The organism is Blautia sp. MCC269 (assembly GCF_018785655.1).
Taxonomy (GTDB): Bacteria; Bacillota; Clostridia; order Lachnospirales; family Lachnospiraceae; genus Blautia_A.
On record NZ_WQQE01000074.1, the window covers coordinates 1 to 57,671 of the forward strand.

The 57,671-nt window shown below is 45.3% G+C and carries 56 protein-coding genes (1 of these 56 running past the window's edge); 52 read left to right on the forward strand and 4 right to left on the reverse strand.

Annotated elements, in window-relative coordinates:
• From GPK88_RS16750 to GPK88_RS16825, 16 genes are all read left to right on the forward strand, one after another.
• Positions 1–1,261, forward strand: a 1,261-nt coding sequence (locus GPK88_RS16750) for a tyrosine-type recombinase/integrase (protein WP_215708053.1), incomplete at its 5' end; no start/stop codon positions are given.
• A 263-nt stretch (positions 1,262–1,524) separates the two neighbouring features.
• On the forward strand, positions 1,525–1,815 hold the full coding sequence (locus GPK88_RS16755; protein ID WP_173762097.1) for a nucleotidyltransferase family protein: 291 nt from the start codon (positions 1,525–1,527) through the stop codon (positions 1,813–1,815).
• A complete protein-coding gene (locus tag GPK88_RS16760) occupies positions 1,802–2,227 on the forward strand; it encodes an HI0074 family nucleotidyltransferase substrate-binding subunit (protein WP_173762098.1) in 426 nt (141 codons plus the stop codon). Before GPK88_RS16755 ends, GPK88_RS16760 begins: the two co-directional genes overlap by 14 nt.
• 141 nt (positions 2,228–2,368) lie before the next feature.
• Positions 2,369–2,833, forward strand: a complete 465-nt coding sequence (gene rimP, locus GPK88_RS16765) for a ribosome maturation factor RimP (RefSeq protein WP_118062602.1) — start codon at positions 2,369–2,371, stop codon at positions 2,831–2,833.
• Positions 2,834–2,876: 43 nt separating this feature from the next.
• Positions 2,877–4,070: a transcription termination factor NusA gene (nusA, locus tag GPK88_RS16770; RefSeq protein ID WP_118062601.1), complete on the forward strand. Its 1,194-nt coding sequence runs from the start codon at positions 2,877–2,879 to the stop codon at positions 4,068–4,070.
• Positions 4,070–4,348 carry an RNase P modulator RnpM gene (gene rnpM / locus GPK88_RS16775; protein WP_021977122.1) on the forward strand — a complete coding sequence of 93 codons (279 nt, stop codon included), beginning with the start codon at positions 4,070–4,072 and terminating at the stop codon, positions 4,346–4,348. The genes nusA and rnpM overlap by 1 nt, the downstream gene beginning before the upstream one ends.
• Positions 4,335–4,652 carry a L7Ae/L30e/S12e/Gadd45 family ribosomal protein gene (locus GPK88_RS16780; protein ID WP_021977121.1) on the forward strand — a complete coding sequence of 106 codons (318 nt, stop codon included), beginning with the start codon at positions 4,335–4,337 and terminating at the stop codon, positions 4,650–4,652. The genes rnpM and GPK88_RS16780 overlap by 14 nt, the downstream gene beginning before the upstream one ends.
• Positions 4,653–4,694: 42 nt before the next feature.
• A complete protein-coding gene (gene infB, locus GPK88_RS16785) occupies positions 4,695–7,379 on the forward strand; it encodes a translation initiation factor IF-2 (RefSeq protein WP_173762099.1) in 2,685 nt (894 codons plus the stop codon).
• Positions 7,380–7,391: 12 nt separating this feature from the next.
• Positions 7,392–7,760, forward strand: a complete 369-nt coding sequence (rbfA, locus tag GPK88_RS16790; RefSeq protein ID WP_118062598.1) for a 30S ribosome-binding factor RbfA — start codon at positions 7,392–7,394, stop codon at positions 7,758–7,760.
• Between the two features lie 9 nt (positions 7,761–7,769).
• Positions 7,770–8,726 (forward strand): DHH family phosphoesterase, encoded by a 957-nt coding sequence (locus tag GPK88_RS16795; RefSeq protein ID WP_173772029.1) that lies wholly within the window; start codon positions 7,770–7,772, stop codon positions 8,724–8,726.
• Positions 8,727–8,732: 6 nt separating this feature from the next.
• A complete protein-coding gene (gene truB / locus GPK88_RS16800; RefSeq protein WP_334297587.1) occupies positions 8,733–9,623 on the forward strand; it encodes a tRNA pseudouridine(55) synthase TruB in 891 nt (296 codons plus the stop codon).
• Positions 9,624–9,652: 29 nt separating this feature from the next.
• On the forward strand, positions 9,653–10,552 hold the full coding sequence (locus tag GPK88_RS16805) for a bifunctional riboflavin kinase/FAD synthetase (protein ID WP_173772024.1): 900 nt from the start codon (positions 9,653–9,655) through the stop codon (positions 10,550–10,552).
• 155 nt (positions 10,553–10,707) lie between these two features.
• On the forward strand, positions 10,708–10,974 hold the full coding sequence (gene rpsO / locus GPK88_RS16810; RefSeq protein ID WP_114001446.1) for a 30S ribosomal protein S15: 267 nt from the start codon (positions 10,708–10,710) through the stop codon (positions 10,972–10,974).
• Between the two features lie 195 nt (positions 10,975–11,169).
• Positions 11,170–13,263, forward strand: coding sequence for a polyribonucleotide nucleotidyltransferase (locus GPK88_RS16815; protein ID WP_114001447.1), 2,094 nt, complete (start codon positions 11,170–11,172; stop codon positions 13,261–13,263).
• Positions 13,264–13,266: 3 nt separating this feature from the next.
• Positions 13,267–13,758, forward strand: a complete 492-nt coding sequence (gene nrdG / locus GPK88_RS16820; RefSeq protein ID WP_148447665.1) for an anaerobic ribonucleoside-triphosphate reductase activating protein — start codon at positions 13,267–13,269, stop codon at positions 13,756–13,758.
• A gap of 44 nt (positions 13,759–13,802) precedes the next feature.
• Entirely contained in the window at positions 13,803–14,315 is a 513-nt protein-coding gene (locus tag GPK88_RS16825; RefSeq protein WP_021977113.1) for a dCTP deaminase/dUTPase family protein, read from the forward strand.
• A 92-nt stretch (positions 14,316–14,407) separates the two neighbouring features.
• Here GPK88_RS16825 and GPK88_RS16830 read toward each other — a convergent pair whose 3' ends face one another.
• Entirely contained in the window at positions 14,408–14,782 is a 375-nt protein-coding gene (locus GPK88_RS16830; protein WP_015525805.1) for a DUF1292 domain-containing protein, read from the reverse strand.
• A 200-nt stretch (positions 14,783–14,982) separates the two neighbouring features.
• Between GPK88_RS16830 and GPK88_RS16835 the strand changes: the two genes are divergently transcribed.
• The 8 genes from GPK88_RS16835 (at position 14,983) to GPK88_RS16870 (ending at position 25,296) form a co-directional block, all read left to right on the forward strand.
• Positions 14,983–15,738 (forward strand): exodeoxyribonuclease III, encoded by a 756-nt coding sequence (locus GPK88_RS16835; RefSeq protein ID WP_015525806.1) that lies wholly within the window; start codon positions 14,983–14,985, stop codon positions 15,736–15,738.
• Positions 15,739–15,800: 62 nt separating this feature from the next.
• Positions 15,801–17,726 carry a Type II secretory pathway, pullulanase PulA and related glycosidase gene (locus GPK88_RS16840; RefSeq protein ID WP_244096060.1) on the forward strand — a complete coding sequence of 642 codons (1,926 nt, stop codon included), beginning with the start codon at positions 15,801–15,803 and terminating at the stop codon, positions 17,724–17,726.
• Entirely contained in the window at positions 17,677–18,270 is a 594-nt protein-coding gene (locus tag GPK88_RS16845; RefSeq protein ID WP_021977109.1) for a DUF5662 family protein, read from the forward strand. The genes GPK88_RS16840 and GPK88_RS16845 overlap by 50 nt, the downstream gene beginning before the upstream one ends.
• A 57-nt stretch (positions 18,271–18,327) precedes the next feature.
• Positions 18,328–18,906: a DUF6553 family protein gene (locus tag GPK88_RS16850; protein ID WP_021977108.1), complete on the forward strand. Its 579-nt coding sequence runs from the start codon at positions 18,328–18,330 to the stop codon at positions 18,904–18,906.
• 142 nt (positions 18,907–19,048) lie between these two features.
• Positions 19,049–21,970, forward strand: coding sequence for an insulinase family protein (locus GPK88_RS16855; protein WP_215708054.1), 2,922 nt, complete (start codon positions 19,049–19,051; stop codon positions 21,968–21,970).
• A 68-nt stretch (positions 21,971–22,038) separates the two neighbouring features.
• Positions 22,039–22,947, forward strand: coding sequence for a GTPase Era (gene era, locus GPK88_RS16860; protein WP_015525809.1), 909 nt, complete (start codon positions 22,039–22,041; stop codon positions 22,945–22,947).
• Between the two features lie 2 nt (positions 22,948–22,949).
• Positions 22,950–23,708 (forward strand): DNA repair protein RecO, encoded by a 759-nt coding sequence (gene recO / locus GPK88_RS16865; protein WP_173762105.1) that lies wholly within the window; start codon positions 22,950–22,952, stop codon positions 23,706–23,708.
• A gap of 193 nt (positions 23,709–23,901) precedes the next feature.
• The gene (locus GPK88_RS16870) at positions 23,902–25,296 is read left to right on the forward strand and encodes a glycine--tRNA ligase (RefSeq protein ID WP_015525811.1); all 1,395 of its coding nucleotides are present in this window, start codon (positions 23,902–23,904) and stop codon (positions 25,294–25,296) included.
• 31 nt (positions 25,297–25,327) lie between these two features.
• Here GPK88_RS16870 and GPK88_RS16875 read toward each other — a convergent pair whose 3' ends face one another.
• Complete coding sequence (locus GPK88_RS16875; protein WP_173762106.1) at positions 25,328–26,200, reverse strand: AraC family transcriptional regulator; 873 nt, start codon at positions 26,198–26,200, stop codon at positions 25,328–25,330.
• A 463-nt stretch (positions 26,201–26,663) separates the two neighbouring features.
• Here GPK88_RS16875 and GPK88_RS16880 point away from each other — a divergent pair, with 463 nt between their 5' ends.
• Genes GPK88_RS16880 through GPK88_RS16895 form a run of 4 tightly spaced genes read left to right on the forward strand, consistent with a single transcriptional unit; the run spans position 26,664 to position 31,890 of the window.
• Positions 26,664–27,959 (forward strand): ABC transporter substrate-binding protein, encoded by a 1,296-nt coding sequence (locus GPK88_RS16880; protein WP_015525814.1) that lies wholly within the window; start codon positions 26,664–26,666, stop codon positions 27,957–27,959.
• A gap of 2 nt (positions 27,960–27,961) precedes the next feature.
• Positions 27,962–28,840 carry a carbohydrate ABC transporter permease gene (locus GPK88_RS16885; RefSeq protein WP_114001452.1) on the forward strand — a complete coding sequence of 293 codons (879 nt, stop codon included), beginning with the start codon at positions 27,962–27,964 and terminating at the stop codon, positions 28,838–28,840.
• Positions 28,840–29,682, forward strand: coding sequence for a carbohydrate ABC transporter permease (locus GPK88_RS16890; protein WP_015525816.1), 843 nt, complete (start codon positions 28,840–28,842; stop codon positions 29,680–29,682). Before GPK88_RS16885 ends, GPK88_RS16890 begins: the two co-directional genes overlap by 1 nt.
• 27 nt (positions 29,683–29,709) lie before the next feature.
• Positions 29,710–31,890, forward strand: coding sequence for an alpha-galactosidase (locus GPK88_RS16895; RefSeq protein ID WP_110101999.1), 2,181 nt, complete (start codon positions 29,710–29,712; stop codon positions 31,888–31,890).
• Between the two features lie 90 nt (positions 31,891–31,980).
• Here GPK88_RS16895 and GPK88_RS16900 read toward each other — a convergent pair whose 3' ends face one another.
• Positions 31,981–32,859 carry an aldose 1-epimerase family protein gene (locus GPK88_RS16900; protein WP_015525818.1) on the reverse strand — a complete coding sequence of 293 codons (879 nt, stop codon included), beginning with the start codon at positions 32,857–32,859 and terminating at the stop codon, positions 31,981–31,983.
• Between the two features lie 271 nt (positions 32,860–33,130).
• On the opposite strand from GPK88_RS16900, the gene ppdK reads away from it, so the two are divergent.
• The 18 genes from ppdK (at position 33,131) to GPK88_RS16990 (ending at position 52,995) form a co-directional block, all read left to right on the forward strand.
• Positions 33,131–35,761, forward strand: a complete 2,631-nt coding sequence (gene ppdK, locus GPK88_RS16905; RefSeq protein ID WP_059085207.1) for a pyruvate, phosphate dikinase — start codon at positions 33,131–33,133, stop codon at positions 35,759–35,761.
• Positions 35,762–35,877: 116 nt separating this feature from the next.
• Positions 35,878–36,228, forward strand: a complete 351-nt coding sequence (locus GPK88_RS16910) for a hypothetical protein (RefSeq protein WP_215708055.1) — start codon at positions 35,878–35,880, stop codon at positions 36,226–36,228.
• Positions 36,229–36,261: 33 nt separating this feature from the next.
• Positions 36,262–37,068 (forward strand): hypothetical protein, encoded by an 807-nt coding sequence (locus GPK88_RS16915; RefSeq protein ID WP_215708056.1) that lies wholly within the window; start codon positions 36,262–36,264, stop codon positions 37,066–37,068.
• Positions 37,069–37,173: 105 nt separating this feature from the next.
• Entirely contained in the window at positions 37,174–38,226 is a 1,053-nt protein-coding gene (gene rsmH / locus GPK88_RS16920) for a 16S rRNA (cytosine(1402)-N(4))-methyltransferase RsmH (protein ID WP_215708071.1), read from the forward strand.
• A 203-nt stretch (positions 38,227–38,429) separates the two neighbouring features.
• Positions 38,430–39,461, forward strand: coding sequence for a 2,5-dihydroxypyridine 5,6-dioxygenase NicX family protein (locus GPK88_RS16925; RefSeq protein ID WP_021977541.1), 1,032 nt, complete (start codon positions 38,430–38,432; stop codon positions 39,459–39,461).
• A 5-nt stretch (positions 39,462–39,466) separates the two neighbouring features.
• Complete coding sequence (locus tag GPK88_RS16930; protein ID WP_021977542.1) at positions 39,467–40,624, forward strand: PucR family transcriptional regulator; 1,158 nt, start codon at positions 39,467–39,469, stop codon at positions 40,622–40,624.
• A gap of 2 nt (positions 40,625–40,626) precedes the next feature.
• Positions 40,627–41,892: a cytosine permease gene (locus GPK88_RS16935; RefSeq protein WP_059085206.1), complete on the forward strand. Its 1,266-nt coding sequence runs from the start codon at positions 40,627–40,629 to the stop codon at positions 41,890–41,892.
• Positions 41,893–43,284 carry a dipeptidase PepV gene (gene pepV, locus GPK88_RS16940; RefSeq protein WP_021977544.1) on the forward strand — a complete coding sequence of 464 codons (1,392 nt, stop codon included), beginning with the start codon at positions 41,893–41,895 and terminating at the stop codon, positions 43,282–43,284.
• Positions 43,285–43,393: 109 nt separating this feature from the next.
• Complete coding sequence (locus GPK88_RS16945) at positions 43,394–43,852, forward strand: GtrA family protein (RefSeq protein WP_216417785.1); 459 nt, start codon at positions 43,394–43,396, stop codon at positions 43,850–43,852.
• A gap of 39 nt (positions 43,853–43,891) precedes the next feature.
• Complete coding sequence (locus tag GPK88_RS16950) at positions 43,892–45,253, forward strand: MATE family efflux transporter (RefSeq protein WP_118608273.1); 1,362 nt, start codon at positions 43,892–43,894, stop codon at positions 45,251–45,253.
• 152 nt (positions 45,254–45,405) lie between these two features.
• Positions 45,406–45,615: a DUF1858 domain-containing protein gene (locus GPK88_RS16955; RefSeq protein WP_021977547.1), complete on the forward strand. Its 210-nt coding sequence runs from the start codon at positions 45,406–45,408 to the stop codon at positions 45,613–45,615.
• A gap of 123 nt (positions 45,616–45,738) precedes the next feature.
• Positions 45,739–46,356, forward strand: a complete 618-nt coding sequence (locus GPK88_RS16960) for an anthranilate synthase component II (protein ID WP_173772010.1) — start codon at positions 45,739–45,741, stop codon at positions 46,354–46,356.
• A 123-nt stretch (positions 46,357–46,479) separates the two neighbouring features.
• A complete protein-coding gene (gene pabB, locus GPK88_RS16965; RefSeq protein ID WP_215708057.1) occupies positions 46,480–47,901 on the forward strand; it encodes an aminodeoxychorismate synthase component I in 1,422 nt (473 codons plus the stop codon).
• Between the two features lie 78 nt (positions 47,902–47,979).
• Positions 47,980–48,771: an aminotransferase class IV gene (locus GPK88_RS16970; protein WP_173762111.1), complete on the forward strand. Its 792-nt coding sequence runs from the start codon at positions 47,980–47,982 to the stop codon at positions 48,769–48,771.
• A 267-nt stretch (positions 48,772–49,038) separates the two neighbouring features.
• Complete coding sequence (gene pfkB, locus GPK88_RS16975) at positions 49,039–49,950, forward strand: 1-phosphofructokinase (protein WP_173762112.1); 912 nt, start codon at positions 49,039–49,041, stop codon at positions 49,948–49,950.
• A 20-nt stretch (positions 49,951–49,970) separates the two neighbouring features.
• Entirely contained in the window at positions 49,971–51,884 is a 1,914-nt protein-coding gene (locus GPK88_RS16980) for a PTS fructose transporter subunit IIABC (RefSeq protein WP_173762113.1), read from the forward strand.
• A 39-nt stretch (positions 51,885–51,923) separates the two neighbouring features.
• Positions 51,924–52,181, forward strand: coding sequence for an HPr family phosphocarrier protein (locus tag GPK88_RS16985; protein ID WP_015525831.1), 258 nt, complete (start codon positions 51,924–51,926; stop codon positions 52,179–52,181).
• Between the two features lie 70 nt (positions 52,182–52,251).
• Positions 52,252–52,995: a DeoR/GlpR family DNA-binding transcription regulator gene (locus GPK88_RS16990; RefSeq protein ID WP_173762114.1), complete on the forward strand. Its 744-nt coding sequence runs from the start codon at positions 52,252–52,254 to the stop codon at positions 52,993–52,995.
• Positions 52,996–53,072: 77 nt separating this feature from the next.
• On the opposite strand, the gene GPK88_RS16995 is transcribed toward GPK88_RS16990, so the two are convergent.
• Positions 53,073–53,327, reverse strand: coding sequence for a hypothetical protein (locus GPK88_RS16995; RefSeq protein WP_173762115.1), 255 nt, complete (start codon positions 53,325–53,327; stop codon positions 53,073–53,075).
• A gap of 262 nt (positions 53,328–53,589) precedes the next feature.
• Here GPK88_RS16995 and larE point away from each other — a divergent pair, with 262 nt between their 5' ends.
• From larE to GPK88_RS17025, 6 genes are all read left to right on the forward strand, one after another.
• Positions 53,590–54,246, forward strand: coding sequence for an ATP-dependent sacrificial sulfur transferase LarE (gene larE, locus GPK88_RS17000; protein ID WP_330626718.1), 657 nt, complete (start codon positions 53,590–53,592; stop codon positions 54,244–54,246).
• Position 54,247: 1 nt separating this feature from the next.
• On the forward strand, positions 54,248–54,937 hold the full coding sequence (gene tsaA / locus GPK88_RS17005; RefSeq protein WP_215708058.1) for a tRNA (N6-threonylcarbamoyladenosine(37)-N6)-methyltransferase TrmO: 690 nt from the start codon (positions 54,248–54,250) through the stop codon (positions 54,935–54,937).
• Between the two features lie 145 nt (positions 54,938–55,082).
• The gene (locus tag GPK88_RS17010) at positions 55,083–55,364 is read left to right on the forward strand and encodes a DUF2325 domain-containing protein (RefSeq protein WP_174095722.1); all 282 of its coding nucleotides are present in this window, start codon (positions 55,083–55,085) and stop codon (positions 55,362–55,364) included.
• A gap of 182 nt (positions 55,365–55,546) precedes the next feature.
• On the forward strand, positions 55,547–56,866 hold the full coding sequence (locus GPK88_RS17015) for an aspartate kinase (protein ID WP_173762117.1): 1,320 nt from the start codon (positions 55,547–55,549) through the stop codon (positions 56,864–56,866).
• A gap of 263 nt (positions 56,867–57,129) precedes the next feature.
• Positions 57,130–57,351, forward strand: a complete 222-nt coding sequence (locus GPK88_RS17020; protein WP_021977558.1) for an HPr family phosphocarrier protein — start codon at positions 57,130–57,132, stop codon at positions 57,349–57,351.
• Between the two features lie 184 nt (positions 57,352–57,535).
• Positions 57,536–57,671: the 5' portion of an ATP-dependent DNA helicase gene (locus GPK88_RS17025; RefSeq protein WP_215708059.1), read on the forward strand. It continues 2,231 nt past the right edge of the window; only the first 136 of its 2,367 coding nucleotides appear in the window; the start codon lies at positions 57,536–57,538; the stop codon falls past the right edge of the window.

Consider the following 57,671-nt stretch of genomic DNA (forward strand, 5'->3'; position numbering starts at 1 on the left):
ATGGTACTACCGCTTCTATGTAGAGGACGCAAGCGGCAATCTTGTTCAGAAAGAATGCGTTGGAACAGAAAGCAAAAGTGGAACTGAAAAGCTGCTCCGTCAGGCAATGGATGATTATGAGAAAAAGAAATTTGTTGCCAAAGCGGAAAATCTCACAGTCGGACAACTTCTGGATGTGTGGGCAGAGGAGGAATTAAAAACAGGTACGCTCAGCAATGGTACGGTGGAGAATTACCTCGGAACAATCCGAAATATTAAGAAACACCCATTGGCAGAACGGAAACTGAAAAATGTAACCTCTGAACATTTGCAATCCTTCTTCGATTTGCTTTCCTTCGGGGGAGTTCATCCCGATGGAAAAGAGAGAAAGGGGTATAGCAAAGATTACATCCATTCTTTTTCCGCAGTCATGCAGCAGTCCTTCCGTTTTGCAGTATTTCCAAAGCAGTATATTACGTTCAATCCCATGCAGTATATTAAACTGCGGTATCAGACGGACGAAGTTGATTTGTTTTCGGATGAGGACATGGACGGAAATATCCAACCAATTTCACGAGAAGATTATGAAAGACTGCTTGCGTATCTTCAAAAAAAGAACCCAGCCGCAATACTTCCAATCCAGATAGCCTATTATGCCGGACTCCGTATTGGAGAAGCCTGCGGTTTGGCATGGCAGGACGTAAATCTGGAAGAACAATGCCTTACCATAAGACGCAGCATCCGATATGATGGTTCAAAGCGCAAATATATCATCGGACCAACCAAGCGGAAAAAAGTGAGGATTGTTGATTTTGGAGATACGCTGGTAGAGATTTTCCGTAATACCCGGAAAGAGCAGTTAAAAAATCGAATGCAGTACGGAGAACTTTATCACACGAACTACTACAAAGAGGTCAAAGAGAAAAACAGAGTGTACTACGAATATTATTGCTTAGACAGAACAGAGGAAGTCCCGGCAGATTATAAAGAAATTTCTTTCGTCTGTTTAAGACCGGATGGTTGTCTGGAACTTCCAACTACTTTGGGAACTGTTTGCAGAAAGGTGGCAAAAACATTAGAGGGATTTGAAGGCTTTCATTTCCACCAGTTACGTCACACCTATACAAGCAACCTTTTAGCAAATGGAGCAGCCCCAAAAGATGTGCAGGAATTGTTAGGACACTCAGATGTCAGTACCACAATGAATGTCTATGCTCACTCCACAAGAGATGCTAAACGAAAATCGGTTAGGCTTCTTGATAAAGTGGTAGGCAATGATTAAAGAAATTCCCTTATTTCCCTTGTAATTATCTCATAAGGGCAAAAATAAGGGAAACTACATATCATTTCACTAATGGACAGGCGGGAAAGCCTATAAAATGGGGAAAGTTAGAGAGATAATTATATAAATTCCAGTTTGTATAATTGGGAAACGGAAAGTTCTGTGTAAGGCTGCTGACAGAGAGCTGAATGTTTTCGGGGTTCGTATATTGTTAAGAAGAGGGAAGTGTGATATGCTTATCAAAACAGGGGGCGATGTGATCAATGAAATATAATCTTCCGGAAAGAGTGTTGAGAGAGGTCTGTTCATTTGCCCGGCAACATTCGGTTGAAAGAGTTATTCTTTTCGGGTCCCGTGCAAGAGGAGATCATACAGAGAGAAGCGATATCGATATTGCCGTATATGGCGGGGACTTTGATTCTTTCTACTGGGATATAAAAGAAAAGGTACATTCGCTTCTGATGTTTGATGTTGTGGAAGCAGATGGACATATTTCTGAAGAACTGAAGAACGAAATTAAAAAGGATGGGATCGTGATTTATGAAAAAGCTTGATAATTTTTCGAATTGCCTTACCGTACTGAAGAATGCTGATTTTAAACTGGCAGATAGTAATGAGATATACAGGACCGGCGTCATCGGACAGTTTAATCTTACCTTTGAACTTGCCTGGAAGGCACTGCAGGAAGTTCTGAAGCTGCATGGTGCAGCAGGCGCAGAGACAGGCTCACCCCGGGAGATCCTGCAGCTGGGATATAAACTGGGATTTGTAAGTGATGCGTCAGTGTGGCTGCTTATGCTGAAGAAGCGGAACACATCAGTCCACATATACAATGAAGAAGAAATCGACGAAATGATCCTTCTGATCCGGGACAGTTTCATTCCGGCTTTTGGGGAACTGGAAAAGACCCTGCAGGAAAAACTTCAGGAAGCGGAAGAGGAATGGAAACAGGAAGAAAAGAAATAATACTTGCAATTAACAGATATTGGTGTTACAATGAACAAAACTAAGAACTTGTTGGCATAGGAGTGGGCGAGAGCCCGCTCCTATTTGCTGAGAAGGAATTTGTTCAGAAACAGGCAGAAATAAGAAAGGCAGGTGGGAAGCATGAGCAGACGGGAAGAATATGAACAGAAAGCAGAGGCGATCCTTACACCGATCGTAGAGTCCAAGGGCTTTGAACTGGTAGATGTGGAGTATGTCAAGGAAGCTGGAACCTGGTATCTCAGAGGTTATATCGACAAGCCGGGCGGAATCACAGTCAATGACTGCGAGGACGTAAGCCGTGCATTCAGCGATATCTTGGATGAGCAGGATTTCATCGAAGACAGCTACATTATGGAGATCAGTTCTCCGGGACTTGACCGGCCTCTTAAGAAAGAGAAAGACTTTAAGAGAAGCCTTGGCAAGCTGGTGGAGATCCGTACCTACCGGCCGATCGAGAAGCAGAAAGAATTCTGCGGTATTTTAAATGCATATGATAGTAACAGTGTGACAATCGATGAAGACGGCACAGAACGCACTTTTGATAAAAAAGATATCGCCCTGATTCGTCTTGCGATCGAATTCTAAAAGAGAATCGAATCTGTAAAAATTCAGGAGGAAAAAAAGGAAAATGAGCAGAGATTTAAGAGACGCGCTGGACGTTCTCGAAAAAGAGAAAAACATCAGTAAGGATACACTGCTGGAGGCAATTGAGCAGTCACTGATCCAGGCATGTAAGAATCATTTCGGAAAGGCAGATAACGTTCACGTTATGATCGATCCGGAGACCTGTGATTTCAGTGTTTACGCTGACAGAACTGTTGTAGAGCATGTGGAGGACCCGGCCCTTGAGATTTCTCTGGTGGATGCACAGAAAACAAACACCAACGCAGAGATCGGTGATGTTATGAAAGTTGAGATCCAGTCCAAGGAATTCGGACGTATCGCAACCCAGAACGCAAAGAACGTCATTCTTCAGAAAATCCGTGAGGAAGAGCGTAAAGTTCTCTACGATCAGTACTACGGAATCGAAAAAGAAGTGGTAACCGGTATTGTTCAGAGAGTAATGGGCAAGAATGTCAGCATCAACCTCGGTAAGGCAGACGCAGTCCTTACAGAGAACGAGCAGGTAAAAGGCGAGACATTCCAGCCAACTGAGCGAGTAAAGGTTTACATCCTTGAGGTAAAGGATACACCGAAGGGACCACGTATCCTTGTTTCCAGAACACATCCTGGCCTTGTAAAGAGACTTTTCGAGTCCGAGGTTGCAGAGGTAAGAGATGGTACCGTTGAGATCAAGAGCATTGCCCGTGAGGCAGGTTCCCGTACCAAGATCGCTGTATGGAGTAACGATCCGGATGTAGATGCTGTGGGAGCATGTGTCGGTATGAACGGCGCACGTGTAGGTGCGGTTGTCAACGAACTTCACGGTGAGAAGATCGATATCATCAACTGGGATGAGAACCCGGCAATCCTTATCGAGAACGCATTAAGCCCTGCAAAAGTTATCGCAGTTATGGCAGATCCGGATGAGAAGACTGCACTGGTTGTAGTTCCGGATTATCAGCTTTCCCTTGCCATCGGTAAAGAGGGACAGAACGCACGTCTTGCTGCAAGACTTACAGGATTCAAGATCGACATCAAGAGCGAGACACAGGCAAGAGAGTCCGGTGACTTCTACGATGATTACGATGAGGAACACGAAGAAGCAGAGGACGAAATGACAGAAGAGGCTGTTTCCGAAGAAATTCCGGAAACAGAGGAAGATACAGAAGAGACAGAAACAGAAGCTGAAGAAACAGCAGATGGAGATGCCGAAGAATAATGAAAACGAGAACCAAGATTCCCATGCGTCAGTGTACCGGCTGCAGGGAAATGAAAAGCAAAAAGGAAATGATACGAGTTCTCAAAACATCAGAGAATGAGATCATCCTGGACGCTACAGGTAAGAAAAACGGACGCGGCGCATACCTTTGTTTCTCAGAGGAATGCCTGGAAAAGGCCATCAAAAACCACGGCCTGGAGCGTTCCTTGAAAATGGCAGTTCCGGATGAAGTGTATCAGAACCTCAAGAAGGAGTTTGAGTCAATTGAAAAACAGTAAGGTTTTATCACTCATCGGACTTGCGACAAAAGCAGGAAAAACAGTGAGCGGAGAATTTTCCACAGAGAAATCCGTAAAAACAGGAAAAGGTTTCCTGGCACTGGTGGCAGATGATGCCTCCGAAAACACAAAAAAGAAATTTCGGAATATGTGTACCTATTACGAAGTTCCGTTATATTTCCTTTCAGACAAAGAGAGCCTGGGCAGAGCAATGGGCAAAGAATTCCGTGCCAGCCTTGCCGTGCAGGACGAAAATTTTGCAAAGGCGATCATGAAGGAGCTGGAAAAAGAATCCGGCAGATAACCTGCATGATACAGGCGTCTGTAAGGAGGTTTGACGATAATAATGATAAAAGATAAATTCAGCAGATCGGGAAAGGAGCAATATAGACAATTGGATACTCCAAAAACAGAAGAAAAGACAACAACGGTGAACGCAGAGGGTAACAAGTCTGAGGCACCGAAAAAGAAAAAAAATATCATCCGTGTATTCCATGCACAGAATGCCAGCGACGGCGGTAAAGGAAGAAGAAAACCGGCAGCAGGCGAGAAAAAAGGCCCGGCACGTTCCCAGAACGGCGGACAGCGTCCGGCAGGCCAGGGCACAAGAAATAATGAGTCCGGCGAGCAGAGAAACTCTCAGGGTGGAGCAAACCGTACTCAGGGCGGAAGACCGCAGGGTAACCGTCCGGAAGGAAGAAGAGACGGCAACCGTGACGGAAGAAGCTTCGAAGGAAGAAGAGACGGCGGCAACCGTTTTGGCGGCAACCGTTCCCAGAATGGTGAGGGACGTCCGGCAAGACAGGGCGAAGGAAACAGAGGACCACGTCAGAACGACGGAAGAGGCGGAAACCGTTTCGGCGGTGGAGCAAACCGTGGCCAGGGCGGTCAGGGCGGACGCTTCGAAGGCAGAGATGGCGGAAACCGTTTTGGCGGCGGAGCAAACCGTGGCCAGGGCGGCCAGGGTGGACGTTCTGAAGGCGGAAGAGGCGGAGATAACCGTTTCGGCGGTCAGAACCGCGGTGGCCAGGGCGGAGCACGTCCGGGACAGAGAAGAAGCAGTTCTTCCGATTCCGTATTTACTCCGGAGCTGACCAAGACATCCAAGGACAGCAAGCGTGAGCGTGACAGGGAGAATAAGAACAAGAAGAAAGATTTCGAGAAAGGCGGCCAGGGCGGACGCAGACCAAATCAGGGTGGACGCAGACCGAATTCCAGAATCCCGAAAGCACTTCAGAAACCGAATCCACAGCCGAAGCAGGAAGAAAAGAAACCTGAGATCAAGGAGATCACCATTCCTGAGAAGCTTACCATCCGTGAGCTTGCGGACGCTATGAAAATGCAGCCATCTGTGATCGTTAAGAAACTTTTCATGGAAGGTGTCATGGTAACCGTAAACCAGGAGATCGACTTTGACAAGGCAGAGGAGATCGCACTTGGATTTGATATCATTGCCGAGAAAGAAGAAAAAGTAGATGTAATCGCAGAACTCCTCAAAGAGGATGAAGAGGATGAGGACGATATGGTTCCAAGACCTCCGGTAGTCTGCGTCATGGGTCACGTTGACCATGGTAAAACATCTCTTCTGGATGCCATCCGTAATACAAACGTAACCAGAGGCGAGGCCGGCGGAATCACACAGCACATCGGTGCTTACGTGGTAAACATCAAAGGCCAGAAGATCACATTCCTGGATACACCGGGACATGAGGCGTTCACAGCTATGCGTATGCGTGGTGCCAACGCTACCGATATCGCAGTTCTGGTTGTTGCTGCAGATGATGGTGTCATGCCGCAGACGGTAGAGGCAATCAGCCATGCAAAAGCTGCAGGTGTTGAGATTATCGTTGCCATCAACAAAATTGATAAACCAAGCGCAAATGTAGAGCGTGTAAAACAGGAACTTTCCGAGTATGAACTGATTCCTGAGGATTGGGGCGGAAGCACCATCTTCGTTCCGGTATCCGCACATACAGGAGAGGGAATCGAGAACCTTCTTGAGATGATCCTTCTTACTGCTGAGGTTTCCGAGCTGAAAGCGAACCCGAACCGTGAGGCAAGAGGTCTTGTTATCGAGGCTCAGCTTGATAAAGGTAAAGGACCGGTTGCTACCATCCTTGTTCAGAAAGGTACTCTCCATGTAGGAGATTTCATTGCAGCAGGTGCATGCAACGGTAAAGTCCGTGCAATGATGGATGACAAGGGACGCCGTGTTAAAGAGGCAGGCCCGTCCACTCCGGTTGAGATCCTTGGTCTTGGCGACGTTCCAAATGCAGGTGAGATCCTGATGTCCTTCGAGAGCGACAAAGAAGCCAAGAACTTTGCAGGCGCATTCGTTACAGAGAACAAGAGCCGTCTTCTTGAGGAGACCAAGGGCAAACTTTCTCTGGATAACCTGTTTGATCAGATCCAGGCAAGCGACCTTAAAGAGCTTCCGATCATTGTCAAAGCCGATGTACAGGGATCTGTTGAGGCTGTAAAACAGAGCCTTACCAAACTTTCCAACGAGGAAGTTATCGTTAAGGTGATCCATGGAGGTGTAGGTGCCATCAATGAGTCTGATGTCAGCCTTGCCGCAACATCCAACGCCATCATCATCGGATTTAACGTACGTCCGGATACCACAGCAAAACAGCTTGCTGAGCAGGAGGGCGTTGACCTTCGACTTTACAAGGTTATCTACCAGGCAATCGAGGATGTGGAGGCAGCCATGAAAGGTATGCTGGATCCGGTATTCGAGGAGAAAGTTATCGGCCACGCAGAAGTACGTCAGCTGTTCAAGGCATCTGGTGTGGGAACCATCGCAGGAAGCTATGTACTGGATGGTACATTCCAGCGTAACTGCAAGGTTCGTATCACAAGAGGTGAGGACCAGATCTTTGAGGGTGAGCTTGCATCCCTGAAGAGATTTAAAGATGATGTTAAGGAAGTCCGTGCAGGATATGAGTGTGGTCTTGTATTCAACGACTTCAACGATGTTAAAGAAGAAGATAAAGTCGAAGCATATATCATGGTAGAGGTACCAAGATAGGAGTGACTTGTAATGAGAAAAAACAGCATTAAAAATACACGTGTGAATGGTGCGGTTCAAAAAGAACTCAGCACCATCATACACAGCGAGATCAAGGACCCCAGAATTCATCCGATGACTTCTGTGACAGCCGTGGAGGTGGCACCGGATCTTAAAACCTGCAAAGCCTACATCAGTGTACTTGGCGAAAAGCAGGCCAAAGATTCCACCATCCGTGGATTAAAGAACGCAGAGGGCTATATCCGGAGAGAGCTGGCCAGAAGACTGAACCTTCGCAATACGCCGGAGATCCGTTTTGTTCTGGATGAGTCCATCGAATATGGCGTAAATATGTCAAAGAAGATCAATGACGTAATGAGTGGGATGGAAACAGAGGAATAGGTGGAAAAAATGAAAAACATTTCAGAAATACTGGAAAATGTAAAAACTGTAGGCATTGGCGGCCACATCCGTCCGGATGGAGACTGTATCGGTTCCTGTATGGCTCTGTACCTTTATATCCGGGAATATTTTCCGGATATTGAGGCAGATGTCTATCTGGAACAGCCGAAGCCTATATTTGATTACATCGACAGAATGGATGAGGTTAAGACAGAAGCAGAAGAAGAGAAAGAGTATGATCTTTTTATCACCTGTGATGTCAGCGCACTGGATCGCCTTGCTGTTGCCGGAAAGTATTTTGACACGGCAAAAAAGACCGCATGCATTGACCATCATGTAAGCAATAAGGGATTTGCAAATGTCAATCATGTAAGGGGCGACGTCAGTTCCGCATGTGAAGTTCTTTACGGACTTCTGGATGCAGATAAGATCGACCGTTCCATTGCGGTTCCGATTTATACGGGAATGGCACATGACACCGGCGTGTTCCAGTATTCTTCCACAACACCGGAAACCATGAGGATCGCCGGTGAACTGATGAAAACAGGATTTGATTTCAGCAGGATCATCGATGAGTCCTTTTACCAGAAAACATACCTTCAGAATCAGGTTATGGGCCGTGTGCTGGCAGAAAGCATTCTGCTTCAGGATGGCAAATGCGTAGTCGGATATCTGAAAAGACGAGAGATGGATTTCTACGGTGTGGAAGGAAAGGATCTGGAGGGAATCGTAAGCCAGCTCCGTCTGACCGCAGGCGTGGAGGTTGCGATCTTTATCTATGAGATGGAGACGCAGCTCTTTAAAGTATCTCTCCGTTCCAACGGAAAGGTGGATGTGAGCAAAATTGCCGTATTCTTCGGAGGCGGCGGACATGTGCGTGCAGCCGGCTGCGACATGCAGGGTTCCATGTACGATGTGATCAACAACCTTACCGCTGAGATTGAAAAACAGCTTGCAGAGGAGTAGAAACAAATCATGGATGGAATACTTGTGATCCGTAAGGAAAAAGGTTATACCTCTCATGATGTGGTTGCAAAGCTGCGTGGAATTCTCCACATGAAAAAGATTGGCCATACGGGAACGCTGGACCCGGCAGCAGAGGGAGTACTTCCCGTTGCCCTTGGAAGGGGAACCCGTCTGGTAGAGCTTCTTACAGAGAAAGAAAAAACATACGAGGCAGTCTTAAGGCTGGGCGTTTCCACAGATACCCAGGACATGACAGGAACAATTCTTTCCGAGAAACCGGTAACGGTTACAGAGGAGGAAGTCCGGGAAACGGTTGCTTCTTTTGTGGGAGAACAGATGCAGGTTCCGCCGATGTATTCTGCTCTGAAAGTGGGTGGAAAGAAGCTTTACGAGCTGGCCAGAGAAGGAAAAACCATAGAGCGCAAACCGCGCCCTGTGGTTTTTTATGAGATAAGGATACTGGATATGGATCTCCCGCTGGTACGTATCAGCGTTACCTGCAGCAAGGGAACTTATATCCGTACACTTTGCAATGATATCGGAGAAAAATTAGGCTATGGCGGTGCCATGGAAGAGCTTCTTCGGACCCAGTCCGGGAATTTCACACTGGAAGAGAGCATGACACTTTCCCAGGTGGAAGAAGCGGTTGCCAACGGAACCATCGGCGAAAAAATCGTTTCTATTGAAGATGTACTTTCCATGTATCCGGCGCTTATCTGTACACCGGAAGGAGACAGGCTTCTTGGTAATGGAAATCCAGTTCCGGAAGAACTGGTACAGGGCGGCAGCAGGGAAGAAAAAGTCCGGATGTATAAAAGCAGCGGAAACTTCACAGGAATATACGGCTGGGATGAGAGAAAACAGAAATATGTTCCCGTCCGCATGTTCTTTGTATAAATTTTTTACAAAAACTTGCAGGAGCAGATATGGAATACTTGAAGATTGACGGAGAATTTCCGCGCCTGTCAGGGAGTGCGGTAACACTTGGAAAATTTGACGGCATACACCGTGGACACCGGAAACTGGTGGAAAGAATTCTGGAGCAAAAAGAAAAGGGACTTCAGACAGTTCTCTTTTCCCTGGGAATCGGAAGCCAGATGATCTTTACAAAAGAAGAACGATGCAGGATTCTTGAGGATGCAGGTGTGGATGTTCTGATCGAATGCCCGCTGGATGCCAGGATCCGCCACATGAAAGCAGACACTTTTATTAAAGAGATTCTGGTGGGGGATCTTCAGGCAGAACACGTTGCTGTAGGAGAAGATTTCCGGTTTGGATATGAACGCAAGGGAAATCCGGAACTTCTCCGGGAGATGGGAAAGAAGCTTGGCTTTTCGGTGGATGTGATTCCAAAAGAAATGGAAGGAAAACGAAAGATCAGCAGTACCTTTATCCGTGAGGAACTGAAAAGAGGCAATATGGAAAAGGTCAATGATCTTCTGGGCTTTCCATTTTTTGTGGATGGAGTGATCGAACATGGAAGAGGAATGGGACATAAATTTCTTCTTCCGACAACCAATATTATTCCGGCAAAAGAAAAGCTGATGCCTCCAAACGGGGTCTACGATACAGTGTCCCATTTTAAGGACAGAAGCCTTAAAGGAATCACCAATGTAGGATACAAACCTACGGTGGGGGAGAAATTCCTGGGTGTTGAGACGTATCTCTTTGACTGTGAGGAAGACCTTTACGGGGAACCCTGCAGAGTGGAATTCTTTCATTATTCCAGACCGGAGAAACGTTTTTCTTCCATAGAAGCTCTGAAAGAACAGCTTATGAAAGACGCGGAAAAAGGCAAGGCTTATTTTCAAAGCTTCGAAAAGTAAAAATTTCCGGTAAAAACTTTTCAAAAAAACAGTTTACAGGTCAGGAACCGTGTGCTATACTGTTCGAGGTGAAAAAAGCCAGTATTCAGAAGCCGGAGACTCCGACCACTTCTTAATACCCGGCGTTTAATTAAAAATTCAAGGAGGAAACAACAATGATTTCTAAAGAGAAGAAAGCAGCAATCATGAAAGAGTATGCAAGAACAGAGGGTGACACAGGTTCACCGGAGGTTCAGGTTGCAGTTCTTACAGCAAGAATCCAGGAGCTTACAGAGCACCTTAAAACACACCACAAAGATCATCATTCCAGAAGAGGTCTTCTGAAAATGGTAGGTCAGAGACGTGGCCTTCTTGCTTATCTTAAGAAAACAGACATCGAAAGATACCGTGCACTGATTGAGAAATTAGGTTTAAGAAAATAATTGCTACGGGAGGGGCGGATGATTCCATCCGCCCCATTTTAACATGTGTGACAAACACAGACGGAATTACCGCAGGAGTGATTTCCGAGACTACTGAAAAGCCCATTTCCGGTCGAGATCTTTTCCCAAAGGAAGTGGTCTTTTCAGTTGTTTCGGGCTCCTGTCAAATTCAATATATAGAAAAGGAGAACGAACATGTACAAAAGTTATTCCATGGAACTTGCAGGAAGAACACTGACTGTAGATATCGGACGTGTTGCAAAACAGGCCAACGGTGCCGCTCTTATGCACTACGGTGATACCACAGTTCTTGCTACTGCTACCGCATCCAAAGAGCCAAGAGAAGGAATCGATTTCTTCCCGTTAAGCGTTGAGTATGAGGAGAAAATGTACGCAGTAGGAAAGATCCCGGGAGGATTCAACAAGAGAGAGGGTAAGGCAAGCGAGCATGCGATCCTTACATCCCGTGTTATCGACCGTCCGATGCGTCCGCTGTTCCCGAAGGACTACAGAAATGACGTAACACTGGTAGACATGGTTATGTCTGTTGATCCGGAGTGCAACCCGGAGATCCCGGCTATGCTTGGTTCTTCCATTGCTACCTGTATTTCAGATATTCCGTTCGACGGCCCATGTGCAACCACACAGGTTGGTATGATCGACGGCGAGTTCATCATCAACCCGACACTTGCACAGAAGGCAGTTTCTGACCTTCAGCTTACCGTAGCTTCCACAAGAGAGAAAGTTATCATGATCGAGGCCGGAGCCAACGAGATTCCGGAAGACAAGATGATCGAAGCCATCTACAAGGCTCACGAAGTAAACCAGGAGATCATCAAATTCATCGACCAGATCGTAGCAGAGTGCGGAAAAGAGAAACATTCCTACGAGTCCTGTGCAGTACCGCAGGAACTCTTTGATGAGATCAAGAAGATCGTTCCTCCGGAAGAGATGGAGGTTGCCGTATTCTCCGATGACAAACAGACACGTGAGAATAACATCAGCGAGATCACAGACAAGCTGAAAGAAGCTTTTGCAGATAACGAAGAGTGGCTTGCCGTTCTTGGTGAGGCTGTATATCAGTACCAGAAGAAGACTGTCCGCAAGATGATCCTCAAAGATCACAAACGTCCGGATGGCCGTGAGATCAGACAGATCCGTCCGCTGGCTGCAGAGACAGACATCATTCCGAGAGTTCACGGTTCTGCCATGTTCACAAGAGGACAGACTCAGATCTGTACCGTTACCACACTGGCTCCTCTTACAGAGGCACAGCGTCTTGACGGACTGGATGAGTTTGAGACATCTAAGAGATATATGCATCACTACAACTTCCCGTCCTACTCCGTAGGTGAGACCAAGCCTTCCAGAGGACCGGGACGTCGTGAGATCGGCCACGGAGCACTTGCTGAGAGAGCACTGGTACCGGTACTTCCTACAGAAGAGGAGTTCCCGTATGCAATCCGTACCGTATCTGAGACATTTGAGTCCAACGGTTCCACATCCCAGGCAAGTATCTGTGCATCTACCATGTCACTGATGGCTGCAGGTGTACCGATCAAGAAACCGGTTGCAGGTATCTCCTGCGGACTTGTTACAGGCGAGACAGACGATGATTACATCGTTCTTACAGATATCCAGGGCCTTGAGGACTTCTTCGGAGATATGGACTTCAAGGTAGCCGGAACACATGATGGAATCACAGCGATCCAGATGGATATCAAGATCCATGGTCTTACAAGACCGATCGTTGAGGAAGCAATCCGCAGAACAAAAGAGGCAAGAGAGTATATCCTCACAGAAGTTATGGAGAAATGCATCGACAAGCCTCGTACAAGCGTTGGCGAGTTTGCTCCGAAGATCATCCAGATCCAGATCGACCCGCAGAAGATCGGTGACGTAGTTGGTCAGAGAGGAAAGACCATCAACACCATCATCGAGCGTACAGGTGTGAAGATCGACATCACAGATGACGGTGCAGTTTCCATCTGCGGAACAGACCAGAAGGGTATGGATGAGGCGAAACGTATGATCGAGATCATCACTACCGAGTTTGAGGCAGGACAGATCTTTACAGGACGCGTAGTCAGCATCAAAGAGTTTGGTGCGTTCCTTGAGTTTGCACCGGGCAAGGAGGGAATGGTACACATTTCCAAGATCTCCAAACAGAGAATCAACCGTGTTGAGGATGTTCTCACACTTGGTGACAAGGTTAAAGTTATCTGCCTTGGCAAGGACAAGATGGGAAGAATCAGCTTCAGCATGAAGGATGTACCGGAAGAAGCATAAGTTATGAGATATCACAATATTACCAAGGACGATATGTTAAACGGAGACGGACTTCGTGTAGTACTCTGGGTGGCCGGCTGTTCACATGGCTGCCGGGAGTGCCAGAATCCCATTACCTGGGATCCGAACGGAGGTCTCCCATTTACGGACAGCGAGCGAGCTGAGATATTTGCAGAGCTGGACAAGGATTATATCAGCGGGATCACATTCTCAGGAGGAGATCCCCTGCATCCTTCCAATATCGCTGAGGTAACAGCTCTTGCAAGAGAGATCAGAGAGAAGTATCCGGATAAGACCATCTGGTTATATACCGGTTCTCTCTGGGAAGAGATCCAGCAGTACGAGATCATCCATTATCTGGATGTCTGTGTGGACGGAGAATTTCAGGTCGATAAGAAAGAAGTCCTCCTGAAATGGAAAGGTTCCTCAAACCAGCGTGTGATCGATGTACGGGCATCACTCCGTGAGAACCGTGTGGTTCTGTATGTGGAGTGACCGGAGGGATTTCTCCAAATTACCCATTGGGAGTGGAACGAAAAATGAAAAGAATTGCGAAATTTCACAAGGTAAGTTTTGAACAGTTTGCAAAGGACTGGAAGGATACTTTTGAACAGTATTCAGAAGAAGAGATCTGTAATATCTACGACAGCCTGAAACTTCCGAAGAGAGCCACAACCGGAAGTGCGGGATACGATTTTTATGCACCGGTGGATGTGACCATGAAACCGGGCGAGATCGTTAAGATCCCCACTGGCATCCGTGTGGAGATGGAAGAGGGCTGGGTCCTGAAATGTTATCCGAGAAGCGGACTGGGATTTAAATTCCGGCTGCAGCTCAATAACACAGTGGGAATCATTGACAGCGATTATTTCTTTTCCGACAACGAAGGTCATATCTTTGCCAAGCTGACTAACGATACAAGAGAAGATAAAACGATCCAGATCCCGGCAGGAACCGGTTTTATGCAGGGGATCTTTGTGGAATACGGAATCACCGTGGATGACGATGCAGATGCAGTAAGAAACGGCGGCTTCGGAAGTACCACAAAATAAAACAAAAGCCCGGAAGGCGGAGGTGTGAAGACCACATACATCCGATTTTCCGGGCTTGTTTTGTGTAGTTACTGCTTTCCGATAAATGCACTTTAGCTGAGAGGTGCGTCTGCCTCCTCGTCTGCACGTGCTTTTTCCACGACTGCGTTAAAGGCATTTGCGGCAGCGTCGTACTCTTCATCATCTTCAATGTTTGCCAGCATCGGATCGCCGTCTGCTGTGCGGGAGAAGCTGTAGAGATAAACCTCACCGGTCTCATTCTGGCCGTTCTCATCCAGTGGGAGAAGTGCGATATATTCTTTGTTCTCTACAGGGAAAATAGTAAGGATGGCACATTCTACCTCAGTATCATCATCCATAGTCAGGGTGATGGTATGATGTGCTTCATCTACCTTGCTTTCGCAGTTAGCTGTGCAGGAAGCGCAGTCGCTTGGTGCACATCCGCTTTTGTTAAATTCATCACTCATAAAAAAATCCTCCGTTCTGCTGCTGCCTGTAAATAAGAGGGCAGCTCTGCATGATATAGAGAACATTTTAACAGATATGACGTAGAACAGCAACAAAATATTTGAGAGCCTGAGAAAACTTTCAAAATATTTTTTGCTTAATCCGACAATGTGAGATATAATAAAAATATGACGAAAAAATGAGGAGAAAATATAAAAATATGAAATTTATTTCCTGGAATGTAAATGGGATCCGGGCCTGTATCACCAAGGGCTTTGAGGAACGCTTTCATGAGCTGGATGCAGATATTTTCTGTCTGCAGGAGACGAAATGCCAGCAGGGACAGGTGAAACTGGAACTTCCCGGATATCATCAGTACTGGAACTACGCAAACCGCAGAGGCTATTCAGGTACAGCCATTTTTACGAAGAGGGAGCCATTATCTGCGGCTTACGGGATCGGGATAGAGGAGCATGATAAAGAAGGACGTGTCATCACGCTGGAATTCGATGAGTATTATTTTGTGACTGTATATACTCCCAACTCCCAGAGCGAGCTCCGCCGTCTGGAATACCGTATGAAATGGGAAGAGGATTTTTTGGCTTATCTTCTGAAACTGCAGGAGAAGAAACCGGTGATCTGTTGTGGCGACCTTAATGTGGCACATCAGGAGATCGATCTCAAGAATCCGAAGACCAACCGCAAAAATGCAGGCTTTACTGATGAAGAGAGAGCCTGCTTTACCAGAGCCCTTGAGAGTGGCTTTATTGATACATTCCGCTATTTTTATCCGGATAAAGAGGGCGTTTACTCCTGGTGGTCCTACCGTTTCCGTGCACGAGAGAAGAACGCCGGCTGGCGTATCGACTATTTCCTTGTTTCCCCTTCCCTGAAAGAAAAGCTTCAGGATGCGAAGATCCACGGAGAGATCATGGGATCCGATCATTGCCCGGTTGAGCTGGATATTGATCTATGACGGATCCGGCGAAAAGGATTTCTATGGATTTGAATAATAAAAAGAGAAAAGGAGGAGTTGCCTTGGCAAGCCGCAGATTAGGTCGAGTGGAGAAAGGTCAGCCGCTGATACTTGGAGCCAACAAAATGGAGGGCGGTTATAATTTTGCAGTGGAGGCATCGGAGGATTCTGAAGTATCCCTGCTTTTATATAAAAAAAGAGGAGCTGCCGCACCGGTGGAGATCGTTTTTCCAAAGGATTTCCATACAGGACGTGTGTGGGCGCTGAAGCTGTGCAGTGCTTCTCTGAAGGAGTTTGAATATAATTATAAAATAGACGGTGAGATCGTGCAGGATCCGTATGCATACGGACTTCACGGGAGAGAGCATTTCGGAGTACCTTACGATCCGGAAAAGGAGGTCCGCTGTCGCTTCCTTAATGAGAATGTTTCCGGCTGGGAAAATGAAACTGCACCGGCAGTAGAATATGAAAATATGATCCTGTACAAGCTTCATGTCCGTGGTTATACGAAGCTTGCCAGAAAGATGGTTTCCCATAAGGGGACTTTTCTTGGCCTGACAGAGATGATCCCTTACTGGAAAGAACTTGGGATCAATGCCATTGAACTGATGCCTGCCTATGAATTCTGTGAGGTTCCGATCAGTAAACCGAAGGAAGGCAGTGAACACATCAAGACCCGCCGAAAGGAAAATATAGTGAATTACTGGGGCTATGCTTCCGGCTTTTATTTCAGCCCGAAGAGTGCTTACTGCAGTACCAGAGAACCGGAGCAGGAATTCCGGTATCTGATCCGGGAGCTGCACAAGAACGGTATTGCCTGTATCATGGAATTCTATTTTCCGGAGGAAACAGACAGCCTGATGGCTCTTCGAGCCCTGCAGTTCTGGAGAGATTTTTACCATGTAGATGGATTTCATGTGCTGGGAGAGGGCTTTAACCGGGAGATGCTTCTTCGGGACGGAATCCTTTCCGGAGCAAAACTGATCTTCCAGGGCTTTGATTTTGATCATTTTTACAGAGGAAAGCTTCCGGTCAGACGCTGCGGAGCGGAGAGCAATATGAATTTTCTCCAGGATATGCGCCGTTTCCTGAAAAGCGATGAAGGTATGGTGGAGGCTGCAGCATGGCATATCCGTCATAACAGCGAGAATCATGGAGTGATCAATTACATGGTCTGCCAGGACGGATTTACCATGAATGACCTGGTGAGCTACAATTATAAACATAACGAGGCCAATGGCGAGGGCAATCAGGACGGAAGCAGCTATAATTATTCCTGGAACTGTGGTGTGGAAGGCCCTACCCGTAAGGTTTCCGTCCGTCAGATGAGGGAACGCCAGATCAAAAATGCCTTTCTGATGATGCTGCTGAGTCAGGGTGTTCCCATGATCTATCACGGTGATGAATTCGGCAATTCCCAGAGCGGAAACAATAATGCCTACTGTCAGGATAATGCTACCGGCTGGACAGACTGGAAGGGCCTTTCCAGAAACCAGGGACTGAGGGAATTTGTAAAGGATGCCATTGCTTTTCGTAAGGCCCATCCCGTTCTTCATATGCCGGTGGAACTGAAAGGGGTAGATTATCTGACCAAGGGGTTCCCGGATGTGTCTCTTCACGGGGAACGTGCCTGGTATCTGAGCTATGAGAATACCAGCAGGCTTCTTGGTATGATGTACTACGGAGCCTATGCAAGGGAAAAAGAGGATCTGGAGGCTGCAGAGGATGATTTTATTTACATCGGCTATAATTTCCACTGGGAAAACCGGAGCCTTGCTCTGCCCAATCTCCCGGAAGGCATGTGCTGGAAAAAAATCGCAGATACCTCTCTTTACGGAACAGGATTCTGTCTGGAGGAGGAAGAAGAATATAAAAAATCAATCGAAATAGGACCCCGCGCCATTGTGGTATTGCTGGGCAGACAGGAGGCGGAGAAAGATGCGATCATGGCACCCGTGGCTGCACTTCAGGACCATCACGAGGCATAAGCTTCTGGTGATGAAATATTGTTTTCGTATCGGGTTATATAAGCAGGGGTTGCTTCATGACCTGTCCAAATATTCCCCGACGGAATTTCTGGTAGGCTGTAAATATTATCAGGGGACAAGAAGCCCCAACAACGCAGAACGTGAGGCAACCGGCGTATCCATGTCCTGGCTGCACCATAAGGGAAGAAACAGACACCATTTTGAACATTGGGTAGACTATTCCCTTGACGGTGAGCATGTGATCATGGGAGCCAGAATGCCCAGAAAATATGTGGCGGAAATGGTCATGGATCGGATCAGTGCATCCAGAAACTATCTGGGAGAGGAATATACCTATCATGAACCATTGCAGTATTTTCTGAAAAGCAAGGAGAAGCTGTGGTTTATCCATCCACAGACAAAGAAAGAGCTGGAGGGACTTCTCCGGATCCTGGATAAATACGGAGAGGATAAGACCCTGTGGTATATCCGCAATGTATATCTATGTGATAACCGCGGAAAAAAAGTGAAAAGCCCTGGGAAAAAGCTTCGAAATCACAGATAGGGGTGTATTTTTGGCAGGTTGTCTGATATAATATTCAGATATCAGGAGGAAGAATGAATGGATACACCAACAATTGCGAAATACTATAGAGAGAAAGATCCCATGGAGCGCCTGAAGCTTCTGGAGCAGTCCATTGCAGCAGGAGAAGAACCGGAAGAAAACAGGATCCGCAAGGAACTCTGGGAGATCCGTTACAGCGATAAAGCTGAGACTGGTGATACCAGGGCAGACGGTTATCTCGGTCTCTGGATGACCATGGAGTTTAACCGGAATTCCGCTTCCAGATTCTTTGGCACAAGAAGTGCGAAGAAAGAGATAGGCAAGTATCTTAAGAAGCTGAAATTTCAGGAGTTCCAGGAAAAGGGCGGTCTTTATGAGGAGCTTCTTTACCGGGAATGCTGTCATCTGGTTCTGGTCTACATGGATCTCTGTCAGACAGATAAATCCTATAACACAATGATTTTCGGCCTGATCCACATCAAGGAGGACAGTGCGAAGGCCAAGGTCCAGAGAGACATCAGGGAAACAGCTGTGGAGCTTCCGGCTAATCTTGGAATGGAAGCTGAGCTTGGAATCATCACAAGAGCTGCCAGAGAGATCTACAGGCAGTATTATCCCAACGAAGGAAACATTTAGGAGGCCGGAGCGCTTCCGTTTCAGGCTGTCTGACTACTCAGGCAGCCTTTTGTTGCCATGCATCCGATAAAATATTCTGAGATTTTTTTGAACGAAGATCCATGTCGGGTGTGAAGAGAAACATTCAGGAGGTTACTAATTTATGAATCCCAATCATCTGAACGCATATGAAGTCCTGAAGGAAGAAGATCTTCAGGATATTCATTCCAAAGGATGGCTTCTCAAACACAAAAAAACAGGAGCCAGAGTCATGCTCATCGAGAACAGCGATGAGAATAAAGTTTTTAACATTGCATTCCGTACACCGCCAAAGAACAGCACCGGTGTTGCCCACATCCTGGAACACAGTGTACTGTGCGGCTCCAGGGAATTTCCGCTTAAGGATCCTTTTGTGGAACTGGTAAAAGGATCTCTCAATACCTTCCTCAATGCCATGACCTACCCGGACAAAACCTGCTACCCTGTAGCCAGCTGTAATGACCGGGATTTCCAGAATCTGATGCATGTGTATCTGGATGCGGTGTTCTACCCGAACATTTACAAAAAAGAGGAGATTTTCCGCCAGGAGGGCTGGAACTATCATCTGGAACAGAAAGAAGGACCGCTGAAGTACAATGGTGTTGTTTACAACGAAATGAAAGGTGCTTTTTCCTCACCGGACGATGTTCTGGAGCGTGAGATCATGAATTCCCTGTTCCCGGATACCACCTATGGCTGTGAGTCCGGCGGAGATCCTGTAAATATCCCGGATCTCAGTTACGAGGAATTCCTGGATTTCCACAGACAGTACTATCATCCGTCCAACAGCTTTATCTATCTCTATGGAAACATGGATATGGAGGAGAAACTGGAGTTTATTGACAGCCATTATCTGTCTGCCTTTGATTCCCTTGCCATTGATTCCCAGATCCGGGATCAGGAAGCTTTTGCCCAGGTAAAAGATATCCAGAAAAATTATCCGGTGTCAGAGGACGAAGGAGAAGAGGATAACACTTATCTTTCCTACAATATGGTTGTGGGTGAAGCAGCAGATATCAACTTAAGTCTTGCTTTCGAAGTCCTGGATTACGCAATTTTAAGCGCACCGGGTGCACCGCTGAAACAGGCACTTCTGGATGCAAAGATTGGCAAGGATATCTATGGCTCCTTTGAGGATGGAATCAAACAGACCTATTTCTCCATCGTGGCAAAGGGAGCCAACTTAAGCCAGAAAGAGGAATTTGTCAAAGTGATCCGTGACACCCTCACAAAGATCATGGAGGAAGGTATCGACAAGAAGGCAGTAACAGCCGGAATCAACTACTACGAATTCCGTTTCCGTGAGGCAGATTTCTCTTCCTATCCGAAGGGACTGATGTATGGCCTGGATATTTTAAGCAGCTGGCTTTATGACGATACAAAGCCGTTCTGTGAAGTACAGCTTCTTGAGGGATTTGAGTTCCTCAAAAAAGCTCTGGAAGAGGGATATTTTGAGGATCTGATCCGTAAATATCTTCTGGATAATACCCATGGCGCGATCCTTTCCCTGGTACCGGAGAAAGGCCTTGCTGCTAAGAGAGACAAAGAACTGGAAGAAAAACTGGAGAATTACAGAAAGAGCCTTTCTGATGAAGAGCTTACCCGGATGGTAGAGAATACAAAAGCCCTGGAAGCTTATCAGGAATCCGAGGAAGATCCGGAAGCACTGACCTGTATCCCGATGCTTTCCAGAGAAGATATCAAAAAAGAGATCACAGGACTGACAAATGAGGAACATTACGTAGATGACAGCCTGTTTCTGTATCATGATGTATGCACCAATGGAATCGGTTATGCAGATCTTCTTTTTGAGATCCATGACTTTGATGTAAATACTGTCCATTATCTGGGACTTTTAAAATCTGTGCTTGGAGCAGTGGATACAGAAAACTACAGTTATGGTGAACTGTTCAATGAGGTGAATGCGAGAACCGGCGGTATTGCCTATGGAATCGAGGTTTTTGATGATGCCCAGGATACCGATGCGTTCCGTGCCATGTTTGCCGTAAGAGGAAAAGCGTTATATCCGGAGATGGATTTCATGTTTTCCATGATCCGGGAGGTTCTTACAACTTCGAAGCTGGATGACACCAAACGTCTCTACGAGATCATTGCCAGAGTGAGATCCAGAGCCCAGGCCAGCCTTGCAAGTGCAGGCCATTCCACCGCCGTTCTCCGTGGTGCCTCCTACGCATCTCCGATGGCGGCATTCCAGGATGAGATGGCAGGAATCGGATATTATCAGTTTATCGAAAAACTGGAGAAGGATTTTGACAGCTGCAAGGATGAGATCGTGAAAAATCTCCGTAAGGTGATGGAAGAGGTACTTCGTCCGGAGAATTTCTGTGTAAGCTATACCGGAGAGAGAGAATCTCTGGATGTAGTAAAAGCACAGGCTGCCGGGATCAAAAAAGTCTTGTTTAACGGACAGAAGCCGGAGTCTGTGAAGCAGGCCCCCTGCATAAAGAAAAACGAAGCCTTCAAGACCTCCGGCCAGGTCCAGTATGTGGCACAGAACGGAAACTTCCGCAAAAAAGGCCTGGAGTATACCGGTGCACTGGAGATCCTGAAAGTGATCTTAAGCTACGATTATCTCTGGATCAACCTTCGTGTAAAGGGTGGAGCGTATGGCTGCATGAGCGGCTTTAAGAGAAACGGAGAGAGCTTCCTGGTATCCTACCGTGATCCCCATCTAAAGAGAACCCTGGAAGTATACCAGGGAGTGCCGGATTATATCCGTGCCTTTGAGGCAGACGAGCGTGAGATGACAAAATATATCATCGGAACGATCAGCAACAAGGATGTGCCGAGAACTCCGCAGATGCAGGGAAGTATCTCAAAAACCGCATATTTCTCCAATGTTACAGAGGATATGCTCCAGAAGGAAAGAAATCAGATCCTCGGAGCGCAGAAGGAGGATATCCAGAAACTGGCAGCTCTTGTAGAAGCAGTACTTTCCGATGATCAGATCTGCGTAGTAGGAAGTGAGACTGCAATAGAGAAGGCGGAAGATGTATTCATGGAAGTGAAGCCACTGATCGGCTGATGAGAAACAAAGCCTGCTGTCCGTTAAATGGGATAGCAGGCTGTGAAAGGATTATGAGAGGATAAAGAATGGATAATAATTTTAGATCAGGCTTTGTTGCGATCATCGGAAGACCGAATGTTGGAAAATCCACGCTGATGAACCATCTTATCGGACAGAAGATCGCCATCACATCAAACAAGCCACAGACAACCAGAAACAAGATACAGACTGTGTATACCTGTGATGAGGGACAGATCGTATTTTTGGACACACCGGGTATCCACAAGGCAAAAAACAAGCTTGGAGAATACATGGTACAGGTTGCGGAGAGAACCCTGAAGGAAGTAGATGCCATTATGTGGCTGGTGGAGCCGTCCACATTCGTAGGTGCGGGAGAGCGCCACATTGCCGAGCAGCTGCAGAAGGTTGGAGTTCCTGTGATTCTCATCATCAACAAGATCGATACGGTAAAAAAAGAAGAGCTTCTTCCTGCAATCGATACCTACCGTAAGATCTGTGATTTTGCAGAGATCATTCCCTGCTCTGCCCTCCGCGGAAAAAACACACAGGATATCATTCCAAGTATTTTTAAATATCTTCCGTACGGACCGATGTTCTATGATGAGGATACAGTTACCGACCAGCCTCAGCGCCAGATCGCTGCAGAGATCATCCGTGAGAAGGCTCTGCATGCACTGGATGAGGAGATTCCTCACGGGATTGCCGTTGCCATCGACCGGATGAAGAAACGTCCGGGAAGAAGCAACATCATAGATATTGATGCGACCATCATCTGCGAGCGTAATTCCCACAAAGGCATCATCATCGGAAAACAGGGTGCCATGCTGAAAAAGATCGGAAGCAATGCCCGCTATGAGCTGGAGCGTATGCTGGAAGCAAAGGTAAACCTAAAGCTCTGGGTCAAGGTGACTAAGAACTGGAGAGACAGTGATTTCCTGATCAAGAACTTTGGATATGATAAGAAAGAAATCTGAAAATGAGTGATCTGATTACCGTACAGGGAGTGGTACTTTCTGCCATGCCGGTAGGGGATTATGACAAGCGGATCGTCCTTCTCACAAGAGAGAGGGGGAAGATCTCCGCTTTTGCCAAGGGAGCGAGACGGCAGAACAGTCCGTTCATGGCAGCAGCTAACCCGTTTGTATTCGGAAGCTTTACTCTTTATGAGGGAAGGACAAGCTATAATCTGAACCAGGTCAGCGTGCAACATCATTTTGTGGAGCTGGCCACCCGGCAGCCGGGGGTTTACTATGGATATTATTTTCTGGAGCTGGCAGATTATTTTGGCAAAGAGGGAACGGATGAGAAGGAGATGATGAATCTTCTCTATGTGACCATCAAAGCCATTTTGAATCCTCATATAGAAGACAGGCTGGTGCGCTGTATCTATGAACTGCGGGCTATGGTGATCCAGGGCGTGATGCCGCAGCTGTTCCAGTGTGCGGGCTGCGGGAGAGAGCTTACGGAGGAAGAAACCGGAGAACTTTTTTTCTCCCAGGACGAGCATGGGATCCTGTGTGCGGACTGCAGCAGGATGGCCATGGACAGGAAACGGATCTCAGCGGCTGCCCTGTATGCCATGCGCTACATAACCGTGTCCCCCCTGGCAAAGCTGTATACGTTTACAGTGCGGGATGATGTGCTGCGGGAACTGGAACGCCACATTTACCGGTATACGGAGCTGAATACAGACAAGCGGTTTAAAAGTCTGGAGATCCTGGAATTGATGAGATAGATCACTGCCGGTTGCGGAATAACCGTAACGATTTATTTTTCAAAAGCAGGACAGGATGCAATGCAAATGGAAATATCCTTGAAAAATCATGAGGATACTAGTATAATAAGACCAAAAATGTAAAAAAGCAGCTTTTTCCGGAGCTTTCCGGACGCATTTGGCGGAACAGCTGCAAGTCAAGAGGAGAGAAATCATGGAAAAGACAATGGAAAAGATCGTAGCTCTTGCAAAAGCCAGAGGATTTGTTTACCCGGGTTCCGAGATCTACGGCGGCCTGGCAAACACATGGGATTATGGAAATCTCGGTGTAGAGCTTAAAAATAACGTAAAACGTGCATGGTGGCAGAAATTCATTCAGGAGTCTCCGTACAATGTAGGTGTTGACTGTGCGATCCTTATGAACCCGCAGACATGGATCGCTTCCGGACATCTTGGCGGATTTTCTGATCCTCTTATGGACTGTAAAGAGTGCCACGAGCGTTTCCGTGCAGATAAACTCATTGAGGACTTTTGTGCAGAGCATGACATTGCCATTGAGGGAAGCGTAGATGCATGGTCCCAGGAGAAGATGATGGACTTCATCAAAGAACACGAGGTAGGATGCCCGAGCTGTGGTAAACACAACTTCACAGATATCCGTCAGTTCAACCTGATGTTCAAGACATTCCAGGGTGTTACCGAAGATGCCAAGAATACTGTATATTTAAGACCGGAGACTGCCCAGGGTATTTTCGTAAACTTCAAGAACGTACAGAGAACATCCCGTAAAAAGATCCCGTTTGGTATCGGCCAGATCGGAAAATCCTTCCGTAATGAGATCACACCGGGTAACTTCACATTCCGTACCCGTGAGTTCGAGCAGATGGAGCTTGAGTTCTTCTGTGAGCCGGATACAGATCTTGAGTGGTTTGCATACTGGAAGAAGTTCTGCCTTGACTGGCTGAGTGCTCTCGGACTTAAGGATGATGAGGTTCGTTACCGTGACCATGATAAGGAAGAACTGAGCTTCTACAGCAAGGCTACCACAGATGTGGAATTCCTTTTCCCATTCGGATGGGGCGAGCTCTGGGGAATCGCTGACAGAACAGATTATGACCTGACACAGCATCAGAATGTATCCGGCCAGGATCTCACATACTTCGACGATGAGAAGAAACAGAAATATATCCCATACGTTATCGAGCCATCACTTGGAGCAGACCGTATGGTACTTGCTTTCCTCTGCAGCGCTTACGATGAGGAAGTTCTGGATGCAGAGAAGAACGATGTCCGTACAGTCCTTCATTTCCATCCGGTACTTGCACCGGTTAAGATCGGTGTGCTTCCGCTTTCCAAGAAGCTTAACGAGGGTGCTGAGAAGATCTACCAGCAGCTTTCCAAGAAGTACAACTGTGAGTACGATGACCGTGGAAACATCGGTAAACGTTACCGCAGACAGGATGAGATCGGTACTCCGTTCTGTATCACTTATGACTTCGAGTCTGAGAATGACGGTGCAGTTACAGTCCGTGACCGTGACACTATGGAGCAGGTACGTGTGAAGATCGATGAGCTTGATGCATACTTTGCTGATAAATTTACATTCTAAGTAAATACATTTTTTAATGAAAAACCTCCGGCTATTTTCTGGCCGGAGGCTTTTTTTCGACAAGTCTGTTTTTCATCCGCCAGTTTCTTGGCGACATTCCGTATACATTTTTGAAAGCCCGGGAAAAATGCAGCTGATTGGGATATCCGACTGCATTTCCGATATCTGCGATAGACAGGGCTGTGATCTTAAGAAGTTCTGCAGCTTTGGTCATGCGATAGCTGATCAGGAATTCCTGGGGAGAACGTCCGATGGTGTCGTGGAAGATCTTACCGAAATAGCTTCGGTTCAGGCCGCAGCAGGCTGCGATATCCTCAATGGAAATATCATTCTGGAAATTCTGTTCAATAAAAGAGAGCGCCTCCTTGATATAAAAATCACGGATACTTCCATCCTGTTTCATGCGGACAGTTTCAGTAGAGCGCATAAAGTAATCCAGAAAAAGCCAGGTATGTCCGATAAGATGAAAGGGTGATTCCTGGGAATTATGGCTGATATAAAGCATTTCCTCCATCATTTTCTGGCGGAGATCTGCAGAGTGGCTGTGATAGACCGGATGGTCCGGACTTAAACCTGCAGTTTCCACGATCTCTTTTGCCCGGAGCCCGTCAAATTCCACCCAGGTGTACTCCCATGGAAAGTCGGTATCTGCAATGTAGGTGTTGATCTGACCGGGAAAAAGCATGAAACCCTGGCCGCTTTTTACCTGATAGGTGATGGTCTCTCCTGCGGAATTGTCTGCCATCAGAGTTCCGGTACCGGAGATCACATAATGAAAAATATAATGGTTTCGTGCTGCCGGGCCGAATGAATGTGCCGGAGCGCAGTGCTCCCAGCCATATTGGTATAGTCCGATATCAACAAAGTTTTCATTTGGAAAAACGGAGAAGAGAAGGTCATTCATATTTTTATCCTTTAGGCGTATGATTTTGTCTGGTTTCAGTAACATTATATATTAAAACATTAGGGAACATCAATATATGTATAAAAATGCAATTACCAAAACAGCCTGTAAAATATACAAAAAAGAGAAAAATAATCGAGAAAACTTTGTGAGAAAATTAAGTTTCGCGAGAAACCTATTGATTTTCGATGAATCAGGAATATACTAATTTTAGATAAAAGTAGTGATATAGGTATAGAATATATCAAAATGCTAGATGACTTTAATGAAGACAGAGAAAAATTGCATTTTGATATAAAACAAGAAAAACGCTGCTATTTATGCAAGCATAAAGCTATGTTAAAATAGCTTTCAGAAAAAAGAAACCAGAGAATAAGTATTGGAGAACCCGAAATAACCATTTTAGCTAAAACGGGTGATATCCGACTTATCAAATAAAGGGAAAAGGAAGGAGAATAACAAGATGCGCAACAGAAGTAAATGGATCCTCTGTATGGGACTTGCCTTTACCATGGCAGCTTCCGTTACATTGAGCGGATGCGGCACAGGTAAAAAGGACAGCGGAAAGACAGAGATCGAACTTGTGCAGTATAAACCGGAAGCGGTTAAGGCATTTGAAAAACTGGAAGAAAAATTCAATGCCACTCATGATGATATCCATCTTACCATCGAATCACCAAACGATGCTATGACTGTATTGAAGACAAGATTTATCCGTGAGGATAATCCGGATATCATTGGAATCGGAGGCGATGTTAACTTTTCCAATTTTATTGATTCTGATATGCTGATGGATATTTCCGATTATCAGGGACTGGATTCGATCAAAGATGCATATAAAGAAATTGATAAAGCGCTGGAATTCGTTCCGGAAGACGGAGTCTATGCGGTTCCTTACGTGGCCAATGCCGCCGGAATCCTTTACAATCGTGAGCTTTTCAAGGAGCATGGCTGGCAGATCCCGACTACATGGGATGAATTTATGAGCCTTTGCCAGGAAATTCAGGATGCAGGTATCCAGCCGCTTTATTTCGGATTTAAAGATACCTGGACCTGTCTTGCACCGTGGAATTCTATTGCGGTAGATCTTGCACCAGCCGATGTATGCCGCCAGGTAAACCAGGGAAACACTACTTTTGCAAAAGAGTATAAGGAAGTAGCAGACCGTATGCTGGAGCTTATCCAGTATGGACCGGATGATCCCTTTGCTTATGATTACAATGGAGCCTGCACCGCTTTTGCAAAAGGGGAGGCTGCCATGTATCCCATCGGAAGCTATGCGATCCCGCAGATCCAGAGTGTAAATCCGGATATGGATATTGATTCTTTTGTAACACCGGCAAGCAATGATCCGTCAGAAAACAAACTGAATTCCGGAGTTGACCTTCAGTTCTGTGTGATGGATGACTGTGAGAATAAGGAAGCTGCATATGAAGTGCTGGATTTCCTTCTTGAGGATGAGAATATACAGACATATCTGGATGATCAGAAGGCAGTTCCCTGTAAAGAGGGTGATTTCACACTTCCCTCTACTCTGGATGGTATGAAGGAATACATAGAAGAGGGAAGGATGGCCGACTACCAGGATCATTATTATCCTACAGAGATGGCTGTGGATGCACAGATCCAGACCTTCCTGATGAAAAAGGATAAAGATGCATTCCTGAAAAAATTTGATACAGACTGGACAAGATATAACCGTGACATTATCCGTAAAGTACAGGACTATGAGGAGAAGAACGGGGAAGGAGAGAACTGATCATGGGAAAAAAATCTATGAGTGGAAGAAAGTTGACCTTTCTTCTGATCACCATTCCGATCGTGGCATTATTTTTCTGCTTTAACACACTGCCTCTGATCAAGGGTGTGATCTACAGCTTTACGAACTTTAAAGGCTATGGAAGCTATGACTGGGTAGGACTTCGAAACTATAAGGATCTTTTTACAGACAGCCGTGTTGGCGGTTCCTATCTGTTTACCTTTAAGCTGGCCATCGTGGCAACTATCGTAACGAATGTACTCAGCCTGATCCTGGCACTTGGACTGAACAGCAAGATCCGTTTCAAGAGTGCACTGCGTGGAGCTTATTTTATTCCGAATGTACTTGGCGCACTGGTCGTAGGATATATTTTCAATTATTTCTTTACATATATCCTGCCTGCATTCGGAAAGATGATCGGAAATAAAACATTGTCTTCCAGCATGCTTTCCAGTACGAGCCTGGCATGGGTTGCCATCGTGATCGTGTGTGCATGGCAGTCCATTGCAATGAATACGATCATCTACATTTCCGGTCTTCAGACAGTGCCGGAGGATGTATACGAGGCAGGCGCTATTGATGGTGCTACCGGATTCAGCAAGTTCCGTTACCTGACATTCCCGCTGATCGTTCCGTTTTTCAGCATCAACATGGTTCTCTGTGTGAAAAACTTCCTGATGGTATTTGATCAGATCATGGCTTTGACAAAGGGTGGTCCTGCACAGAGTACAGAATCTATTTCTTACTTGATCTATAACAATGGTATGAGTGGAGGACAGTTTGGATTCCAGAGTGCCAATGCGGTTATATTCTTTATCGTGATCGTGATCATTTCTGCAATGCAGTTGACTATCACAGGGAAAAAGGAGGAGCAGCTGTAATGAAAACGAAAGTAAGAGAAAAAGCGAACTGGCCGGTAACGATCCTTCTGATCCTTGGCCTTATCACAGTGGTATTTCCGCTTTATATGACAATTGTGATCGCATTCAAGCAGCCGACAGAGATGACCAACAGTGTAGCCGGGATCCTGTCTCTGCCAGAGAAATTCAGTCTTGCCAATTTCAGGGAAGCTATGGAGGTAACAGACTTCTGGCATTCTCTTGGAAACAGTGTATTGATCACTGTGATCACAGTGGTTCTTGCTATTGTAATTCATTCACTTTTAGGTTATGCTATAGCCAGAAACAAGAGAAGTAAATTTTATAAATTTATCTATCTCTATGTAGTGAGCGGTATGTTTGTTCCGTTTGCTATCCTGATGATGCCGCTTGTAAAGCAGACTGCTGAGATGGGCCTTGATAACAAAGTCGGTGTGATCATTCTTTATACGGTATTTTATATGCCTATGAACGTGCTTCTTTATTCCGGATATCTGACAAACATTCCAATGGCCCTTGAGGAGGCGGCCTGTGTGGATGGAGCCAGCACCTGGAAAACATATTGGAAGATCATCTTTCCGATCATGAAGCCGATGCATGCCACAGTGGCAGTTCTGACAGCACTTGGAACCTGGAATGATGTTATGACTCCACTGGTTATCATGTCCGGATCTACGGGTGGAACCACATTGCCCCTGGCACAGCTGAATTTCCAGACTCAGTTCGGAACAAATTATAACCTTGCGTTTGCCTCTTATCTGCTGGCACTGCTTCCGATCCTTCTGTTTTATCTGATCTGCCAGAAGCACATTTTAAATGGTGTTGTAAACGGTGCCGTAAAATAAAAACACAAGAAAAAGGAGGATTCACATATGGGAATCATCTACTGCGAGAAAGACAGAACGTTTACCCTGCAGACAAAAGAAACTACATATCAGATGCAGGTGGATCAGTACGGATTTCTTCTTCATCTCTATTATGGTAAAAAGGCAGAAGGCTGTATGGATTATCTTCTGACCTACTATGACAGAGGATTTTCCGGAAATCCCTATGATGCGGGAACAGACAGAACCTATTCCATGGACTCTCTTCCGCAGGAGCTTTCCTGCTACGGAAACGGAGATTTCCGCAGTGCATCACTGATGCTGGAAAACGGTGACGGAAGCATGAGCTGTGATATGCGTTACAAGAACTATACTATCCGTGACGGCAAATACAGCCTTCCGGGGCTTCCGGCGGTTTATGCAGATAATGATGAGGCACAGACTCTGGAGATCGTACTGGAGGATCCGGCTACCGGCGTGGAGGCCATGCTTCTTTACGGTGTACTTCCGGAACTGGATATCATTACAAGAAGCGTCTATATCCGCAATCAGAGCAGTGAGAAGATCTATGTGAACAAGGTGATGTCCGCAGAACTGGATTTTCTTTACGGAGATTATGACCTGCTTACTTTTTACGGAAGACATGCCATGGAGCGGAATCTGCAGAGAGTACCGGTGGCTCATGGAAGTCAGATGATCGGCAGTGTCCGTGGCACATCCAGCCATCAGTATAATCCGATGATGATCCTGGCAGAGAAGGACACAACAGAGGATCATGGAGGCTGCTATGCTATGTCCTTTGTATATAGTGGAAATTTCCAGGGTGAGGTTCTTAAAGATCAGTACAATCAGACAAGAATGCTCCTTGGTGTACAGGAGGAGTGCTTCCGGTATCCGCTGGAAGCCGGGGAGACCTTCTATGCACCTGAGGTGATCTTAAGCTATACAGATCAGGGAATGAACCGTCTTTCCCAGAATCTGCACAGCTGCATCCGTCATCATATCTGCCGTGGTAAATATAAGACAGAGGTCCGTCCGGTGCTGGTAAACAGCTGGGAGGCAGCATATTTTGATTTTACAGGGGAGACTTTATATAATCTGGCAAAAGAGGCAAGGAGCCTTGGTATCGATATGCTGGTTCTGGATGACGGCTGGTTTGGAAAACGTGACGATGACAACAGTGGTCTTGGGGACTGGTATGTCAATGAGAAGAAGCTTGGAGAGACTCTCGGCGGACTGGTAAAAAGAGTCAATGACCTCGGAGTGAAATTCGGTATCTGGATCGAGCCTGAGATGATCTCTGAGGACAGTGATCTTTACCGTGAGCATCCGGACTGGGCACTTACGATTCCGGGAAGAAAACCAGTGAGATCCAGAAATCAGCTGGTACTTGATTTTTCCAGAAAAGAAGTTGTTGATGGAATCTTCGGACAGATCAGTGCGGTATTGGATAATGCCAATATTGAGTACGTTAAATGGGATATGAATCGAAGCCTGATGGATGTTTTTTCCGTAATGACCAAGGATCAGGGACGTGTAATGTATGATTATGTCCTGGGATTGTACGATTTTCTGGACCGTATGGTGAACCGTTATCCGGATCTTCTGATCGAGGGCTGTAGCGGCGGCGGCGGAAGATTTGACGCAGGTATGCTGTATTACACACCGCAGATCTGGTGCAGCGACAACTCCGATGCTATTGACAGGCTTCGGATCCAGTATGGCACTTCCTTCGGATATCCGGTATCGGCCATGGGAGCACATGTATCTGCAGTGCCGAACCATCAGACAGGAAGGATCACTCCGTTACATACCAGAGGTGTGGTTGCTATGTCCGGAACCTTCGGCTACGAGCTGGATCTTCTGAAGCTGACTGAGGAAGAAAAAGATGAGGTCCGCAGCCAGATCGGGGAATTCCGTAAATATGCGCCACTGATCCAGAACGGACGGTACTATCGCCTGACAGATCCGTTTAAGAGTGAGGTCTGTGCATGGGAGATCGTTGGAAATTCTCAGGAAGAAGTTCTGCTCAATGTTGTCATGGAGGAGATCCATGGAAATATGACTGTGAATTATGTGCAGCTTCGCGGCCTTGATGAGAGTGCACTTTATAAGGAACAGACTACCGGCAGGATCTATTCCGGAGCTGCTCTGATGCATGGTGGAATGCCGCTTCCTGCAGAGTTTGGGGAGTATAGAGCTTATCAGTATCATTTTGTGAGAGAATAAGAGCGTATTGAGACAGTAAGATAAATAAAAGGATCCGTCATACAGACAGCTGAAAAAGCCGATGTATGGCGGATCTTTTTTTATCATAGCTCAGTGTACGGTGATCTGATAGCTCTTGATAAATTCCTCATCCGGTTTCAGCACATTGATATTTGCTTTTTCGGAAAGAGGCTTTTCAAAACCACAGTCATCACAGCGTCCCATCCACGGCTCCAGGCATACGAAGGGAGCACCGGGTACGGACCAGATACCGAAATTCGGGAAGCCCTCACTGGTAAGTGTCAGATATGGAGTTCCGTCCGGGAAGAGGATACCGGCCTTTTGGATCTGGCCGTTATCAAAAACAAGAGCGTCTTTATCAAACATGTGAGGAGCAATGGAACAGGTTCCGTTTTCAAGGGAAAGTGTATGTGGTTCGTCAGCAAGGACTGTTCCTACAGACGTATCGATAAGGAGATAGGTAAGAGTGTCCAGGCCTTCAAAAGCAAGACGGTAATCACTCTGGGATTCGCCTTCACGTACCGGAACACGGAATGCCGGATGGCCGCCGATGGTAAAATACATAGTTTCAGAATCATTATTAACTACTTCCCAGCATACTTCCAGGTCGTGCTTCTTCAGAGTGTAGGTGATCTTCAGAGCGAAAGCAAACGGATAAACATTCAGGGTTTCTTCAGAGGACTTAAGGACAAAGGAAAGGGAAGTATCGGTGATATCCGTGCAGATAAAATCGCTGTCTCTTGCAAAGCCGTGCTGGCTGGAAGGATATTCCTTTCCGTTCAGACGCCAGATATCTTTGTAGTTACGTCCCACGTTGGGAAAAAGTACAGGCGCATGGCGTTTCCAGTAAGCCGGATCTGCCTGCCAGAGGATCTCTCTGTCATTAGTCTTGTCATAGATGCCGGTGAGTTCAGCACCGTGATCGGAAACGGAAATCTTAAGAAAGCTGTTTTCAATCGTTCGTGTCATGATAAACCTCCTGTATGACAGCATTCGGGTAATATTACCTCGGAATTGCTGCATGTTTTTTTCTATTTTAGCACATTTTTCAGATGATAACGAGAAAAATACAATCTGTGAAAAATATAACTGGAAAATCTGTCATATTTCACAAGAGAAATTGCTGTTTTTTGGAAGAATAACCTTGACTAATGAAGGATAAATCTATAAAATAATTATGTGCGTAGAAAACATACATTTTTTATGTTTTAAAGAACAATAATTAGGAGGAAAATGTAAAATGGCAAAATGGGTTTACATGTTTACAGAAGGTAATGCTACTATGAGAAATCTTCTGGGCGGCAAAGGTGCCAACCTTGCTGAGATGACAAACCTCGGTCTTCCTGTACCGCAGGGCTTCACAATCACAACAGAGGCCTGCACACAGTACTACGAGGATGGCAGATCCATCAACGATGAGATCATGGCTCAGATCATGGAAGCAATTACCAAGATGGAAGGAGTTACCGGTAAGAAATTCGGTGACAAAGAAAATCCTCTGCTTGTATCCGTTCGTTCTGGTGCGAGAGCATCTATGCCAGGTATGATGGACACAATCCTCAACCTTGGTTTAAATGAAGAAGTTGTTAACACTCTTGCTGAGAAATCCGGCAATGAGCGTTGGGCTTGGGACTGCTACAGAAGATTCATCCAGATGTACTCTGACGTAGTTATGGAAGTTGGTAAGAAATACTTCGAGGAGCTCATCGATGAGATGAAAGCTAAGAGAGGTGTTAAGCAGGACGTTGAGCTTACAGCTGCTGACCTGCATGAGCTTGCTGACCAGTTCAAAGCTGAGTATAAATCTAAAATCGGTTCTGATTTCCCAACTGATCCGAAGGAGCAGCTGGTTGGTGCGATCAAAGCCGTATTCCGTTCCTGGGACAACCCACGTGCGAACGTATATCGTCGTGACAATGATATCCCATATTCCTGGGGTACAGCTGTTAACGTACAGATGATGGCATTCGGTAACATGGGTGATGACTGTGGTACAGGTGTTGCCTTCACACGTGACCCTGCTACAGGTGCTAACGGTCTGTTCGGTGAGTTCCTTACCAATGCACAGGGCGAGGACGTAGTTGCTGGTGTTCGTACACCTATGCACATCTCCGAGATGGAGCAGAAGTTCCCGGAAGCATTCGTACAGTTCAAACAGGTTTGCGAGACTCTTGAGAAACATTACAGAGACATGCAGGATATGGAGTTTACTGTAGAGCATGGTAAACTGTATATGCTTCAGACACGTAATGGTAAGAGAACTGCACAGGCTGCTCTTAAGATCGCTTGTGACCTCGTTGATGAGGGAATGAGAACTGAGGAAGAGGCTGTTGCAATGATCGATCCTCGTAACCTTGATACACTTCTTCATCCGCAGTTCGATGCAGCTGCTCTTAAAGCTGCTACACCGATGGGTAAAGGTCTTGGTGCTTCTCCAGGAGCTGCTTGCGGTAAGATCGTATTCTCTGCAGAGGACGCTGTTGAGTGGGCTGCAAGAGGAGAGAAAGTTGTTCTTGTTCGTCTTGAGACATCCCCAGAGGATATCACAGGTATGAAAGCTGCTCAGGGTATCCTGACAGTTCGTGGTGGTATGACATCTCACGCAGCTGTAGTTGCTCGTGGTATGGGATCCTGCTGTGTATCCGGATGCGGCGATATCGCTATGGATGAGGAGAACAAGAAATTCACACTTGCTGGTAAAGAGTTCCATGAAGGAGATGCAATCTCCATTGATGGTACAACAGGTAACATCTATGACGGACTTATCCCGACTGTAGATGCTAAGATCGCTGGTGAGTTCGGACGTATCATGGGATGGGCTGACAAGTACAGAACAATGAAAGTTCGTACAAACGCTGATACTCCTGCTGATGCTAAGAAAGCTCGTGAGCTTGGTGCAGAGGGAATTGGTCTTTGCCGTACAGAGCATATGTTCTTTGAGGGCAACAGAATTGATGCATTCCGTGAGATGATCTGCTCTGAGACAGTAGAGGAGAGAGAAGCAGCACTTGCTAAGATCCTTCCGGAGCAGCAGGGAGACTTCGAGAAACTCTATGAGGCACTTGAAGGAAATCCTGTAACAATTCGTTTCCTTGATCCGCCACTTCATGAGTTCGTTCCTACAGAGGAAGAGGACATCAAGAAACTGGCTGATGCTCAGGGCAAGACTGTAGAGCAGATCAAGACAATCATCGCTTCCCTTCACGAGTTCAACCCGATGATGGGACATCGTGGATGCCGTCTTGCTGTTACTTATCCAGAGATTGCTAAGATGCAGACAAGCGCTGTTATCCGCGCAGCTATCAACGTTAAGAAGAATCATCCGGATTGGAACATCAAACCGGAGATCATGATTCCGCTTGTTGGTGACATCAAAGAGCTTAAATATGTTAAGAAATTCGTTGTAGAGACAGCAGATGCTGAGATCAAAGCAGCAGGTTCTGACCTTGAGTACGAGGTTGGTACTATGATCGAGATCCCGAGAGCAGCTCTTACAGCTGATGATATCGCTAAAGAGGCTGACTTCTTCTGCTTCGGTACAAACGACCTTACACAGATGACATACGGATTCTCCCGTGATGACGCTGGTAAGTTCCTTAACGCATACTATGATGCTAAGATCTTCGAGAACGATCCATTTGCTAAACTTGATCAGGTTGGCGTTGGTAAACTCATGAAGATGGCAATCCAGCTTGGAAAACCGGTTAACCCGAAACTTCACGTAGGTATCTGCGGTGAGCACGGTGGAGATCCGTCTTCCGTAGAGTTCTGCAACGAGATCGGACTTGACTATGTATCCTGCTCACCGTTCCGTGTACCGATCGCTCGTCTTGCAGCAGCACAGGCAGCAATCGCTAAGAAGAACGCCTAAGCAGAACTTCATATTGCTTCAAGGCTGAAACTTCAGCCTGATCAAGCATAGAAAGCTTCTGGCAGTCTGTAGAAATACAGATTGTCAGGAGCTTTTTTTATACAGGGGAAAGAACCATGAAAAAGAAAATTTTTATTATCACAGGAATGATTCTGTGTATCCTGGCAGGAATAGTTATCGTGCCTTCCGTGATCAGAACCAGACAGGCAGTAAAAGAATTTGAAAAAGATTTTCATGCATCCGCCAATTCCGGGGCAGATTCTGCGGGGATAGATTCTGAAGATGAGCCAGCTGCGGAGAACGAAGAAGTTTCAGAGGAAGAAGAGAAGAAAGCGTTTGAGCTGGATACGTATTTGGATCACAGAGATATGACTCACCGGTTGTATATTTACGACATGGATTATATTGAAAAGGCCATTTCCTTTGAGAAAAAAAGCCTTCAGGATTTTGAGGAGGTGATCAGGTAGAATCCGAAAATCCCGGATAAATTCAAACCACTTATGGAAGAATACTGCAAATGTGTGTTTGAAAAATATCCGGATGTGGAACTTCGTCCTTTTTATCAGAATCTTCAGAGCCTGGAAGTTGTGGAATGTACAGAGGATGAACTGTTAAAAGTCAGCTGGGATGTTTATTCCTGCGGATGTTACGTGAAATCAGAGAATAAGATTTATGTGCTGAAAGATAAAGAATACGAAGAAGGAACCTGGGATTATCAGGTGATCTTCCATGAACTGAGCCATTGTCTGCGGGACAGCCATTATACAGATGAAGACGGAAACAAAGTATACATTCAATTTGCCGGACTGAATTATTATGATGTTCCCAATGCGGAGGCAATCAATTCCCTGTTTGCGGTCAGCCTTTTTGATTATGAGGAAAACGATATTGCCTATCAGATGCAGAGCAATGCCCATAAAATAATGATCGAATGTATGGACAATTATTCTCTGGATGATTATGTGAATCACAGTCTTGGATATTACGCAAAACAGCTGGATGAATATAATCAGGATGACAACTATGCAACGACGATCCTGACGCTGATGGATGAGCAATATCATGATTACTACGATGAAAAGACGGCAGAGAACCCGGAAAAATATTATCCGATCTATGATTATATTTCCAACATGTATCTGGGAAAACATCTGAACGCAGGGATGAGCCTGGAAGAAGCCAGAGGGATTATGGATGAGATGCTGGAAAAACTCCTCTTTGACGTCCCGGAGGAATATCATATAGATAGAGATCATTTTTATGAGTATCTGAAGAAGTATTATACAGAGAGATTTTCTGCCGCATAGCTGGAAGTTTTCCGTTTGCGATGATTCCGACAGTTTACGAAAAAAGGGATTCATGGTATCATGAAAGAAACAGGGCAGAGAATGCCAGAGGATAAGGAGAATTTTATGAACCAGGAATCACAGACACCGCATAAGAGGCGGGTACGATATAAAGGAAAATATCCGAAGAAATTTGAGGAGAAATATAAAGAGCTTCAGCCTGAGAAATATAAAGATACCATTGAACATGTGATCAGCAAGGGGAATACACCGGCGGGAATGCACATTTCCATTATGGTGAAGGAGATCATTGATTTTCTGGAGATCAAACCGGGGCAGGTTGGATTTGATGCCACACTTGGATATGGTGGACATACCAGAGCCATGCTGGAATGTCTGAAAGGCCAGGGTCATATGTATGCGACAGATGTGGACCCGGAAGAATCCGCCAAGACCAGAAAACGTCTGGCAGAGCAGGGTTTCGGGGAAGATATCCTGACAATTAAACTCCAGAATTTCTGTACCATTGATGAGATCGCGAAAGAAATCGGGGGGTTTGATTTTATCCTGGCGGATCTCGGCGTATCTTCCATGCAGATTGACAATCCAAAGAGAGGTTTTTCCTTTAAAGTGGACGGACCTCTGGACTTAAGACTGAATCAGGAGGCAGGAATCAGTGCGGCGGAGCGTCTGGATACCATTTCCAGAGAAGAACTTGCCGGAATGCTGGATGAGAATTCCGATGAGCCGTACTGTGAGGAGATCGCCAAAGCCATCACCGATGAGATTCGTAAGGGCAACCGCATAGATACCACCACGAAACTTCGGGAAGTGATCGAAAAGACTCTGGATTTCCTTCCGGAAAAAGAGAAAAAAGACACGGTCAAAAAAACATGCCAGAGAGTCTTCCAGGCACTGCGTATTGATGTGAACCGGGAATTTGAAGTTCTCTATGATTTTATGGAAAAACTCCCCGGAGCCCTGAAACCAGGCGGACGTGTGGCAATCCTTACCTTCCATTCCGGAGAAGACAAACTGGTAAAGAAAGCACTGAAACAGGGATACAAAGAAGGAATTTATTCTGATTATTCCAAAGATGTGATCCGACCGTCTGCTCAGGAATGCGCTCAGAATGGACGTGCCAGATCAACGAAGATGCGCTGGGCGATAAAAGCATAAATGATGATCTCCATAAGCCATGGCAAAAAATAAGCCATGGCTTATTTTTTGAAAAAATTACAAATTTCTGTTCTGTATTTTGGAATAATTCCATACAAATTAAAAAATCACTGTGCTATCATGTTAAACAATTACAGTGACCTGGAAAAGTTAAAGATCAGATAAATATTTTTCGGGACACCACGAATTGGAAAGGAAAAAACATGGATATCACACTTGAAACAGCAGCAGATAAGCTGGTAAAAGAAATTTTTGGCGTGAAGCCTGAAGAAACTGTGATCATCACAGCAGATGATGATTCGGATGCATCGGTTGTAGAAGCAGTAAAAAACAGTGCAAAAAATGCAGGAGCACATGCAATGGTAATTTCAGTTCCCACACCAGGGGGAGTAGGAAAAGCAGCAGATCCGGATCTTCCGGTCGATGCGTTAAGTGCAGCACTTCTCTGTGCAGATGTATGGATCGAATTTAATCATCAGTGGCTTCTTTATTCCACACCATTTGAGCGTGCAGAAGCAGAGAACAAAAAAATGCGTTACATGTGTCTGGTAGATTTTAACCCTGACCTCATGATCCGTACCATCGGCAATGTGGAGACAGAGCAGCTCAAAAAATTTATGCTTGCGATCACTGAAAAAACAAAAAATGCAAAGAACATGCGTGTCACAACTCCGGCTGGATGTGATATATCATTTGAAATCGATCCTGGCCATTATACAGCATGTGACTGCGGAAACGCAACAGTACCAGGAATCCATATGCTTACAGGACAGATCAATGTTGTGCCGCGATTTGGAAGCATCAATGGCGTGATCGTTTTTGACGGATCTGTAACCCCACCTTTTGGAACCACACCGGATGCGCCGATCCGTCTTACAATTGAAAACAGTAAAATCGTAAAAATTGAAGGAGGCCGTGATGCAGCCATTTTTGAAGAGCATTTGAAAAGCTTTGAAGATGAGGGAATGTTCAAGCTTGCACATATTGCGTATGGGTTTAATCCAGGAGCGGTTCTTACCGGCAATATTGTGGAGGATGAGCGTGTATGGGGATCCACAGAGTGGGGAATTGGTTATGTCAGCCCATTTGACGCTCCGCCGCACGGACAGGATGCAAAATCCCACTGTGATGGCATTTGCCTGAATTCTTCTGTATGGCTTGATGGTGTACAGATCATGGATGAAGGGAGAATAACAGATCCATATCTGAAAGAGCTGGCTGCATTCAGAGAATAAATAATATGAACATATCTTTATTGCAGGTTTTAAATGCACCTTTGTTTGAGAATGTAAAAATTTTGTCAGGACGGGCCGGACTTGGCCGGATCGTAAAGCGGGCATCTGTTTTTGATGCGCCATTTAAAGAGGATGTGCTGGAGAAAGATATTCTGGCACCTGGAGATTTTTTTATCACATCTCTTTTGCAGTTTCAGCCGAAATCAGAAGAACTGATGCAGGTTCTGGCGCTTCTTGTAAAAGGAAACTGCAGTGGGCTCTGTGTGATGATGGAGGAGAGAGCAGAGCTTTTTTCGAAAGAAATGCTTGCTTTCTGTGAAGAGAAGCAGTTTCCTGTGATCTGTATGAGGGAAGATATTTCTTATGCAGAGGTCCTTGGAGTTATTAATCAATGTATCCTGGAAGAACAGACAAATGTGCTTAATCAGCTGAAACTGGATAAGATCCTAGCATCGAGGACTCTGCCCCAGGAGCGAATGAAGATCCTTTTTAGCATTAATCCGGGGATCAGGGAGTACGTACAGGCTGTTTATATCCGGGATGAACGGCGGAAGATCACACAAAGAAAAAAAACAGGAGAAGTCTGTTCATCTTTTGATATATTTATTCCGGCGGATAACTATGATATCTGTATTTTGAGTGCAGATTCCAGGAAGGAACTGGAACAGCATAAAAATGTAGTGTGTGAACAGCTTTTGAGAAGCTATCATAACCGCAGACTTGGAATTGGCAGACCTTATGCCAGATACAGAGTAGAACGAACACTTCTTGAAGCAGGAGACGCCCTGGACATGGCACAGGCATCGGACCGGAGGCAGCAGGTCTATGATCCATTGTCTCCGCAGCAGCTTCTTTTGCCTATCAGGGGAAGTCGGGAAATGCAGGAATTTTATGACGAATTTTGTCGAGAGATTGCGGCGAAAACAACGGAAGAAGGCATGGAGGACATGCTTCTTACAACAAGGGCGTATGTACAGTGCAATGGAGATTTTAAAAAAACTGCCAAAAAACTGAAACAGCACGAGAATACGATCCGTTATCGTATTAACCGTCTGAGAAATTATCTTGATGTGGAAGAACAGCCGTTGCTTTTTCATGAGATCATTTCTCTGGCTGTGCGGATCGAATCTATGCTGGAGATAAAAAAGAATAAAGAGGTATGAGAGTGGAACAGGAAAAGAAAACAGGAAATGTGGAATCTGTCACATTGGAACAGGTTCCGATGGAAGAGAGAAAAAGCTGGGCAGATGTTGCCATGATCCAGGCGGGAATTATGATCTGTGTGCCCAGTCTGATGCTGGGAGGAATCCTGGCAGAGTCTATGCCGATGTCTCAGGCCATCTGGTCAGGGGTAATCGGATATGCAGTGATCGTGGCGTTGATGATATTTTGTGGAATCATGGGAAGTGATCTTGGTGTACCGACATGTGTTGTTGCATCTGGCGTTTTTGGAAAACAGGGATCATCAAAGCTGATCTCTGCATTATTTATGATCTCCATGATCGGTTGGTTTGCAGTGCAGAACGGTGTCTGTGGCTCTGCATTTTCCAATCTGATCGAAGCAAGCACAGGAGTAAAAATCCCGATTCCGGTATCAACGGTTGTGTGGGGAATAATCATGCTGGTTACAGCTGTATATGGAATCAATGCTCTGGATAAACTGAATAAGATTGCCATTCCTGCACTTGTGATCGTAACTGTGATCGGGTGTGTGGTAGCAATCCAGCGTTTCGGAACCGGAAATTTAAGTATGACTATCGAAGATCCGGCCATGAGCTTTGCAGATGGAGTTGTACTTACTATCAGTTTTATGGCCACCGGCGCCTTGAATGCACCTGATTTTACCAGATATCAGAGAACAAGAAAAGATACAGTCCTTTCTTCTGCTATCGGTGTGATGCCGGCAGGAATGGCTATGCTTATTCTCGGAGCGGTAATGACGAGAATTGCCCAGCAGTATGACATTTCACTTGTATTTTCTAATATTGGCCTTCCGTTCCTTGGAATGGTCGTACTGATCCTGGCAACCTGGACAACGAATACTACCAATGCCTACAGTGCAGGCTTAAATGCAGTTATGGTATTCAATCTGAAAGAAAGCGGCCGTTCTATGGCAACGGTTATACTTGGAGCTGTGGGAACAGTTCTGGCAGCTGTTGGTGTAGCCGGAAATTTTGAGGGATTTCTTACACTTCTTGGAAATGCGTTTATGCCGATCATTGCTCTGTTTATTGTGGAATACTGGAGCCTTGGGAAAGGAAAAGCAGAGAACTTTACATTACGTGAAGGATGGTCAGTGGCTGGAATCGTGACCTGGGCTCTTGGTTTTGCAGCTACGTTTTTGACTGTGGGAATTTCTTTTATCAATGGAATGCTGGTTTCCGGAATCCTGTATCTGGTGTGGAGACTGGTAAAAAAAGGTGATAAATAAATGGCTAGAGAATATGTAGAAAAAAATACAGCGGAAATGGTCAGATGTCTAAAAGAACTGGTAGCTATTCCCGGGATTTTTGAGGATGCACCATCTAAAGGAGCACCTTTTGGAAAAAATATCCAAAAATCTCTGGAGTACGTCCTTAGAATGGGACAGCAAATGGGATTTCAGGTAAAAAATTATGATGGTTATGCCGGAGAGATCACTGCCGGAGAGGGAAACAGGATGATCGGAATCCTCTGCCATACAGATGTGGTCAGTGCAGGAGAGGGATGGAACACAGATCCGTTTGATCCTGTGGAAAAAGATGGAAAGCTTTATGGAAGAGGAACTTCAGATGATAAAGGCCCTCTGGTGTCTTCACTTTTTGCTATGAAATATCTTGCAGATAATCAGTTGATTCCAAAAGATACCTGTCTTCGCATGATTGTGGGAACCGATGAGGAAGAGAGCTGGCAATGTATTCGTTATTATCTGGATCATGCAGAAATACTTCCACAGGTATCTATCGTACCAGATGCTAATTTTCCACTTTTATACTGCGAAAAAGGACTTCTTGACTTTGATCTTTCTTCTGTGGAATCTGTGGATGAAAGAGCAGAGATACAAATTGTGGAATTAAAAGGTGGACGTAGCAGAAATATTGTTCCGGACGAGGCGTCCTGTCTTCTGAAATGTGAAGATCCGAAGGCGGCAGTAAAAAGCATTGCGCTTCCGGAACAGGTTACAGCAAAGATCACAGATGGATTTTTGAAATTGTCAGTCAGAGGGATCAGTACACATTGTATGAGTCCGGAAAAAGGGTTTAATGCAGTTTCCTGTCTTCTGGAAACGCTGGGACAATTTGGCGAAAAACTTTCTCATGCTTCTTATATGAAATGTTTTCATCAGGCCATAGGAATGGATTATGACGGAGAGCGTCTGGGCTGTGCCATGGAGGATTCCGCAGGGGCACTGACGTTTAATGTGGGAACTGTGAATATGGATGAAAATGGAAGGATTTTTCTGCAGTGTAATATTCGTTATCCTGCATCTGTGGAGTATAATGATATTCGGGAGTTGCTGGAGAGACAGCTGAAAAAATATGGCTTCTTTTATAATGAAGTAGATTATCTGGCTCCGGTGTACCATAAAAAGGACTCAGCACTGATCCGGTGTCTGATGGAGGCCTATCAGGAAGTGACAGGGGATATGGATACAGAGCCAATGGCTATTGGCGGAGCTACCTATGCAAGGGCACTTCCTAATGCTGTGGCATTTGGGCCGCTGTTTCCGTATGAGGAAGAACTGGCTCATGAAGCAAATGAATTTTTAAGCATTGAGAGTCTGCAGAAAATGACCGAAATTTTTGTAAAAGGTCTTTACAAACTGATGACAGAATATAGATAAAAACATTAAAGAAACAAACTATAGAAATATCCTGGAATGCGTTGACATCCAGGATATTTTTTGCTATGGTATACAAGTTTACATATGACAAAGAAGAAAGGATATGGATATGGAGGAAAAGAAAGACATTTTTGACAGACTGATGCATCTTCCTGTATTGAACATATTTGAACCTTTTTATAAAAAACATAAGGAAGTTCTGATGTATCTGTTCTTTGGCGGGATCACATTTTTTCTGAACATAGCACTGTATGCATGGCTGGATGGCATGCTCGGAATAAATGCGCTGATCGCCAATGTGATCTGCTGGGTAGTCTGTGTACTGTTTCAGTATTTTACAAACAGGACCTGGGTATTCGACGGTCAGGTAGATTCGGCAGCCGGATTTTTAAAGCAGATGGCTTCGTTTTTCGGAGGAAGACTCTTTACTCTGGTTGTGGAAGAAGCGATCCTTGCAGTATTCATTACCTGGCTTGGATTTAACAGCATGGCAGTGAAGCTGATCGCTCAGGTGGTTGTGATCGTATTGAATTATATAATCAGTAAATTAATTGTTTTTAAAAAATAAAAAATGTTTATATTTACGAGAAAGGAGTTGAGTTAAAAAATGGCAAAAGATAAGACCAATGATATGACTGTGGGAAATCCGGTGAGCCTGATCATCCGGTTTATGATTCCCATGTGTCTTGGAAATATTTTTCAGCAGTTTTATAACATTGCGGATTCCATTGTTGCGGGTCAGTTCCTGGGAGTAGATGCGCTGGCTGCAATCGGAAGCACCGGTTCACTGATGTTTTTTGTTACCGGATGGCTTAACGGACTGAGCAGTGGCTTTGCCATTCTGGTATCCCAGTGGTTCGGGGCGAAGCAATATGATAAGATGCGTCATTACGTAGCTATGTCCATTTATCTGGCAGCAGCCTTTGCCATTGTGATGACCATTGGCTTTGAGGCTTTGAATGAACCGATTCTGCGGCTGATGAATTCACCGGAGGATCTGATGGGATCTGTGAAGGGATATATGGGAATTATTTATGCAGGCCTGATCGTAACAGCGGCATATAATTCACTGGCAGCGTTTCTCCGTGCACTTGGAGATTCAAAATCTCCGCTGTATTTTCTGATCATTTCGGCAGTGATCAATGTGTTCCTGGATATTCTGTTTATTGTAAAAATCGGGATGGGAGTGGAAGGCTGTGCCTATGCTACGGTTATCGCGCAGGCAATTTCCGCAGTCTGCTGCCTGATCTATATTATCAAAAAGTTCCCGATCCTGCATCTGAAGAAAGAAAACTTTGAAGTTTCTTTTACCAGCTTCCGTTATCTGCTGGCCCTTGGTATTCCCATGGGACTTCAGTTTTCCATCACAGCGATCGGAACCATTATTGTGCAGGGTGCGGTAAATATTTACGGTTCTGTATATATGGCAGGATTTTCCGCTGCGGGAAAAATACAGAATATCATTGCAACTGTATTTGTAGCTTTTGGTGCGACGATGGCAACCTATGTAGGACAGAACCGGGGCGCCGGAAAGATGGACCGTGTAAAAGCAGGAATGAAATATACCCAGATCATGGTCTTGATCTGGAGTGTGATCACTATGATCATTATGTTCTTTTTCGGAAAGTACATGACCTGGCTATTTATTGACAAATCCCAGACGGATGTTATTAATGTTTCTGTTACTTATTTTCATACGGTATTCTGGGCATATCCGTTCCTTGGAAGTATCTTCCTCTACCGAAACGGACTTCAGGGACTGGGATATGGCTTGGTTCCCATGCTGGGCGGTGTGTTTGAACTGGCGGCAAGAAGTGCGATCGTTATGTTTGTTGCAGGAAAAACAAGTTTTGCAGGTGTATGTCTGGCAGATCCTGCCGCATGGATCGCAGCGCTGATCCCTCTGATCCCGTATTATATTTATGTGATGAAAAAGTGGAGCAGGGGAAAAAAGGAAACTGCTGCCTGAGTGGGTATAATACAGAAAATGAAAAGAATAAATTTAGGCTTGCAATTATGGAAGATACAGTTATAATGATATTATAACTGCGGAAAAAACCAGGAAACCAGGAAACCGGGATTCCGGGTAAGATTACAAATCCAGAAGGGAGAATATAGATCATGGAAATCACAAAGGAAACAACAATGGGCGAGATGCTTGCATACGATGAGAAGATCGCATACATCCTTATGCAGGAAGGAATGCACTGCATCGGCTGTCCGTCTTCTATCGGTGAGTCTCTTGAGGAGGCATGTATGGTACACGGACTTGACGTAAACGTAGTACTGGCAGACATCCATCACTATGAGGAAACCAAGAAACAGAAATAATCAGTACTATCACTGATCTTATAACGTTATAACGTACAGATTACGGACCGTAAGGGATAACGACTGTGCATGCCTTTTTGGCATGCCGGCGTTATCCCTTTTTTTATATATGGAGGAAAAAACATGTATGTCATGATCGACAATTTTGATTCATTTGTATATAATCTGAAGGCATATTTTCAGGAACTGGGGAGAGATATCCTGGTTAAACGCTGCGATGAGATTACTCTGGACGAGCTGGAAGCGATGAATCCGGAAGGGATTATTCTTTCGCCGGGACCGAAACGTCCCTGGGATGCGAAGCTCTGTGTAGATACGGTAAAAAAATTTCAGGGAAGGATTCCGATCCTGGGTGTCTGTCTGGGCCATCAGGTTATCGGCCACTGCGCGGGAGCAGTAGTGGAAAAGGGAGCACGTCCCATGCACGGAAAAGTAACAGAGATCCACAATTACGGAACCGGTGTGTTTGCAGGCCTGCCGGAGAAATATAAGGTTACAAGATATCATTCCCTGATCGTACGGGAAGACAGCATCCCGGAAGAATATCAGGTAGATGCTGTTTCCGATGACGGAGCAGTTATGGGAATTTCCCATAAAACACTGCCTCTGTATGGCGTACAGTTCCATCCGGAAGCTGTTCTTACGGAATATGGCCATGAGCTTCTTGAGAATTTCTGTAAGATCGCAGAGGAATTTCATCAGGAGAGGGAAGAAGAACTGGCAGAAGAGAAAACTGCTTAGATCAAAAAATAACCCGGAGATGAATGCAGCTCGCCTGCACTCATAAGAATATTACAGGGTGCAGTGAGGATACCTGATCCGCTCACTGCACAGATAAAACCGGGAACACACAGGAGTAAAAACATGTACAATAATCAGCGAATCATAAAAGAACTGACCCCATATATCCCGGCAGTGGAGATTTTCCGGATCTACGAGAGAGAGCCGGGAGCTGCATTTCTGGATTCCTCCCTTGTGAATGAACTGGGACATTATTCCGTGATCGGAAGGTGCCCCTATCTGAAACTGGTAAAAGACGGGAAGACCTTTACCATCAATGGAAAACCGGAAACAGAAACAACCTTTGAAGACTACATGCGGGAATATTTGAATACCCATGAGGACAAAAATGACAGCAGACTTCCCCTTGTGTCCGGAGCTGTAGGATATTTTTCCTATGATTACGGAAGGAAACAGATGGGAGTACCCTCCGGGGAAAAAGATCTTGTGACGATTCCGGAAGCGGTTCTGACGTTTTATGACTGTTTTGTTGTGGAAGACTGTCAGGAAAAAAGGACGTATCTTGTGTCAAATGGAATCAGCGGAAATGCCGCGGCGCAGATCGGCGCAATGGAAAAAGCAATCCTGGAATCTGCAGAGGCTGGCAAACCGGAAGAACCGGAAATCGGAGAAAAAAAGAAATTCGGAAATGGGATGATCACGGAAAATTCTCACCGTGAGAAATTTAAGATTCAGGTCCATCCAAATTTTGAGAAAGAGGAATACAAGCAGGCAGTGGACCGGATGATCCGGTATATTATAGAAGGTGATATCTACATTGCCAATATGACACAGCAGCTTACAATTGAAAGCGAAAAACAGCCGCTGGATGTTTTTTATGATCTTCGGAAAAACAATCCCTCTCCTTTTGGCGGATATCTGGATTTCGGAGATTATCAGATCGTCTGTGCCTCTCCGGAGCGCTTCCTGAAAATGAAAGACCGCCATGTAAACACCCGTCCTATAAAAGGAACACGAAAACGTGGCGCAACGCCTGAGGAAGACGAAATGCTCCGCCAGGAACTTGCAGATTCCGGAAAAGATAAAAGTGAGCTTCTGATGATCGTAGATCTGGAACGAAATGATCTGAACCGGGTATGTACACCGGGAAGCGTGAAAGTAACTGAACTTTTTACAGTGGAAGCATATGCCACAGTATTTCATCTGGTGTCGGATATTGAGGGAACACTGGAAGATGGAAAAAATGTGATGGACCTTCTGGAAGCTACGTTCCCCGGTGGTTCTATTACCGGTGCACCGAAATACCGCGCTATGGAGATCATTGATGAACTGGAGCATGGAAAAAGAAATCTCTATACCGGTTCCATCGGCTATCTGACACTGGATGGCAGCTGCGATTTTAACATCGTGATCCGTACAGCCCTTCATAAAAACGGGAAATATCATCTTGGTGTCGGCGGCGGGATCACGGCAGAGTCAGATCTGGAATTTGAGTATGAGGAAACACTGCAGAAAGCGAAAGCAATCCTGGACGCACTGCAATAGGGGACATACGGAATAACGGAAGACTAAGAAAGATTCTGCAGACGGGCCGGGAGACCTGATGCAAAAGGGAGGATGGAGATGAACGTAACATTAGATGAATGTTTTCAGTTTGGCCTGGGAGCATTTGAAACCATAGGGATCGAACAGGGAATTCCCATACTGCTGGATAAACACCTGAAAAGACTGGAACGTGCCGCAGATTTCCTGAAACTGGGAAGCTTGTCAGAACGGGGGATCACTGCACGGAAGATTGAAAAATATCTGGAAGAACAGAAAATGCGCACAGAAGTACAAAAGGAATTTAGAAACCTGGAGCACTGTGCATTAAAGATCATGCTTACCAAGGAAAACATGGTTTATTCTCTTCGTGCCAATCACTATACACCGGAAAAATATGAGAAAGGTTTTTTCATAGATATCAGTGCGGTAAAACGAAATGAAACCTCACCGCTGGTATATCACAAAACCATGAATTACGGAGACTGTATCCTGGAAAAAAGAAACGCCACGGCAGCAGGAATGGATGAGCGGCTGTTTCTCAATACAAAAGAACAGGTTTCTGAAGGTACGGTAAGTAATGTATTTTTTGTGAGAAACGGCGTGATCTGTACGCCACAAGTCAGTTGCGGCCTTCTTCCGGGGATCCTTCGGGAGTATCTCTGTGAAACAGAAGATGTGGAAGAGACAGACATCTATGTTCAGGACCTGAAGCGGTATCAGGAATGTTTTGTTACCAATTCCCTGATGGGAATCATGCCAGTGCGTCAGATCGGGGAAATTCGGTTTGAGGAAGACCGAGTGACAAAGAAGCTGATGAGAAAATATCAGGACATGGTACAGGAGACGATAAATAAGAGGAAAGACAGATGAAATGATATGGAGTGCCAGATTCTGTGAATGACCATGACTGAAATGAATGAAAATGACTGAGATAATCAGGGATAAAAGTGTATCAACCTGGAAAAACTAGGATTGATGCACTTTTTTTGTGCAAACTCAACCAAAAACAGTCATGAATTTTGTGAAGTAGTTTGATTGACTTTGAACGAAATTGGAAGTATACTAAGTTCAACAAATGAGGAACAACAAAAAGCGGTCAGAAACCCGCAGAATAAAAGATATGGGGAGGAGAAAGAAATGATCTGCACAGTTACTTTTAATCCATCTCTGGACTATATCGTTTCCGTAGAGGACTTCAAGCTTGGACTTACCAACCGTACCAGTTCTGAGCTGATGCTTCCGGGTGGAAAAGGAATCAACGTTTCCACCGTGCTGATGAACCTTGGAATTGAGAATACAGCACTTGGTTTCATGGCAGGATTCGTAGGAGATGAGATTGTAAGAAAGCTTGAGGAGATGGGAGTGAAATCCGATTTTATCAAGATCCCGGAAGGCGTTTCCAGAATCAACCTGAAGCTGAAATCCATTGACGGAACCGAGATCAACGGAATGGGACCTAAAATCAGCGCAGAAAAAGTTCAGGAGCTGATGGAGAAACTTGACACACTGAAAGAAGGAGATGTGCTTTTCCTGGCAGGAAGCATTCCATCATCCATGCCGGATGACATGTACGAGAAGATCATGGCGAGACTGGACGGAAGAGGCGTGATGATCGTTGTGGATGCAACAAGAGATCTTCTTGTAAACGTTTTGAAATATCATCCGTTCCTTGTGAAACCCAACAACCATGAACTGGGAGAAATCTTCGGAGTCGAGCTTAAGACCCGTCAGGATGTGATCCCTTACGGAAAGAAACTCCAGGAAAAAGGTGCCAGAAATGTACTGATTTCCATGGCCGGTGAAGGAGCTGTCCTGGTAGCAGAAGACGGACAGGTATTTGAGAAACCGGCACCGAAGGGAACACTGGTAAACGGTGTGGGAGCCGGAGATTCCATGGTAGCAGGCTTTATGGCAGGCTGGATGGAAAAACAGGATTACGAATACGCTTTCCACATGGGGATTTCCGCAGGAAGCGCAAGTGCATTTTCTGAAAATCTTGCCACGAGGGAAGAGATTCAGGCGGTATATAAACAGGTAACAGAGGGGTAAATAAGAAAGGAGAAGGGAAGATGAGAATCACAGATCTGCTTGACAAACGAAGCATATCGCTGGATGCAGCACCGAAGACCAAATCCGAAGCGCTGGATATGGCCGTAGATCTTATGGTAAAAAGTGAAAAGATCAGCGACCGGGAAGCTTATCGGAAACAGGTGTATTTAAGAGAGGAAGAAAGTACAACAGGAATCGGTGAGGGAATCGCCATTCCTCATGGAAAATGTGATGCGGTAAAGAAACCGGGACTTGCTGCCATGGTAGTAAAAAACGGCGTGGAATTTGAGGCACTGGACGATGAACCGGTCACCCTTCTTTTCCTGATCGCGGCACCGAATACAGAAGACAACATTCATCTGGATGTACTCAGCAAACTTTCCGTGATGCTGATGGATGATAATTTTACAGAGTCCTTACGTAACGCGAAATCTGTAGATGAATTTATGGAGATCATCGACAAGGCAGATGATGAGAAAAAAGATATCGACGAGAGACTGGCAGATACAGGAAGTTCCGAAGGAGCCAGAGCCAAACTGCTGGCAGTTACTTCATGCCCCACAGGTATTGCCCACACCTACATGGCAGCAGAAGGACTGGAAAAAGCAGCGAAGGCGAAAGACTGTTTCATTAAAATAGAGACAAGAGGCTCCGGCGGAGCAAAAAATGTACTTACGGATCAGGAGATCCAGGAAGCAGACTGCATTATCGTAGCAGCAGATGCCAAGGTTCCTATGGACCGTTTCGATGGAAAGAAAGTCATCGAATGCCAGGTTTCCGATGGAATCAGCAAGGCAGACCAGCTGGTTGAACGTGCGATCTCCGGAGATGTTCCGGTATATCATGGGGCAGCAGGCAGCCAGAACTCTTCCTCAAACGCAAAAGCAGGCGGCGGGGCAGGCCACAAAATCTACATGCAGCTGATGAATGGTGTATCTCATATGCTTCCACTGGTTGTTGGCGGTGGTATCCTGATCGCTCTTGCATTCCTGATCGATGGTTTAAGTGTAGATTTAAGTTCCCTTCCGGCAGACCAGAGAGCAAACTTTGGTACCATCACACCGGTAGCGGCTGTTCTGAAAAACATTGGTGGAACCGCATTTGGTTTTATGCTCCCTGTACTGGCCGGCTTTATCGCAATGGCCATCGGTGACAGACCGGCCCTTGCAGTTGGTCTTGTAGGCGGTATGATCGCGGCAAACGGAAAATCCGGTTTCCTTGGAGCTCTTCTTGCAGGTTTCCTTGCAGGATATCTGATCCTGGGACTTCGTAAAGTCTGTGACAAACTTCCGGAAGCTCTGGAAAAAATCGCACCTGTACTGATCTATCCGGTTGTTGGTGTCCTTCTTATGGGACTTTGTATGACATTCATTGTAGAGCCGATCATGGGCGGCATCAATACAGGATTAAATAATGCCTTGACAGGCATGGGAAATTCAAGTAAAGTAATTTTAGGACTGGTTCTCGGTGGCATGATGGCCATTGATATGGGAGGCCCGTTCAACAAAGCAGCATATGTATTTGGTACAGCAGCCATTGCGGCAGGTAACTATGATATTATGGCAGCAGTTATGGTGGGAGGTATGACTCCTCCATGCGCTATTGCACTTGCATCCCTGCTGTTTAAAGACAAATTTACAAAAGAAGAGCGTGAGGCAGGACCGACTAACTTTATCATGGGACTTGCATTTATCACAGAAGGAGCCATTCCTTTTGCGGCATCTGACCCGATCCATGTACTTCCGTCCTGTATCGTCGGTTCCGCAGTAGCCGGAGCGATCTCCATGTTTTTCAACTGTACACTGATGGCACCGCACGGCGGAATCTTCGTATTCCCGGTTGTAGGTAACGCACTGATGTATCTGGTTGCACTGGTTGTGGGAACTCTGATCTCAGCCGTACTTCTCGGTGTACTGAAGAAAAAAGTTGCTTAAATTTTTAAAATTAAAAATAAAAACCTGGAGGATAAAAAAATGAAAGAATTCAAGTATGTAGTAACAGATAACGAAGGAATCCATGCACGTCCGGCAGGAGAGCTTGTGAAACTTGTAAAAGGTTTCGAGTCCAAGATCACAATCGAGAAAGACGGTAAGACTGTAGAGTGTAGAAAGCTTCTTGCACTTATGGGACTTGGCGTAAAGAAAGGCCATGAGGTTACTTTCACATTCGATGGTGCAGACGAGGATGCAGCATACGAGGCAGTAAGCAAATTCATGCAGGAGAACCTGTAATCTCAGAATGAGTAAACAGAAGACATCCCGGTCCGTCTGATCGGGGTGTCTTTTTTAAAGGAGGAAAACTATGCTGACGGAGCAGAGATATGAGATCATACTCGGCCTTCTCAGAGAAAAAAACAGTGTCACAGTAACAGAACTGAAAGATATCCTGGATGCATCAGAATCTACGGTCCGCAGGGATATCACAGCGCTTTACAAGGCAGGAAAACTGACCAGGGTTTTTGGCGGTGCAGTGGCACTGGAGCATACAGTCAATGCCTATGAGCCTACCGTAGCCCAAAAATCCGAGCTTAATATCGAGGAAAAAAAGAAGATCGCAGCCTATGCGGCATCTCTGATCCAGCCGGGAGATTTTGTATATCTGGATGCGGGAACGACTACCGGATATATGCTGGAACATCTTAATGGCTCCAGGGCGACGTTTGTGACCAACGGTGTTTCCCATGCCAGGACTCTGGCTCAGATGGGAGTCCATGTGCTGCTGATCGGCGGAGAACTGAAAGGTTCCACAGAAGCGGTGATCGGAAGCCAGGCTATGCAGATGCTGAAGAACTATCATTTTACAAAGGGTTTTTTTGGAACAAACGGAATGACGCTAAGAGAAGGTTTTACTACACCGGAGGCCAACGAGGCACTGGTAAAACGAACAGCCATGGAGCAGTGCCTGGAAAGATACGTAGTGTCCGACAGCTCCAAATTCGGACAGATCAGTGCGGTGACATTCTTTTCGTTTGACGGAGCGGTGATCCTGACAGAAAACTGTTCCAGAGAATATAAGGACTGCAGAAATATTCAGATCGTATCATAAAAAGATATAAAATAAAAAGATTATAAATAAAAAACCGGTTTGGAAGAAAAAAATTCTTCGGAAACCGGTTTTTGTGATCAGTCTTCTTTGGAAATCATGGATTCCAGATCTTCCACAGAAATGTCTTTCTTACGCATCAGTTTAAGAAGACGTTTCAGCTCTGCGGCTTCTTCTGCTTTCTTGGCTGCTTTATGAATTTCTTCCAGCTGTGCTGCAAGAGCAGTTTTCTCATCTTCCAGAGCTGCGATCTTCTCTGTGTAGGCAGCAATCTTGGACTCTACTTTGGAAATTTTTTCGTTCAGTACTTCTACTTTGGTACGTCTCTGTCCCATATGAAACCTCCTAATAAAATATTATTACTTATACAATAGCATAAAAGGTCTGAAAATACAATTATCAATTACATTTTATATTGAATTGATGGGGAAAGTATGATATTTTATCAAAATATAAATCGGAATATCCGTTTTACAGAAATCGGAAATAAAAATGAAACAGAATTTTATAAGGTGAAGAGAACAATGGAAGATAAAAAATTACAGGAAGCATTAAAAAAAGAAGAAGATCTGAAAGACTATCTCCGCCAGTTGAAAAGTGTGGCTGTTGCCTTTTCCGGAGAGAGAGCTGAAGGAAGCGATCCACTTCTGCGAAAAAGAAGGCATCCGTCATTTTGTATGTGAATCCAAGGAGCTGGACATCGAAGGATTTTCCCATAATCCGAAGAACCGATGTTATATCTGTAAGCACGAGCTGTTTGAGAAGATCATCAACATCGCAAAGGAGCAGAAGATCGAATATATCGCAGAAGGCTCCAATATGGATGACAACGGAGATTACAGACCAGGGCTTCAGGCAGTGGCAGAACTTGGTGTGACAAGTCCTCTGCGCCATTCCAAGCTTGCGAAAGAAGAAATCCGTATCCTGTCCAGAAATCTGGGACTTCCTACCTGGGATAAGCAGTCTTTTGCCTGCCTTTCTTCCAGATTTGTTTACGGAGAAGAGATCACAAGGGATAAACTTTCCATGGTGGATAAAGCAGAGCAGCTTCTTCTGGATCTGGGATTCCATCAGGTTCGTGTGCGGATCCACGGAATGATGGCCCGCATTGAAGTGGAACCGGGAGAATTTTCCAAAGTTCTGGAAAACCGGGAAAAGATCACAAAAGAGTTTAAGACATATGGCTTTACCTATGTTACAATGGATCTGACAGGCTACCGGACAGGAAGCATGAACGAAACATTGGGAGAGTAATATGAAAATAATTGCAAGGATCAGAAGTGATTTTCCAACAAAATTTGGAATCCCGCGCCAGAGCGGCCGTGTGGAAGAACTGACAGCCCGTGTTGTTTTTGAACCGGAATACCGGGTACGGGAAGCGGTAAAGGGAATGGAAGATTTTTCACATATCTGGCTGCTCTGGGAATTTTCTAAGGCAATCCGTGAGAACTGGTCACCTACGGTACGTCCACCGCGTCTGGGCGGGAATGAAAGGATGGGTGTATTTGCCACCAGATCCCCCTTCCGTCCAAATCCGGTAGGGCTGTCCTGCGTGAAACTGGAAAAGATCGATCTGGAGAGTAAAGAAGCTCCTGTACTGATCGTATCCGGTGCAGATCTGATGGATGGAACCCCCATCTATGATATCAAGCCATATCTGCCGGCTGCAGACTGCCATCCGGAAGCCCTGGGCGGTTTTGCAACAAAAGTGGAGCAGCACTTCCTGAAAGTGGAGATTCCCGAAGAATGGAAGGCAAAGATCCCGGAAGAGAAACTTTCTGCGCTGGAAGGGGTACTTAAGGAAGATCCAAGGCCTGCCTACCAGAAAGATCCGGAGCGGATATACGGAATGCCTTTTGCGGGAATGGATGTGCATTTCCAGGTAAAAGAGGGCATACTTACTGTATGTGGGATCACAGAATATAAAAAATCTGACAAAATTTAAAATTACCTTTGACAAACTTTTTAAGGCATGGTATTATAATAAACGAGTTAGCAAATGCTAACTCAATATTTTAAAGCAAGAGTTAGTCAAAGATAACCAGTAACAGTTATATAAAAAAAGTTCAGAGATCAAAGGAGAGTGAATTATGAGCGTTGTAATCGTAGGCGGTAATGAAAGAATGATATGTCAGTATGAGGATATCTGTAAAGGGTTCGGATGTAAGGCGAAAGTTTTTGCCAAGGAAAAAGGAGCTATGAAGAAAAAGATCGGTGTGCCGGATCTGATGATTCTGTTTACAAGTACCGTTTCCCACAAAATGGTAAACTGCGCGGTAGAAGAAGCAAAGAAAAAATCCATCCCTGTATGCCGCTGTCACACAAGCAGCGCTGCAGCTCTTGAGAACATTCTGAAACAGTACTGTGCATAAGAAACAGGTCAGGAGATACTTTTCTCTTGTATAATTTGACTTTTTTTGCGGAAATGTAACGGAAAGACTTGCAAAATTATAAATTATTCAATAAAATAGCCGTAGGTTTCTGTGGTAAAGTGTTGCAGTGAATCGTGAATATGCAGCGCTGGAAGTCGAAATTACAGGTGAGAGGTGTTATCATGAAAAAAGTTGTAAAATTCGGTGGAAGTTCCCTTGCAAATGCGGAGCAGTTCCAGAAAGTGGGCGATATCATCCGCAGCGATGAGAGCCGCCGTTATGTAGTTCCGTCAGCTCCGGGAAAGAGATTTGACGAAGATATCAAAGTAACCGATATGCTTTACGGATGCTATGACGCAGCATCCAAAGGTGAGGATATCACTGAGAAGCTTAATGCCATCAAAGAGAGATATTATGAGATTATCAAAGGTCTTGGACTGAGCCTTTCTCTTGAAGACGAGTTCAAGAAGATCGATGAGGATTTCCGTGCACAGGCAGGAATCCAGTATGCGGCATCCAGAGGTGAGTTCCTCAATGGTAAGATCATGGCTGCATATCTTGGATACGATTTTGTGGATGCGGCTACTGTAATCCGTTTTGATAAAGACGGTAATCTGGAAGCTGAGGAGACCAACAAACTCCTTTCCAAGAAACTCAGCAAATCCCAGCATGCGGTTATCCCGGGATTCTACGGAGCATGTGCAGATGGTACGGTAAAGACATTTTCCAGAGGTGGTTCTGATGTAACAGGATCCCTGGTTGCAAAAGCGATCCATGCAGATATCTATGAGAACTGGACTGATGTTTCCGGTTTCCTTGTAACCGATCCGCGTATCGTACACAATCCGGAACCCATCGAGGCAATTACATACAGAGAGCTTCGTGAGCTTTCTTACATGGGAGCAACCGTTCTTCATGAGGATGCGATCTTCCCGGTTCGTAAAGAGGGAATTCCGATCAACATCCGTAATACAAACAGCCCGGAAGACAAAGGTACACTGATTGTAGAGAGCACCTGCAAAAAACCGAAATTTACAATTACCGGTATTGCCGGAAAGAAAGGTTTCTGCTCCATTAATATCGAGAAATCCATGATGAACAGTGAGATCGGTTTTGGCCGTAAAGTTCTTCAGGTATTTGAGGATCAGGGAATCAGTTTTGAGCATGTACCGTCCGGAATCGATACTATGACCGTATATGTTCACCAGGATGAGTTTGAGGAGAAAGAACAGCAGGTTATCGCAGGCATCCACCGTCTGGTACAGCCTGACTTCGTGGAGATGGAATCCGACCTTGCACTGATCGCAGTCGTAGGCCGTGGAATGAAATCCCAGAGAGGTACCGCAGGAAGAATCTTCTCTGCTCTTGCTCATGCAAATGTAAATGTAAAAATGATCGACCAGGGTTCCAGTGAGCTGAATATCATCATCGGTGTTGAGAACCGCGATTTCGAAAAAGCTGTCAGAGCGATCTATGATATTTTTGTTCTGACACGGATCTAAAAATATCCATTTTAATTAAATCAGGAAGTATTATATCCGCCGCAGGACATGTAACATACCGTCCTGTGGCGGATTTTTTGGCCAAAATCTATGGTTTACCTAAAAATAATCCAAATAAATTCGACAAAATTTCTAAAAGAAAAACAAAGATATTATACATTGTGTCGAAAAACGTCTGACAGGAAATAAACAGTATTGACAAAAACTTAACTTTTGTGTAAAACAGACATATACAAAAACTTCAGAAAGGCAGGCGGTCAGCAATGGAGAAACAGATCAAACTGGATGAAAAAAGCGCACAGGAGTTTGTCAGTGCAGCCAGCAGATGCAATTTTGATATTGATGTATTTTACAACCGCATTATCATCGACGCGAAGTCGATCCTTGGACTTCTTAGTCTGGATCTGACAAAGACTCTGACAGTAAAGTGTTACGGAGAGGATGAAAATTTTAACCAGGTTCTTTCCAAGTACGCGGTAGGCTGAGAAATATGAATAAAGAAAAAAAGTAATAAAAAGGCGCAGTTCATGAGAAGCAAAGCAGAACATGCGTCTTTTTTGATTGCAAAAAGATTTTTGTATGTAGTTTTTATGGTATAATCTGAAATACAGCATTGCAGAAAAGGACAGTTTTCGGAGGAAGAGCTCTGAAAGCTGCAGGAGTGAAATTATGGAAAAACCAAAAGTACGGATTTCTGTCAGAAACCTGGTGGAATTTATATTACGTAGCGGAGACCTGGATAACAGCCGTGGATCATCCGGAGATAAAGAAGCCATGTTAAAAGGCGGAAGGCTTCACCGGAAGA

Coding starts and splice junctions, on each gene's coding strand:
- tsaA (WP_215708058.1), top strand. CDS start 54,248: ATGAAAATAATTGCAAGGATCAGAAGTGATTTTCCAACAAAATTTGGA.
- GPK88_RS16900 (WP_015525818.1), bottom strand. CDS start 32,859: ATGACACGAACGATTGAAAACAGCTTTCTTAAGATTTCCGTTTCCGAT.
- GPK88_RS16985 (WP_015525831.1), top strand. CDS start 51,924: ATGAAAGAATTCAAGTATGTAGTAACAGATAACGAAGGAATCCATGCA.
- GPK88_RS16945 (WP_216417785.1), top strand. CDS start 43,394: ATGGAGGAAAAGAAAGACATTTTTGACAGACTGATGCATCTTCCTGTA.
- rimP (WP_118062602.1), top strand. CDS start 2,369: ATGAGCAGACGGGAAGAATATGAACAGAAAGCAGAGGCGATCCTTACA.
- GPK88_RS16875 (WP_173762106.1), bottom strand. CDS start 26,200: ATGAATGACCTTCTCTTCTCCGTTTTTCCAAATGAAAACTTTGTTGAT.
- GPK88_RS16815 (WP_114001447.1), top strand. CDS start 11,170: ATGTACAAAAGTTATTCCATGGAACTTGCAGGAAGAACACTGACTGTA.
- GPK88_RS16950 (WP_118608273.1), top strand. CDS start 43,892: ATGGCAAAAGATAAGACCAATGATATGACTGTGGGAAATCCGGTGAGC.
- GPK88_RS16995 (WP_173762115.1), bottom strand. CDS start 53,327: ATGGGACAGAGACGTACCAAAGTAGAAGTACTGAACGAAAAAATTTCC.
- era (WP_015525809.1), top strand. CDS start 22,039: ATGGATAATAATTTTAGATCAGGCTTTGTTGCGATCATCGGAAGACCG.
- GPK88_RS17020 (WP_021977558.1), top strand. CDS start 57,130: ATGGAGAAACAGATCAAACTGGATGAAAAAAGCGCACAGGAGTTTGTC.
- GPK88_RS16830 (WP_015525805.1), bottom strand. CDS start 14,782: ATGAGTGATGAATTTAACAAAAGCGGATGTGCACCAAGCGACTGCGCT.
- GPK88_RS16760 (WP_173762098.1), top strand. CDS start 1,802: ATGAAAAAGCTTGATAATTTTTCGAATTGCCTTACCGTACTGAAGAAT.
- GPK88_RS16930 (WP_021977542.1), top strand. CDS start 39,467: ATGAACATATCTTTATTGCAGGTTTTAAATGCACCTTTGTTTGAGAAT.
- GPK88_RS16960 (WP_173772010.1), top strand. CDS start 45,739: ATGTATGTCATGATCGACAATTTTGATTCATTTGTATATAATCTGAAG.
- GPK88_RS16915 (WP_215708056.1), top strand. CDS start 36,262: ATGGAAGAATACTGCAAATGTGTGTTTGAAAAATATCCGGATGTGGAA.
- GPK88_RS16890 (WP_015525816.1), top strand. CDS start 28,840: ATGAAAACGAAAGTAAGAGAAAAAGCGAACTGGCCGGTAACGATCCTT.
- infB (WP_173762099.1), top strand. CDS start 4,695: ATGATAAAAGATAAATTCAGCAGATCGGGAAAGGAGCAATATAGACAA.
- GPK88_RS16970 (WP_173762111.1), top strand. CDS start 47,980: ATGAACGTAACATTAGATGAATGTTTTCAGTTTGGCCTGGGAGCATTT.
- GPK88_RS16870 (WP_015525811.1), top strand. CDS start 23,902: ATGGAAAAGACAATGGAAAAGATCGTAGCTCTTGCAAAAGCCAGAGGA.
- GPK88_RS16895 (WP_110101999.1), top strand. CDS start 29,710: ATGGGAATCATCTACTGCGAGAAAGACAGAACGTTTACCCTGCAGACA.
- nrdG (WP_148447665.1), top strand. CDS start 13,267: ATGAGATATCACAATATTACCAAGGACGATATGTTAAACGGAGACGGA.
- GPK88_RS17010 (WP_174095722.1), top strand. CDS start 55,083: ATGAGCGTTGTAATCGTAGGCGGTAATGAAAGAATGATATGTCAGTAT.
- GPK88_RS16795 (WP_173772029.1), top strand. CDS start 7,770: ATGAAAAACATTTCAGAAATACTGGAAAATGTAAAAACTGTAGGCATT.
- pabB (WP_215708057.1), top strand. CDS start 46,480: ATGTACAATAATCAGCGAATCATAAAAGAACTGACCCCATATATCCCG.
- GPK88_RS16910 (WP_215708055.1), top strand. CDS start 35,878: ATGAAAAAGAAAATTTTTATTATCACAGGAATGATTCTGTGTATCCTG.
- GPK88_RS17015 (WP_173762117.1), top strand. CDS start 55,547: ATGAAAAAAGTTGTAAAATTCGGTGGAAGTTCCCTTGCAAATGCGGAG.
- GPK88_RS16855 (WP_215708054.1), top strand. CDS start 19,049: ATGAATCCCAATCATCTGAACGCATATGAAGTCCTGAAGGAAGAAGAT.
- GPK88_RS16835 (WP_015525806.1), top strand. CDS start 14,983: ATGAAATTTATTTCCTGGAATGTAAATGGGATCCGGGCCTGTATCACC.
- GPK88_RS16980 (WP_173762113.1), top strand. CDS start 49,971: ATGAGAATCACAGATCTGCTTGACAAACGAAGCATATCGCTGGATGCA.
- pepV (WP_021977544.1), top strand. CDS start 41,893: ATGGCTAGAGAATATGTAGAAAAAAATACAGCGGAAATGGTCAGATGT.
- GPK88_RS16925 (WP_021977541.1), top strand. CDS start 38,430: ATGGATATCACACTTGAAACAGCAGCAGATAAGCTGGTAAAAGAAATT.
- GPK88_RS16845 (WP_021977109.1), top strand. CDS start 17,677: ATGCGATCATGGCACCCGTGGCTGCACTTCAGGACCATCACGAGGCAT.
- GPK88_RS16755 (WP_173762097.1), top strand. CDS start 1,525: ATGAAATATAATCTTCCGGAAAGAGTGTTGAGAGAGGTCTGTTCATTT.
- ppdK (WP_059085207.1), top strand. CDS start 33,131: ATGGCAAAATGGGTTTACATGTTTACAGAAGGTAATGCTACTATGAGA.
- rpsO (WP_114001446.1), top strand. CDS start 10,708: ATGATTTCTAAAGAGAAGAAAGCAGCAATCATGAAAGAGTATGCAAGA.
- rbfA (WP_118062598.1), top strand. CDS start 7,392: ATGAGAAAAAACAGCATTAAAAATACACGTGTGAATGGTGCGGTTCAA.
- rsmH (WP_215708071.1), top strand. CDS start 37,174: ATGAACCAGGAATCACAGACACCGCATAAGAGGCGGGTACGATATAAA.
- GPK88_RS16955 (WP_021977547.1), top strand. CDS start 45,406: ATGGAAATCACAAAGGAAACAACAATGGGCGAGATGCTTGCATACGAT.
- GPK88_RS16825 (WP_021977113.1), top strand. CDS start 13,803: ATGAAAAGAATTGCGAAATTTCACAAGGTAAGTTTTGAACAGTTTGCA.
- GPK88_RS16885 (WP_114001452.1), top strand. CDS start 27,962: ATGGGAAAAAAATCTATGAGTGGAAGAAAGTTGACCTTTCTTCTGATC.
- nusA (WP_118062601.1), top strand. CDS start 2,877: ATGAGCAGAGATTTAAGAGACGCGCTGGACGTTCTCGAAAAAGAGAAA.
- recO (WP_173762105.1), top strand. CDS start 22,950: ATGAGTGATCTGATTACCGTACAGGGAGTGGTACTTTCTGCCATGCCG.
- GPK88_RS16990 (WP_173762114.1), top strand. CDS start 52,252: ATGCTGACGGAGCAGAGATATGAGATCATACTCGGCCTTCTCAGAGAA.
- pfkB (WP_173762112.1), top strand. CDS start 49,039: ATGATCTGCACAGTTACTTTTAATCCATCTCTGGACTATATCGTTTCC.
- GPK88_RS16850 (WP_021977108.1), top strand. CDS start 18,328: ATGGATACACCAACAATTGCGAAATACTATAGAGAGAAAGATCCCATG.
- rnpM (WP_021977122.1), top strand. CDS start 4,070: ATGAAAACGAGAACCAAGATTCCCATGCGTCAGTGTACCGGCTGCAGG.
- GPK88_RS16880 (WP_015525814.1), top strand. CDS start 26,664: ATGCGCAACAGAAGTAAATGGATCCTCTGTATGGGACTTGCCTTTACC.
- GPK88_RS16805 (WP_173772024.1), top strand. CDS start 9,653: ATGGAATACTTGAAGATTGACGGAGAATTTCCGCGCCTGTCAGGGAGT.